At 70.2% G+C, this 55218-nt stretch carries 55 protein-coding genes and 1 pseudogene (1 of these 56 running past the window's edge); 22 read left to right on the top strand and 34 right to left on the bottom strand.

Annotated elements, in window-relative coordinates; all coding sequences use genetic code 11:
* Window positions 1-1339, top strand: the 3' portion of a protein-coding gene (locus ACIREI_RS15885; RefSeq protein ID WP_403332825.1) for an FAD-dependent oxidoreductase. The gene continues 293 nt to the left of window position 1, outside the view; the window shows 1339 of its 1632 coding nt (coding positions 294-1632); its start codon lies off the left edge, out of view; the stop codon is at window positions 1337-1339.
* 50 nt (window positions 1340-1389) lie between these two features.
* A complete protein-coding gene (locus ACIREI_RS15880; protein WP_403332822.1) occupies window positions 1390-2355 on the top strand; it encodes an amidohydrolase family protein in 966 nt (321 codons plus the stop codon).
* A gap of 67 nt (window positions 2356-2422) precedes the next feature.
* Here ACIREI_RS15880 and ACIREI_RS15875 read toward each other — a convergent pair whose 3' ends face one another.
* The 9 genes from ACIREI_RS15875 to ACIREI_RS15835 all read right to left on the bottom strand — a co-directional run bounded on the left by ACIREI_RS15875 (window position 2423) and on the right by ACIREI_RS15835 (window position 8768).
* A complete protein-coding gene (locus ACIREI_RS15875) occupies window positions 2423-2746 on the bottom strand; it encodes a TcmI family type II polyketide cyclase (RefSeq protein WP_403332819.1) in 324 nt (107 codons plus the stop codon).
* Window positions 2731-3189, bottom strand: coding sequence for an SRPBCC family protein (locus ACIREI_RS15870; protein WP_403332816.1), 459 nt, complete (start codon window positions 3187-3189; stop codon window positions 2731-2733). The genes ACIREI_RS15875 and ACIREI_RS15870 overlap by 16 nt, the downstream gene beginning before the upstream one ends.
* A gap of 1 nt (window position 3190) precedes the next feature.
* A complete protein-coding gene (locus ACIREI_RS15865) occupies window positions 3191-3457 on the bottom strand; it encodes an acyl carrier protein (RefSeq protein WP_403332813.1) in 267 nt (88 codons plus the stop codon).
* 19 nt (window positions 3458-3476) lie between these two features.
* Window positions 3477-4730, bottom strand: a complete 1254-nt coding sequence (locus tag ACIREI_RS15860; RefSeq protein ID WP_403332810.1) for a ketosynthase chain-length factor — start codon at window positions 4728-4730, stop codon at window positions 3477-3479.
* Window positions 4727-5995 (bottom strand): beta-ketoacyl-[acyl-carrier-protein] synthase family protein, encoded by a 1269-nt coding sequence (locus ACIREI_RS15855; RefSeq protein ID WP_403332807.1) that lies wholly within the window; start codon window positions 5993-5995, stop codon window positions 4727-4729. The genes ACIREI_RS15860 and ACIREI_RS15855 overlap by 4 nt, the downstream gene beginning before the upstream one ends.
* Window positions 5992-6456 (bottom strand): cupin domain-containing protein, encoded by a 465-nt coding sequence (locus ACIREI_RS15850; protein WP_369172428.1) that lies wholly within the window; start codon window positions 6454-6456, stop codon window positions 5992-5994. The genes ACIREI_RS15855 and ACIREI_RS15850 overlap by 4 nt, the downstream gene beginning before the upstream one ends.
* Before the next feature lie 49 nt (window positions 6457-6505).
* Window positions 6506-7615, bottom strand: a complete 1110-nt coding sequence (locus ACIREI_RS15845; RefSeq protein WP_403332804.1) for a SchA/CurD-like domain-containing protein — start codon at window positions 7613-7615, stop codon at window positions 6506-6508.
* Window positions 7616-8133: 518 nt separating this feature from the next.
* On the bottom strand, window positions 8134-8427 hold the full coding sequence (locus tag ACIREI_RS15840) for an MTH1187 family thiamine-binding protein (RefSeq protein ID WP_403332801.1): 294 nt from the start codon (window positions 8425-8427) through the stop codon (window positions 8134-8136).
* Complete coding sequence (locus tag ACIREI_RS15835; RefSeq protein WP_403332798.1) at window positions 8424-8768, bottom strand: DUF3817 domain-containing protein; 345 nt, start codon at window positions 8766-8768, stop codon at window positions 8424-8426. The genes ACIREI_RS15840 and ACIREI_RS15835 overlap by 4 nt, the downstream gene beginning before the upstream one ends.
* A 190-nt stretch (window positions 8769-8958) precedes the next feature.
* Between ACIREI_RS15835 and ACIREI_RS15830 the strand changes: the two genes are divergently transcribed.
* The 4 genes from ACIREI_RS15830 to ACIREI_RS15815 all read left to right on the top strand — a co-directional run bounded on the left by ACIREI_RS15830 (window position 8959) and on the right by ACIREI_RS15815 (window position 11615).
* Window positions 8959-9591, top strand: a complete 633-nt coding sequence (locus ACIREI_RS15830; protein WP_403332970.1) for an AIM24 family protein — start codon at window positions 8959-8961, stop codon at window positions 9589-9591.
* A 1-nt stretch (window position 9592) separates the two neighbouring features.
* Entirely contained in the window at window positions 9593-10243 is a 651-nt protein-coding gene (locus ACIREI_RS15825) for an AIM24 family protein (protein ID WP_403332795.1), read from the top strand.
* The gene (locus tag ACIREI_RS15820; RefSeq protein ID WP_403332793.1) at window positions 10240-11037 is read left to right on the top strand and encodes an AIM24 family protein; all 798 of its coding nucleotides are present in this window, start codon (window positions 10240-10242) and stop codon (window positions 11035-11037) included. Before ACIREI_RS15825 ends, ACIREI_RS15820 begins: the two co-directional genes overlap by 4 nt.
* A gap of 101 nt (window positions 11038-11138) precedes the next feature.
* Complete coding sequence (locus ACIREI_RS15815) at window positions 11139-11615, top strand: MarR family winged helix-turn-helix transcriptional regulator (RefSeq protein WP_403332790.1); 477 nt, start codon at window positions 11139-11141, stop codon at window positions 11613-11615.
* A 22-nt stretch (window positions 11616-11637) separates the two neighbouring features.
* Here ACIREI_RS15815 and ACIREI_RS15810 read toward each other — a convergent pair whose 3' ends face one another.
* A complete protein-coding gene (locus tag ACIREI_RS15810; RefSeq protein ID WP_403332787.1) occupies window positions 11638-13068 on the bottom strand; it encodes a sensor histidine kinase in 1431 nt (476 codons plus the stop codon).
* Window positions 13065-13742 carry a response regulator transcription factor gene (locus ACIREI_RS15805; RefSeq protein ID WP_403332784.1) on the bottom strand — a complete coding sequence of 226 codons (678 nt, stop codon included), beginning with the start codon at window positions 13740-13742 and terminating at the stop codon, window positions 13065-13067. Before ACIREI_RS15805 ends, ACIREI_RS15810 begins: the two co-directional genes overlap by 4 nt.
* A gap of 150 nt (window positions 13743-13892) precedes the next feature.
* Here ACIREI_RS15805 and ACIREI_RS15800 point away from each other — a divergent pair, with 150 nt between their 5' ends.
* The gene (locus tag ACIREI_RS15800; protein ID WP_403332781.1) at window positions 13893-14570 is read left to right on the top strand and encodes a PepSY domain-containing protein; all 678 of its coding nucleotides are present in this window, start codon (window positions 13893-13895) and stop codon (window positions 14568-14570) included.
* 45 nt (window positions 14571-14615) lie between these two features.
* Here ACIREI_RS15800 and ACIREI_RS15795 read toward each other — a convergent pair whose 3' ends face one another.
* The 3 genes from ACIREI_RS15795 to ACIREI_RS15785 form a co-directional block, all read right to left on the bottom strand.
* On the bottom strand, window positions 14616-15887 hold the full coding sequence (locus ACIREI_RS15795) for an MFS transporter (protein WP_403332778.1): 1272 nt from the start codon (window positions 15885-15887) through the stop codon (window positions 14616-14618).
* 492 nt (window positions 15888-16379) lie between these two features.
* Window positions 16380-17336, bottom strand: a complete 957-nt coding sequence (meaB, locus tag ACIREI_RS15790) for a methylmalonyl Co-A mutase-associated GTPase MeaB (protein ID WP_403332775.1) — start codon at window positions 17334-17336, stop codon at window positions 16380-16382.
* Between the two features lie 39 nt (window positions 17337-17375).
* Window positions 17376-18578, bottom strand: a complete 1203-nt coding sequence (locus ACIREI_RS15785) for an acetyl-CoA C-acetyltransferase (protein ID WP_403332772.1) — start codon at window positions 18576-18578, stop codon at window positions 17376-17378.
* A 148-nt stretch (window positions 18579-18726) separates the two neighbouring features.
* On the opposite strand from ACIREI_RS15785, the gene mce reads away from it, so the two are divergent.
* The 7 genes from mce (at window position 18727) to ACIREI_RS15750 (ending at window position 28453) form a co-directional block, all read left to right on the top strand.
* Window positions 18727-19167: a methylmalonyl-CoA epimerase gene (mce, locus tag ACIREI_RS15780; protein ID WP_403332967.1), complete on the top strand. Its 441-nt coding sequence runs from the start codon at window positions 18727-18729 to the stop codon at window positions 19165-19167.
* 232 nt (window positions 19168-19399) lie between these two features.
* Window positions 19400-23248 carry a polarized growth protein Scy gene (gene scy / locus ACIREI_RS15775; protein ID WP_403332769.1) on the top strand — a complete coding sequence of 1283 codons (3849 nt, stop codon included), beginning with the start codon at window positions 19400-19402 and terminating at the stop codon, window positions 23246-23248.
* A 183-nt stretch (window positions 23249-23431) separates the two neighbouring features.
* Window positions 23432-24367 (top strand): cellulose-binding protein, encoded by a 936-nt coding sequence (locus ACIREI_RS15770; RefSeq protein WP_403332766.1) that lies wholly within the window; start codon window positions 23432-23434, stop codon window positions 24365-24367.
* 86 nt (window positions 24368-24453) lie between these two features.
* Window positions 24454-25419, top strand: coding sequence for an ABC transporter ATP-binding protein (locus tag ACIREI_RS15765; RefSeq protein ID WP_403332763.1), 966 nt, complete (start codon window positions 24454-24456; stop codon window positions 25417-25419).
* A gap of 2 nt (window positions 25420-25421) precedes the next feature.
* On the top strand, window positions 25422-26192 hold the full coding sequence (locus ACIREI_RS15760; RefSeq protein WP_403332760.1) for an ABC transporter permease: 771 nt from the start codon (window positions 25422-25424) through the stop codon (window positions 26190-26192).
* A gap of 144 nt (window positions 26193-26336) precedes the next feature.
* On the top strand, window positions 26337-27587 hold the full coding sequence (locus ACIREI_RS15755) for an ABC transporter ATP-binding protein (RefSeq protein ID WP_403332757.1): 1251 nt from the start codon (window positions 26337-26339) through the stop codon (window positions 27585-27587).
* The gene (locus ACIREI_RS15750; RefSeq protein ID WP_403332754.1) at window positions 27584-28453 is read left to right on the top strand and encodes an ABC transporter permease; all 870 of its coding nucleotides are present in this window, start codon (window positions 27584-27586) and stop codon (window positions 28451-28453) included. Before ACIREI_RS15755 ends, ACIREI_RS15750 begins: the two co-directional genes overlap by 4 nt.
* A gap of 10 nt (window positions 28454-28463) precedes the next feature.
* Here the strand turns inward: ACIREI_RS15750 and ACIREI_RS15745 are convergent, their stop codons facing one another.
* A complete protein-coding gene (locus tag ACIREI_RS15745; RefSeq protein ID WP_403332751.1) occupies window positions 28464-28805 on the bottom strand; it encodes an ATP/GTP-binding protein in 342 nt (113 codons plus the stop codon).
* Between the two features lie 223 nt (window positions 28806-29028).
* Here ACIREI_RS15745 and ACIREI_RS15740 point away from each other — a divergent pair, with 223 nt between their 5' ends.
* On the top strand, window positions 29029-30057 hold the full coding sequence (locus ACIREI_RS15740) for an LLM class flavin-dependent oxidoreductase (protein WP_403332749.1): 1029 nt from the start codon (window positions 29029-29031) through the stop codon (window positions 30055-30057).
* A gap of 122 nt (window positions 30058-30179) precedes the next feature.
* Here ACIREI_RS15740 and ACIREI_RS15735 read toward each other — a convergent pair whose 3' ends face one another.
* Entirely contained in the window at window positions 30180-30572 is a 393-nt protein-coding gene (locus ACIREI_RS15735) for an SCO5389 family protein (RefSeq protein WP_403332746.1), read from the bottom strand.
* A 274-nt stretch (window positions 30573-30846) separates the two neighbouring features.
* On the opposite strand from ACIREI_RS15735, the gene nucS reads away from it, so the two are divergent.
* On the top strand, window positions 30847-31518 hold the full coding sequence (gene nucS, locus ACIREI_RS15730; protein WP_403332744.1) for an endonuclease NucS: 672 nt from the start codon (window positions 30847-30849) through the stop codon (window positions 31516-31518).
* Window positions 31519-31597: 79 nt separating this feature from the next.
* Here nucS and ACIREI_RS15725 read toward each other — a convergent pair whose 3' ends face one another.
* The 4 genes from ACIREI_RS15725 to ACIREI_RS15710 all read right to left on the bottom strand — a co-directional run bounded on the left by ACIREI_RS15725 (window position 31598) and on the right by ACIREI_RS15710 (window position 36650).
* The gene (locus ACIREI_RS15725; RefSeq protein ID WP_403332741.1) at window positions 31598-34177 is read right to left on the bottom strand and encodes an ATP-binding protein; all 2580 of its coding nucleotides are present in this window, start codon (window positions 34175-34177) and stop codon (window positions 31598-31600) included.
* A 297-nt stretch (window positions 34178-34474) separates the two neighbouring features.
* Window positions 34475-34798, bottom strand: coding sequence for an STAS domain-containing protein (locus ACIREI_RS15720; protein ID WP_030046661.1), 324 nt, complete (start codon window positions 34796-34798; stop codon window positions 34475-34477).
* Between the two features lie 224 nt (window positions 34799-35022).
* On the bottom strand, window positions 35023-35871 hold the full coding sequence (locus ACIREI_RS15715) for a 3-hydroxyacyl-CoA dehydrogenase family protein (protein ID WP_126395098.1): 849 nt from the start codon (window positions 35869-35871) through the stop codon (window positions 35023-35025).
* A gap of 137 nt (window positions 35872-36008) precedes the next feature.
* A complete protein-coding gene (locus ACIREI_RS15710) occupies window positions 36009-36650 on the bottom strand; it encodes a TetR/AcrR family transcriptional regulator (RefSeq protein WP_403332736.1) in 642 nt (213 codons plus the stop codon).
* Between the two features lie 80 nt (window positions 36651-36730).
* Here ACIREI_RS15710 and ACIREI_RS15705 point away from each other — a divergent pair, with 80 nt between their 5' ends.
* Genes ACIREI_RS15705 through ACIREI_RS15695 form a run of 3 tightly spaced genes read left to right on the top strand, consistent with a single transcriptional unit; the run spans window position 36731 to window position 38859 of the window.
* Window positions 36731-37513, top strand: a complete 783-nt coding sequence (locus tag ACIREI_RS15705; RefSeq protein WP_403332733.1) for an ABC transporter ATP-binding protein — start codon at window positions 36731-36733, stop codon at window positions 37511-37513.
* A 10-nt stretch (window positions 37514-37523) separates the two neighbouring features.
* Window positions 37524-38273, top strand: a complete 750-nt coding sequence (locus tag ACIREI_RS15700) for an ABC transporter permease (RefSeq protein WP_403332730.1) — start codon at window positions 37524-37526, stop codon at window positions 38271-38273.
* A gap of 13 nt (window positions 38274-38286) precedes the next feature.
* Window positions 38287-38859 (top strand): cob(I)yrinic acid a,c-diamide adenosyltransferase, encoded by a 573-nt coding sequence (locus ACIREI_RS15695; RefSeq protein WP_403332728.1) that lies wholly within the window; start codon window positions 38287-38289, stop codon window positions 38857-38859.
* On the opposite strand, the gene ACIREI_RS15690 is transcribed toward ACIREI_RS15695, so the two are convergent.
* Window positions 38856-39509 carry a hypothetical protein gene (locus ACIREI_RS15690; RefSeq protein WP_403332725.1) on the bottom strand — a complete coding sequence of 218 codons (654 nt, stop codon included), beginning with the start codon at window positions 39507-39509 and terminating at the stop codon, window positions 38856-38858. The genes ACIREI_RS15695 and ACIREI_RS15690 overlap by 4 nt on opposite strands.
* Before the next feature lie 152 nt (window positions 39510-39661).
* On the opposite strand from ACIREI_RS15690, the gene ACIREI_RS15685 reads away from it, so the two are divergent.
* The 3 genes from ACIREI_RS15685 (at window position 39662) to ACIREI_RS15675 (ending at window position 43455) form a co-directional block, all read left to right on the top strand.
* Window positions 39662-40858 carry a sensor histidine kinase gene (locus tag ACIREI_RS15685; RefSeq protein ID WP_403332722.1) on the top strand — a complete coding sequence of 399 codons (1197 nt, stop codon included), beginning with the start codon at window positions 39662-39664 and terminating at the stop codon, window positions 40856-40858.
* A complete protein-coding gene (locus ACIREI_RS15680) occupies window positions 40855-41496 on the top strand; it encodes a response regulator (protein WP_403332719.1) in 642 nt (213 codons plus the stop codon). The genes ACIREI_RS15685 and ACIREI_RS15680 overlap by 4 nt, the downstream gene beginning before the upstream one ends.
* A gap of 135 nt (window positions 41497-41631) precedes the next feature.
* Window positions 41632-43455 carry a glycosyl hydrolase family 18 protein gene (locus ACIREI_RS15675; RefSeq protein WP_403332716.1) on the top strand — a complete coding sequence of 608 codons (1824 nt, stop codon included), beginning with the start codon at window positions 41632-41634 and terminating at the stop codon, window positions 43453-43455.
* 23 nt (window positions 43456-43478) lie between these two features.
* Here the strand turns inward: ACIREI_RS15675 and ACIREI_RS15670 are convergent, their stop codons facing one another.
* From ACIREI_RS15670 to ACIREI_RS15610, 13 genes and pseudogenes are all read right to left on the bottom strand, one after another.
* Entirely contained in the window at window positions 43479-43925 is a 447-nt protein-coding gene (locus ACIREI_RS15670) for a DUF2550 domain-containing protein (protein ID WP_062709764.1), read from the bottom strand.
* A gap of 162 nt (window positions 43926-44087) precedes the next feature.
* Window positions 44088-44462, bottom strand: a complete 375-nt coding sequence (locus ACIREI_RS15665) for a F0F1 ATP synthase subunit epsilon (RefSeq protein WP_403332712.1) — start codon at window positions 44460-44462, stop codon at window positions 44088-44090.
* Window positions 44463-44593: 131 nt separating this feature from the next.
* The gene (atpD, locus tag ACIREI_RS15660) at window positions 44594-46030 is read right to left on the bottom strand and encodes a F0F1 ATP synthase subunit beta (RefSeq protein ID WP_403332709.1); all 1437 of its coding nucleotides are present in this window, start codon (window positions 46028-46030) and stop codon (window positions 44594-44596) included.
* A complete protein-coding gene (locus ACIREI_RS15655; RefSeq protein ID WP_403332706.1) occupies window positions 46030-46947 on the bottom strand; it encodes a F0F1 ATP synthase subunit gamma in 918 nt (305 codons plus the stop codon). Before ACIREI_RS15655 ends, atpD begins: the two co-directional genes overlap by 1 nt.
* Before the next feature lie 21 nt (window positions 46948-46968).
* Entirely contained in the window at window positions 46969-48576 is a 1608-nt protein-coding gene (gene atpA, locus ACIREI_RS15650) for a F0F1 ATP synthase subunit alpha (RefSeq protein WP_403332703.1), read from the bottom strand.
* Window positions 48577-48702: 126 nt separating this feature from the next.
* A complete protein-coding gene (locus ACIREI_RS15645) occupies window positions 48703-49518 on the bottom strand; it encodes a F0F1 ATP synthase subunit delta (protein ID WP_403332700.1) in 816 nt (271 codons plus the stop codon).
* A complete protein-coding gene (locus ACIREI_RS15640) occupies window positions 49515-50063 on the bottom strand; it encodes a F0F1 ATP synthase subunit B (protein ID WP_384781864.1) in 549 nt (182 codons plus the stop codon). Before ACIREI_RS15640 ends, ACIREI_RS15645 begins: the two co-directional genes overlap by 4 nt.
* 41 nt (window positions 50064-50104) lie before the next feature.
* Window positions 50105-50338, bottom strand: coding sequence for an ATP synthase F0 subunit C (gene atpE, locus ACIREI_RS15635; RefSeq protein ID WP_031485821.1), 234 nt, complete (start codon window positions 50336-50338; stop codon window positions 50105-50107).
* Window positions 50339-50416: 78 nt separating this feature from the next.
* Entirely contained in the window at window positions 50417-51187 is a 771-nt protein-coding gene (atpB, locus tag ACIREI_RS15630; protein ID WP_403332964.1) for a F0F1 ATP synthase subunit A, read from the bottom strand.
* A gap of 273 nt (window positions 51188-51460) precedes the next feature.
* Entirely contained in the window at window positions 51461-51895 is a 435-nt protein-coding gene (locus ACIREI_RS15625; protein ID WP_403332695.1) for a hypothetical protein, read from the bottom strand.
* 316 nt (window positions 51896-52211) lie between these two features.
* A complete protein-coding gene (locus ACIREI_RS15620) occupies window positions 52212-53570 on the bottom strand; it encodes an MraY family glycosyltransferase (RefSeq protein ID WP_403332692.1) in 1359 nt (452 codons plus the stop codon).
* A gap of 140 nt (window positions 53571-53710) precedes the next feature.
* The gene (glyA, locus tag ACIREI_RS15615; RefSeq protein WP_403332689.1) at window positions 53711-54949 is read right to left on the bottom strand and encodes a serine hydroxymethyltransferase; all 1239 of its coding nucleotides are present in this window, start codon (window positions 54947-54949) and stop codon (window positions 53711-53713) included.
* A 132-nt stretch (window positions 54950-55081) separates the two neighbouring features.
* Window positions 55082-55218: pseudogene (locus ACIREI_RS15610) on the bottom strand (protein-tyrosine-phosphatase); the annotation flags it as partial.

Raw genomic sequence — 55218 nt, 5'->3', positions numbered from 1 at the left:
GGACATCGCCGGGGGCATGGACATCTCGCGGGTCAGCTCCTCGGACTGGTGCCTGTGCAGCCAGAACGATCTCGAGCCGGTCCTGCTGAGCTACGCCACCGAGCAGGGCGCCGACATCCGCTTCAGCTCGGAGATGCTCTCCTTCACCCAGCACGGCGAGGGGGTGCGGGCCCGGATCAGGCACCGGGAGACCGGTGAGACCTACACGGTGAACGCCGACTTCCTGGTGGCCGCCGACGGCCCGAGAAGCCCCGTCCGCAACCATCTGGGGATCGGTCAGTCAGGGCCGGGCGAGCTGTTCCACAACGTCAGCGTCACGTTCCGCAGCAGGGCGCTGAAGAACCACGTGGGAGAGAAACGATTCGTCGTCTGCTACGTCACCAACCCCCGGGGCGAGGGTGCCTTGCTGCCGGTGGACAACGAGGAGCGCTGGGTGATCCACGTGCCCTGGTATCCCGACCGGGGCGAAGAGCTGGAGGACTTCACCGACGAGCGGCTGGCGGCGCACATCCGCGCCGCCGTCGGCGTCACGGACATCGACGTCGAGATCACGGGCAAGGCGCCCTGGCACGCGTCGAAGCGGGTCGCGGACAGCTACGGCGAGGGCCGGGTCTTCCTGGCCGGCGACGCGGTCCACGAGATGCCGCCCACCGGGGCGTTCGGCTCCAACACCGGGATCCAGGACGCCCACAACCTCGCCTGGAAGCTGGCCTCGGTGCTCCGCGGCTGGGCGGGCCTGCCGTTGCTCGACACCTACGAGCGTGAACGACGGCCCATCGCCCTCGCGACGGGCACGCGCGCGTGCGTCCAGGCGGCCGACGAGCAGCACCCGGGATTCAGTCCCGCCGCGGGACGCAACAACGACCCGGCGGACCTGATGACCGTAGCCCTGTGCTATCGGTACACCTCCCCTGCCGTGCTGGACGCCCCCGCGGAGCGGCCGATCGTCCCCGACGCCTTCCAGCTGGGCGGCGAGCCGGGGAGCCGTGCGCCGCACATGTGGGTGACGACAGGGGGCGGCAGGATCTCCACGCTCGACCTGTACGAGCGTTCCTTCGTGCTGCTCGCCGGGTCCGGCGGGCAGAAATGGCGGGCCGCGGCGGAGAAGGCCTCCTCGAACCTGGGCCTCCCGGTCGAGGTGTACCTCGTGGGCACCGGACCCGACCACGACCTGGCCCCCGACCCGGACGCCGACTGGGCGGAGCTGCACGGCACGGCCGAGGACGGTGCCGTACTCGTACGCCCCGACGGTTTCGTCGCCTGGCGGGCGGACGCCGCCATGCCGGACGCCGATCGCATGCTGACCAACGTGCTGCAGTCCGTGCTCTGCCGCGACTGAAGCCACTCCCAGAGCGACCCCACTGAACGACCCACCCCTAGGACGTTGTTATGACCCTTGCCGGACGCGTCGACGTCCACCACCACTTCACCGCTCCCGCCTGGCTGGACTGGGCCGAGGAACGAGGTGTGGTCAACCGCGAGAAGCTGCCCTGGTGGACACGCTGGGACCTGGACACGGCACTGGAGGTCATGGACAAGAACGGCATCGGCACGTCCGTCATGACCGTCGCGATGCTCGGCCGGCTCCGTGAGCGTGCGGAGCGCCAGGAGAGCGCACGCGTCGCCCTGCGGGCGGCGGCCGACGTCGTCGAGAGCCACCCCGCGCGCTTCGCCTTCTTCACCCCCGTGTTCCTCGACGACCTGGAGCTCTCCTCGTGGAGCCTGGCGTACGGCCTCGACGAGCTCGGAGCCATCGGGGTGAGCACGCGCACGAGCATGGACGGCGTGGTCCTCGGCGACGAGTCGCACGACCGCCTCCTGCGGGAGCTGAACGACCGGTCCGCGGTCATCAGCACGCACCCCATGGACGTACCGGCCGGAAAGGACGGAGCGGCGGGACTGCCGGGAATGCCGCCCTTCGTGTGCGACTTCCTGATGGACACCACGCGCGCGGCCATCAACCTCATCAGGAACGGCACCCTGGACCGCTATCCGAACCTCAGCTTCATCCTGCCGCACGGGGGCGGCTTCCTGCCCTACATGGCCACCCGGCTCGAACTCTTCGGCGGGCGCATCACCCCCGCCATCGAGCCCGGCCGGGTCCGTGACTACCTGCACCGGTTCTACTTCGACACGGCGGGGCCCATGTCCCCCTCGGCCACGCCCACCCTGCTGACGGCGGTGGACCCCGGCCGCATCCTCTTCGGCACGGACTGGCCGCCCACCCCCGCGCATGTCATCGCCGACAGCGTGACGCCCGCCCTGGACAGCGACCCGTTCCTGTCGGAGGAACAGCTCGAGGGCATCAACCGGGAGAACGCGCTTCGGCTGATGCCGGGGCTCGCCCGCCAGTGACCAACTGTCACCGAAAGAGCCGCCGCCCGCGCCTGGTTCAGCGCGGGCGGCGGCTTTCGTACGTCGTTCAGTCCCGGTGCCAGTGGTAGAAGCGCCGCGCCATCGCGTCCTTGGGGCTGCGCCAGGTCTGCGGGTCGTACGGGCTGACGAACGCCTCGAGCCTCCTGCTGATGTCGACGAACTCGGGGTGCCCGGCCACCTTCGCGATGGCGGGACCGGGGTCCTGCTCGGCCTCGATGAAGTGCATGTACACATCGCCGAACTGGAAGAGGGAGCGCTGGGTCACACCGACGAGGTGCGGGAGTTCCCCGCGGTCGGAGGCCGCGAAGACGTCGGCTATGTCCGGTGCCGACTGCGGCGCCATCCGGGCGACGATCAGGGCGTGGTGCATGAGACCTCCTCGATGCGGTCGCGGATGAGGGCCATCTGGATGGGCGAGTTGCGGTTGATGTTGTCGGTCATCCAGGCGTCGTCGACCGGGGCGTCGGGCTTCATGGCGAAGTCCTGCGTCCAGTGCATCCGGGTGCCGTCGGGGGTCTCCTCGTACTCCCAGACGATGTTCATGTACTCGAAGGGCCCGGTCTCGACCCTGCGGGCGCGGACGATGAGCTTCTCGCGGTCGGCGACCCGCTCCGAGACCCAGCTCCACACCTTGCCGTTCTCGTCGGGGTGCATGGTCAGGCGGAAGGTCACCGTGTCGCCCTCGCGGGACAGCACCTCGCAGGAGGCGTACTCGCTGAACAACTGGGGCCATCTGTCCAGGTCGTTCGTCATGTCCCAGACGAGGTCGACGGGTGCGGCGATGGTGATCTCGTTCTCCGTGTGTCCGGCCACCTCAGGCTCCCGTCGCGAGTGCGCCGTTGACGAGGTCGAGGAAGGCGCGCGGGCTCTTGCAGCGCTCCGCGTCGGTGGGGAGCGCCCGGCCGTGCCGGTTCTCCAGCTCGCCCACGATGCCGAGGAGGCCGAGCGAGTCAAGCCCGAAGTCGGCGAAGGTGGCGTCCGCCCGGCTCGCGAGCTCGTGCGGGTCGACGGTCACGCCGGCGGCCGTCTTCATCAGCGCGGCCAGTTCCTCGACGGTCACTTGGGTCACTTCAGTGGTCATGCTTGTTCTCCTTGTCGTACTAGACAGCGGATCCGGGTCCGCGACGCACGACCAGCGCCGCGTTGGAGCCCATGAGTCCCCGGCTGAGGACCAGGGCCGTGCGGAGCTCGGCCGGACGTGCCGTGGCGGTCACCAGGTCGATGTCGTGGCAGACGTCGAACACGTTCGGGGTCGGCGGTATCTGCCCGTGCTCCATGGCCTGCACCGCGGCCACGATGTCCAGCAGGGGTGCCCCGCAGTAGGACCGCCCGATACCGGTCTTGGGGGCGGTGACGGGCACCTTGGTGCCGTGCGGGCCGAGGGCGTCGGCGAGGGCGAGGGCCTCGGCGCGGTCCGCCTCCGGGACACCCAGCGCGTCGGCGAAGACCACGTCGATCTCCTCCGGTGCGCAGCCCGCCTCGTCGAGGGCGCCGCGGATGGCGTGCGCGAGCCCCTCCCGTGACTGCTCCCAGTGCGAGGCGCCGGTGAAGGTGGCGGAGTGTCCCGCCACGACGGCCCGGACGACCGCGGCACGACGCTGTGCCCGCTCCAGGTCCTCCACGATCAGTACGGCACCGCCCTCGGCGGGTACGAAGCCGCAGGCCGCCGGGGTGAAGGGACGGTAGGCACGGGCCGGGTCCTCGACGGTGCTGAGTTCGGGGTAACCGAGCTGGCAGACCCCCGAGTAGGGGGCGAGCGGCGCCTCGGCCGCCCCGACCACGACCACGTCCGTGCCCCGGTCCACGGCCCGGGCGGCGTGCGCGACGGCGTCCAGGCCGCCCGCCTCGTCGCTGGCCACCACCCCGCAAGGGCCCTTGAAGCCGCTGCGGATGGATATCTGGCCGGTGCTGGCCGCGTAGAACCAGGCGATGGACTGGTAGGGCCCGACGTACCGGGATCCCTGTCCCCACAGCTTCTGCAGTTCCCGCTGGCCGAACTCGCCGCCGCCGGAGCCGGCCGCGGTGACCACGCCGACCGAGTACGGCGAGTCGGCGGCGGTGCTGCTCAGCCCCGCGTCCTGCAGGGCGGCGTCGGCGGCGGCCAGCGCGAAGTGGGTGAACTTGTCGGTCTGGACGAGGAAGGTCTCCTCGATGAGGGCCGACGCGTCGAATCCGCGGACCTCGCCGGCGACGCGGAGCGGAAGGTTCTCGCAGCCGTCCCGGGTGATGCGGTCCAGGACGCTCGCGCCCTCCTTGACGGACTTCCAGTAGGTGTCGGCGTTCAGGCCGTTGGGGGCGACCACTCCGATCCCCGTGACGGCGGTGTGCCGGGGGCGTATGCCACTACCACTCATTTCGTCCTCCCACCCGGCCCCGTGAGGAGCACCGCGGACTGGAAACCGCCGAAGCCGCTGCCCACGGAGAGCACGTGGTCGAGCCTGCGCGGGCGTGCGGTGCGCGGTACGTAGTCCAGGTCGCACTCGGGGTCCGGGGTCTCGTAGTTCGCCGTGGGCGGCACCACCTGCCGGGCCAGGGCGAGCACACAGGCGACGACCTCGATCGCGCCGATCGCCCCGAGCGAGTGGCCCACCATGGACTTGATCGAGCTCATGGGTGTGTCGTAGGCGTGGGAGCCGAGGGACTTCTTGACCGCGGCGGTCTCGTGACGGTCGTTCTGGCGGGTGCCGGAGCCGTGGGCGTTGACGTAGTCGATGTCGGTGGGGTCCACGCGCGCGTGGTCGAGCGCGGCGTCGATGGCCCGGGCCATCTCCAGTCCCTCGCTGGTCAGCCCGGTCATGTGGTAGGCGTTGCCGAAGGTGGCGTAGCCGCCTATCTCGCAGTACACGTGCGCGCCGCGCGCGCGGGCGTGTTCCAGTTCCTCCAGTACGAGGACGGCGGCGCCCTCGCCCATGACGAATCCGTCGCGGTGGGCGTCGAAGGGGCGGGAGGCGTGCTCCGGGTCGTCGTTGTTGGGCGAGGTGGCCTTGATGGCGTCGAAGCAGGCCATGGTGATCGGGGAGATCGGGGAGTCCGACGCCCCGGTGACGCAGATGTCGGCGCGGCCCTCCTCGATGGTGTGGAAGGCGTACCCCACGGCGTCGAGCCCGGAGGTGCAGCCGGTGGAGACGGTCTGCACCGGTCCCTGGGCGCCGAACCGCTCGGCGACGTCCGACGCCAGCGTGCTGGGCGAGAAGGCGCGGTGCAGGTACGGGTTGGCGGCGTTGTGGTCGACGTCCCAGCGCTGCCCGTGTTCGCTGACCAGGACGTAGTCGTGCTCGAGGCGGGTCGTGCCGCCCACCGCGCTGCCCAGGGACACGGCCACGCGCCAGGGGTCCTCCGCGGCGAAGTCGACTCCGCTGTCGGTCACGGCCTCCGTCGCGGCGACGAGGGCGAACTGGATGTACCGGTCGGCGCGTTCGACCAGTTCGGGGTCGAGGCCGTGGGCGAGCGGGTCGAAGTCGCACTCGGCGGCTATGCGGGACCGCAGTCCCTCGGGGTCGAACAGGGTGATGCCACGTGTCGCGGTACGGCCGCTCGCGAGGAGGTCCCAGAACGCGGGTACCCCTATGCCTCCCGGAGCGACCACGCCTATGCCGGTGACCGCCACCCGCCGGGTCATGAGAGGACCCCGCGACGTTCGGGCCGCCCGCTCTCCTCCTGGACGAGCGGGTACGGCTTGAGGTCGTCGCTGATCTCCGGGGCCTCCGTGTCGACGTGGCCGAGGCTCGGCTTCGGGGCGAGCGGGCTCAGGTGGAAGACCATCCGGGCTTCCTCGTCACCGACGTTGCGGAAGCGGTGCCGCATGTCGATGGGGATCATGAGGCCCTGGTCGGCACGGAGGGAAAACGTTTCTCCGTCCAGGTCGACCTCCAGCCTGCCCTCGACGACGTACACGAACTCCTCGGAGTACGGGTGGTAGTGCTCGCTGATGCGTTCGCCGGGCCGCATGATGGCGAGGCCCATGAAACCGCTCGTGGCTCCCACCGTGACAGGGGTGAGCAGGGTGCGCAGGTCGCCACCACGCTTGCGGTTGGGCTCGATCTCGTTCACGTCCACGACGCGCGGGCGCATCTTCTCCATGGTCTGTCTCCAGGTCGGTCGGTGGGGTGTGGGTCCCTGCGCTGCGCCGTCAGGACTGCGCAGCCCTGCGGTCGGTGATCAGTGCCATGTCGGCGTGCGTCAGGAGGCGGGTAGCCTCGCGCCCGTCCGTGGGCGGTCCCGCCACGCCGAGTGCGTCACCGTCGAGCAGACGGGTCAGCACGGCGGCCTTGCGCGGGCCGTGGATGCCGAGCACCCTGACCGGATCGGTCTCGGGGTCACCGCGTACGTCGACGAGGCGGACGACGATGTCCTCCCGCTGGAAGACGGTGCTGCGGTGGACGGGGCCGGCCGGGTCGGCGGCCGCGGTCTCGTCCTGCCGGGAGAGCAGCCGGGCCAGCGCCATCCCGCAGCCCGGGCGGGCCGGGTAGTACAGGGCGCGTCGTGTGAGGCCGTCCGGTTCCGGTCCGCCGCGTGCCACGTGGTGGACGGCCGGCATGGCGGCGCGGGCGAAGAAGGCCCGCGCGGACTCGGGGTCGGACAGGTCGCGGTGCTGCTCCAGGTGGGGGTTGAGGGCCTCCTCGACGGCCCGGATCTCGGGCTGGCGCGAGACGTGGCGCAGGGCGGCCATCAGGTCGCCCTCCACCTCGACGGTGCGGACGACCCGGTTGCCGTGGAGGAACAGGGTGGTGCGGCGCAGCCGCGTGGAGTCGTCGACGCGGGCCTGGGGTGGCGCGTAGCCGGCGAGGATCTCCGTGACCTTGGACTCGGAGCCGGGCTTGACCGTGAAGGTCAGGGCGTGGCGGGTCACACCGTCGCCGACCCGTACGGTCGTCTGGAGTCCGCCGGCGTCCGGGCGGGCGCGGCCGGTCTCGCGGACGATGCCGTAACGCATCGAGCGGAGGTCGCGGACGCAGTTCTGCAGGGGCCTGACCGTCTCGAGATGCTCTTCACTGTTCACCCAGGCGAGGTACGGCGGGGCGGTCGCCCATTCGCTCGTGATGACCCACTGGGACGGGTTCTCCAGGGACTGGCACAACTGGTCACCGAGGTGACCGGGAACCGACGCGACTCGGTCACGCATGTACTCGTACGCGTCGAGGAACTCTTGCTGGGCGCCTTCGTGGAGATCGACGAGCAGGATGACGCGCATCCTGGAACCGTCGAATGCCGACTGGGATGTGTAGGGCGAAGTGGTCATCCGGCGGACCCTTCCTTCGCGGGAGCAAGCGGCGGCCGTCCGTGTTCACCTGCGCGAACGCGGGTTTCGGCCCTGAGCCTTCATCGTGGGTCAGGGCCACGGGGACCGCGAGCCGCGCGGGCCAATTGAGGGAACTGGCCGCGAGGGTGTGCTCGCTGGGGGTCGACGCCGTGTCAGGGGGGTGTGGGGGCGCGGTATGTGACGTCGCGGGGGCGCGGGGTGGGGGTACGCGTTTATGCCTGCGGCGGCCTGTCGCGGTGGGTGGGGGTACGCGTAGCGCCTTGGGTTGTGTGGTGGGTCGGGGCCGGGCCGGGGGGTGTCCGTCCTCGGTCCGGTGCTGGACCTTGCGCGAGAGGTGCCGTTTGTTGACACCGGACTCTGCGGGCGGACACCCCCCGACCCGTCCCCTCGCCGCCGTACGCGGGTGCGGCGCCGCGGGGGCCACCGGTCGGGCGTATGTCCAAGTCCCCGTTCGGCCGGGGACTTGGGTACGGCGGTGTGGAGCGTCGTCGTTCGGCTCAGTCGGCCAGGTGTCGTTCCACCGTCTCCACCTTGGAGGTGAGGCCGTCTGTTACGCCGGGGCGGATGTCGGCCTTGAGGACCAGCGAGACGCGCGGCGCCCGGGCCTCTACGGCGGCCACGGCGCGCTTGACGACGTCCATGACCTCGTCCCACTCGCCCTCTACGGAGGTGAACATCGCGTCGGTGCGGTTGGGCAGGCCCGACTCGCGTACCACGCGGACGGCGTCGGCGACGTACTCCCCCACGTCCTCGCCGACGCCGAGCGGGGTCACGGAGAACGCGACGATCATGCGTTGACGATGCCTTCCTTGCGGGCGCGGGAGGCGATGACCGCGTTCTCGGCCTCGCGCTTGAGCTTGCGCTCGGCGAAGAAGCCGCCGGTCGGCAGGACGGAGAGGACGAAGTAGAGGGCCGCGGTCTTCAGGGACCACTTGGTGCGGTTCCAGGCGTCCGCCCAGAAGATCACGTACAGGATGAAGAGGACGCCGTGGACCATGCCCATCACGGGCACCGCGTTGAAGTCGGTGGTCCGCTTCAGCACCGAGCAGACGAGCAGGAGCAGGAACGACACCGCCTCGGGGCCCGAGACGAGGCGGAGGCGGCGGAGGGCGGTGGCGGTCTTGATGTCCACGGGTCACCTTCGGTGGGTTCGGCGGGAGAGACGTGGGTCGGCTCGGATCAGCTTGTGAACGCAAGCACAAACGCTCGCCCATTGTGGCAAACGCCGGGAGTGAGTGTGGCTCGGGGTGCCGTCAGGGGTGATGTCCACCTTCAGGACCTTTTGGTGGCCCGTACCGCGGGCTACCTTTCGCTGCGTGGCGATGTTCCGACTTCAGGGCAGCAAGGTGCTCGCCGTCGACATGACCGGGGACGCCGTGAAGGCGAAGAACGGCTCGATGGTCGCGTACGACGGGCAGATGGCATTCAAGAAGATGAGCGGCGGCGGGGAGGGCATCCGGGGCATGGTGACCCGGCGGCTCACCGGCGAGCAGATGACGGTGATGGAGGTGAAAGGGCACGGGACGTGCTGGTTCGCGGACCGGGCCTCGGAGATCAACCTGGTGAGTCTCCAGGGGGACAAGCTGTATGTGGAGTCGAGCAATCTGCTCGCGACCGACTCGGGGCTCAGGACGGGGACGAGCTTCACGGGGATGCGTGGCGCCTCGCAGGGCAACGGGCTGTTCACGACCACCGTCGAGGGGCACGGACAGGCGGCGATCATGTCGGACGGGCCGGCGGTCGTGCTGCGGGTCAGCTCGCAGTATCCGTTGACCGTCGATCCGGGGGCCTATGTGGCCCATCAGGGCAACCTGCGGCAGTCCTTCCAGTCCGGTGTGACCTTCCGCACCCTGATGGGCGAGGGCGGTGGCGAGGCCTTCCAGATCCGGTTCGAGGGGGACGGGCTGGTGTACGTGCAGCCGAGCGAGCGGAACACGATCGCGGGGGACGTGTGACATGGGCTTCCGTGAGATCAACTCCAGGATGGTCGAGGCCGTCGTTGCGCCTGGGCAGCGGCTGTTCAGTCAGCGGGGGGCGATGCTCGCCTACAAGGGCGAGGTGTCCTTCACGCCGAACATGGGCGGCGGCCAGGGCGGGGTCATGTCGATGATCGGGCGGCGGGTCGCGAACGAGGACACTCCGCTGATGACCGTCGAGGGGAGCGGCACCGTGCTCTTCGGGCACGGCGGCCATCACGTCCAGGTGATCAACCTCTCCGGCGACACCCTGTGCGTCGAGGCGGACCGTCTCCTCGCCTTCGAGGGGACCCTTCAGCAGGGCACGATGTTCCTCGGCTCGCAGGGCGGCGTCATGGGCATGGTCCGGGGGCAGATCAGCGGGCAGGGGCTGTTCACCACGACCCTCAAGGGGCATGGGGCCGTGGCTGTCATGGCGCACGGTGGTGTCTTCGAGATTCCGATCACCCCGCAGCGTCCCGTGCACGTGGACCCGCAGGCCTACGTCGCCCATCACGGCGACGTGCGCAACAAGCTGTCCACCGCGCTCGGCTGGCGCGACATGGTGGGCCGCGGCTCCGGTGAGGCCTTCCAGCTGGAGCTCAGTGGGAGCGGTGCGGTGTACGTCCAGGCCTCGGAGGAGAAGCTGTGAGCCACTACCCGGGCGCGGGTCCGACCGTGTACGACCCCATGACGCTGCCCTCCGACGACAACGTCAACGCCTACACCTTCTGCGTGGAGCTCAAGGGGAGCCAGTGGTTCCTGCAGAAGGGGAAGATGATCGCCTACTACGGCTCGATGGAGTTCAACGGCGTCGGGCACGGCCGACTCGACCGACTTGTCCGTACGTCCTTTCATTCACCTCTGCACGCGAGCGACTGGGTCGTGGCCGAGGGCTCGGGCAAGATGCTGCTGGCCGACCGGGCCTTTGATGTGAACTCGTACGACCTCGAAGACGGCAACCTGACCATTCGCTCGGGCAACCTGCTCGCTTTTCAGCCAAGTCTCGCGCTCAAGCAATCGATTGTGCCGGGTTTTCTGACACTGATCGGAACCGGAAAGTTCGTGGCCGCATCTAACGGTCCGGTGGTGTTCATGGAACCCCCGATCCGGGTGGACCCGCAGGCCCTCGTCGGCTGGGCCGACTGCCCGTCGCCGTGCCACCACTACGACCATGGCTACATGACCGGCGTAATGGGCGGTCTACGTGCACTGACAGGCCTCGGCGGGGCCTCCGGAGAGGAGCATCAGTTCGAGTTCGTCGGGGCGGGCACGGTCCTGCTCCAGTCGACCGAGACCCTCATGGCCGAGCAGGCCACGGGGGCGGTTCCGCCGGACGCCGGAGTACCCGGTTCCGGGGGCACCCACACAGGCCCTTCACAAATGGCTGGGTCACCGCGCCTTCCCGGACAGCTGGGAGACCTCCAGCGTCACTTCGGGCTGTGAGCGGTAGTCTGCGGAGTGTGACATCGAACGTGTGCGCACACAGGCATGTCACAGAAAACCCTCACTAGTTCGCCTTTCAACATTTTAGGTAGACTTCATTTATGGAGACCGAGACGGCCACCCGCTGGCTGAGCGATGCGGAGCAGTGCGCCTGGCGCACCCACCTGGAGGTCAACAGGCTGTTGACGTACCAGCTCGAGAGGGACCTGCAGCCGTTCGGCCTGACCATGAACGACTACGAGATCCTGGTGAATCTCTCCGAGTCGGAGGACGTACGGATGCGGATGAGCGACCTCGCGTCGGCCACCCTCCAGTCCAAGAGCCGCCTCTCCCACCAGATCACCCGGATGGAGAACGCGAACCTGGTCCGGCGTGAGAACTGCGAGTCCGACCGCCGCGGGCTCTACGCGGTGCTCACCGAGCACGGCATGGAGACGATGCAGAAGGTCGCACCGCATCATGTGGCGTCCGTGCGGAGACACTTCATCGACCTGCTGCCCCCCGAGTCCCTGACGGAGCTCGACAAGGCCCTCAAGCCGATCGCCGATCACCTGCGCGGTCAGCGCGGGCGCCCGTGACCCGGGCGGACCGGCCCGGTACCTACTGAGCCTGCGGCAGGCGGAGTTCGAACAGGGCTCCGCCCGCCGGTGCCCGGCCCACGGTGAGCGTGCCACCGTGCCGTACGGCCACGTCGCGGGCGATGGCCAGACCCAGCCCGGCGCCGCCGTCGTCGCGGCTGCGGGCCTCGTCGAGCCGTACGAACCTCTCGAAGATCCGCTCCCGGTCGGCCTCGGCAACCCCGTCCCCGTCATCGGCGACGGCCACGACGGCCCACTCCCCGTCCTCGCGGACGGTCACGGTGACCGCCGAGCGGGCGTGCCGCTGGGCGTTGTCCAGCAGGTTGGTGAGCACCCGCCCGACCTGCCCCCGCGACCCGGTCACCTGGACGACCTGCGCCTGAACCGTCACACCGCTCCGGCCCTCGGCCTCCGCCCGGGCCAGCGCGCCCAGGTCGAACCGGGTGCCCCCGGGCCGCTCCCCCGCGTCCAGGCGGGCCAGCAGCAGCAGATCGGCGGCCAGGCCCTGGAGCCGTACGGTGTCCTCCACGGCGCCGTCGAGGTCGAGCAACTCGGGGTGCGCGGCGCCCACTTCGAGCTGGGTGCGCAGGGACGCGATCGGGCTGCGCAGCTCGTGCGAGACGTCCGCGACGAAGCGGCGCTGGCGTTCCACCGAGGTCTGCAGGGCGGCCAGCGTCTCGTTCGTGGTCAGCGCGAGGTGGGCGACCTCGTCGTGGGTGTCCGGCACCGGTACGCGGCGCGCGAGGTCCTCGGAGGCGGTGATCGCGGCCATCTCGCCGCGGATGCCCTCGACCGGGCGCAGGGCGCGCCGGGTGACCAGCCAGGTGACGGCCGCGACGACGCCGAGCAGCAGCGGGAAGCCGATCAGCATGACGGTCAGTGCCGTCCGGACGGCACTCTGTTCGGCGGAGAGGGGCGCCCCGGCGTACACGGTGAGCTGTCCCCTGCCCTCGACCTCGACGTGGACCTTGGCGAAGCGGTAGTCGTCGGTCTCGCCGTCGAGCGTGGCGGTGCCGTTCGTGAAGGTGGTGTGCTCGCTGATCTCGCCCGGGTCGAGGGATTCGAGGGCCGAGTCGTCGTCCGCGTCGTCGTCGGAGTCCGCACCGCTGTCGGCCCCGCCGGGCGAGGTCTGCGGCTTCGGCCGCACCGCGTCGGTGCCCGTGCCGCTGATCCGCTCCAGGTCCTCGCTGGCCGCGAGCAGCTTGTTGTTCTCGTCGACGATCTGGACGGGGTCGTCGCTGTCCACCGACAGCGGCTGGTCCGGCCTCGTGATCGCGATGTCCGTGGCGACGGCCCGTGCGGTGTGTTCCGCCTCCGTGCCGGCCTGTCCGACCAGGTTGGACCGGAGCGAGAGCAGTACGGCGGTCCCGGCGGCGACCAGCGCCACCGCGACGACGAGGGTGGCGGCCAGCGTCGCCCGGGACCGGACCGAGCCGAAGAGGCGGCCTCTCATCGCGCGGCCTCCGCTCTCTCCAGCCGGTAACCGGCGCCCCGGACCGTCCTGATGAGCCCCGCGCGCAGCTTGCGCCGCAGGGTGCTGACGTACACCTCGACGATGTTCGGATCGCCCTCGTACGCGAAGTCCCAGACGTGCTCCAGGATCTCGGCCTTGGAGACCACCTCGCCGGCCCGCACGACGAGTTGCTCCAGGACGGCGAACTCCTTGGCGGTGAGGGTCACTTCGTCGTCACCGAGGAAGACGCGGCGCGCGGCGGTGTCGACCTTGAGGTCCCCGTGGACGTGCACGGGCGAAGCCCCGGTGCCCTGTCCCCCGCGCCGCAGCAGCGCCTTGACGCGGGCGACGAGGACGACGTACGAGAACGGCTTGGTGAGGTAGTCGTCGGCGCCGGTGTCCAGCCCCTCGGCCTCGTCGTACTCGCCGTCCTTGGCCGTGAGCATCAGGATCGGCACGTCGTGGCCGCCGGCGCGCAGGGCGGCGCAGACGCGGTAGCCGTTCATGCCGGGCAGCATGATGTCGAGGATCACGAGGTCGTACGACCCCTCCGAGGCCCGGTACAGCCCCTCGCGGCCGTCGTGGACGACGTCCACGGCGTATCCCTCGGCCGTCAGGCCCTTGGCGAGCGACAGGGCCAGCCGCTTCTCGTCCTCCACGATCAACAGGCGCATGCGTACAGCCTGGCAAAGCGGAGCTGAAGATCTCTTCAGGGGGCTTCAGGTTCCTCTCAGCGTCGGATCGGCAGATTGGTTCCCGTCGAAACCAAGCGACACGAAGTCACATGAAACGACGTGAAACGCAATCACCCGGGAGGGAACCCCATGAAGCGCAACATCGTCATCGCCACCGTCGCCGCCGCGGCCCTGATCGGAGGCGGCACCGTCGCGGCCTACGCGTCCGGTGACGACAGCGCGCCCCAGCAGCAGTCGAACGTACGGGTCGCCGACGACCGGGACGACAGTGCGGAGGACGCCGCGGAGGACAGGGCGGTCCGGGCGGACGACACCGCCGACGACCGGGACGACGACGTCACCGAGGTCCGCTCGCAGGCCGGCACCGCCAAGGTCACCGCCGCCGACGCGATCGCTGCCGCACTGAAGCACACGCCGGGCACTGCCGTCGCCGCCGACCTGGACGACGACCGCTCGAACGTCTGGGAGGTGAACGTCGTGAAGGGCGACGGCACCGACTACGACGTCCGGGTCTCCGCGGACAACGGCAAGGTCCTCGGCGCCCAGCGCGACGACGATGACGACAACGACGGCCGCGAGGACCTCGCCGCGCTGAAGGGCGCGAGCGTGGACGCCCGCGAGGCCGCGCAGGCCGCCGCGACGAAGGGCACGGTCACCGACGTCGACCTGGACGACGACGGTCCGGCGGCCTGGAGCGTGGAGACCACGAAGGGCGAGTGGAAGGTCGACCTCAAAACGGGCAAGGTCACCCAGGACCACGACGACGACCAGAACGGTCAGGACGACCGCGACGGCGACGACGACTGACGCCGGACCGGCTACACCCCTCGTCCCCCTCAGGGGCGCCCGACGTCAGGCCGCCCGCGCGGCACCCCCGTCCCCCACCTTCCCCACTGTCTCTTCCTCAGGGGCGCCCCCGTCACGGGTGGCGCCCCTCGCCGCTGCCACGGCCGCGAGGAGCGTCACCGCGCCGGTCACCGCGAAGCACCACCCCGTCGACAGCCCTCCGACCAGCAGCCCGGCGGCCGCGGTGCCCGCCGTGGCCCCGGCGTTCACGGCCGTGTTCACCCAGGCCCCGGCCTGAACCCTGGCCTCGGGTGCGGCGGTCTCGTCGGCGATGAGGTAGGCGGTGGTGATGGCCGGGGCCACGAAGAGCCCGGCGACCGCCATGGCCGACGCGAGTGTGCCGAGGCCCGGGGCCAGTGCCGCGCCGAGCAGCGCCAGCCCCAGTCCTGCGACCAGCAGCGGCAGCCGCAGACCTGCCGAAGTACGCCACACGACGGCCCCGTTGGCGAGCCCGCCGACGGCGCTTCCGGCCGACATGGCCGCCAGCACCCAGGCCACGCTGTCACTGCCGTGGCCGCGCCCCTCGGCGAACGCCACGACCAGCAGTTCGACGGAGCCCAGCGCGAGCCCGACGCCCGCCGCGGCGATCACGGGCCGCCCGATCCCGCGCAGCACCCGACGCCGGCCCTTGCCCCGAACCCTCGCCCGCACGCCGCCGGGCGTCAGATCCCGCACCGGGGGCGAGGCCACGAACGCCGCCGTCCCGGCCGCGATCAGCGCCGCCCCGACGACGATCCCGAGCGCCGGCGGAGCGAACCCGACGACCACGCCGACCAGCAACGGGCCCGAGACGAAGAGGAGTTCCTCGGCTACGGCGTCCAGACTGTAGGCGCGCTGCACCAACGCCCGGTCGTCGGCGATCCTGCCCCACACCGCCCGCATGGTCGGCCCCAGCGGCGGTGTGCAGGCGCCCGCGGCGGCGGTCACGGCACCCAGCACGAGCGGCGAGGCGACACCCGGGCGCCAGACGGTCACCGTCAACAGGCCGAGCAGCGCGGTATAGGCCGCGACCATCGGCACGAGTGCCCGGCGCGGGCCGTGCCGGTCGATCAGAGCCGCCCGTGCGGGCGACAGGAAGACGCTGGTCCCGGAGAACAGCGCCATCACGACGCCCGCCACCGCGTACGACCCGGAGGCCCGGGTCACGGCGAGCATCACGGACAGCGGGACGATGCCGTACGACAGCCTGCCGAGCAGGGCGGCGGCGAAGGTGCGGCGGGCGTACGGGATCCGGAGAACGGCGGCATACGAAGGCCGCACGACAGACGTGGAAGACACGGGAGTTCCTCGACTCGAGGCGAAAAGGGGACGCCGGATCGCCGCGCCGGTCACGGCCGACGGCCGTCCACCGTGCGCGGGCGGGGCGCGCCCTATGCCAAGAGGAGGTACATGCGGATGAACTTAGCAGCGGGGCCGGGGAGTTGACCACGCCAAATCCCGGAAGCCGGCCGCCCCGGTCGGGCCACGCGCGTCAAAGGACGCCGCCACATGCAAGTCCGCACTCGCCTACGACCACCCGAACTGGCTCCGCCGCACCCGAAGCCACCCGCTCAGAACCGCCCGCCCGAAGGGCTCCGGCGCCCCCACAAACCCCACACCAGCAGCCGGCACACGAACCGGAGCCCACCGCACCCGCGAGCCAGTCGCTCAGGGCAGCCGTCAGGAAGGAACCCCGCCGCGCGGGCAGGCCGCCCGCTCAGGGCAGGCTTCTCCGAAGGCCGCCGCCACTCCCACGAGCCGCCCCTCGAAGCCGGCCGATCAGAGGGGCCCTCAACCCTGCGTGAGCCCCGCCACCAGTTCGTCCGCCGCCCGGTACGGATCGAGCTCCCCAGCGGTGATCTTCTCCGCCAGTGCCCCGAGGCGGCGGTCGCCGTGCAGGTCGGCGATGCGTTCGCGCAGGGCGGTGACCGCGATGGTCTCCACCTCGCGGGCGGCGCGAGCGCGGCGGCGTTCCGTGAGGACGCCGTGCTCCTCCATCCAGGCGCGGTGCTTCTCCAGGGCCTCCAGGACCTCGTCGACGCCCTCGGCACGCGCGGCCACCGTCTTGACGATGGGTGGGCGCCAGTCGCCGGGGCCGCGGGACTCGCCGAGGCCGAGCATGTGGTTGAGCTCGCGGGCGGTGGCGTCGGCGCCGTCGCGGTCGGCCTTGTTGACGACGTAGACGTCGCCGATCTCCAGGATGCCCGCCTTGGCCGCCTGGATGCCGTCACCCATTCCCGGGGCGAGCAGGACCACGCTCGTGTCCGCCTGCGAGGCGATCTCGACCTCCGACTGGCCGACGCCCACCGTCTCGACCAGGATCACGTCGCAGCCCGCCGCGTCCAGGACGCGGATCGCCTGCGGGGCGGCCCAGGCGAGGCCGCCCAGGTGACCGCGCGTCGCCATCGAGCGGATGTAGACACCGGGGTCGGAGGCGTGGTCCGACATCCGGACGCGGTCGCCGAGCAGGGCGCCGCCCGAGAAGGGCGAGGACGGGTCGACGGCCAGGACGCCGACCCGCTTGCCCTGCTTGCGATACGCCGTGACCAGCGCCGAGGTCGAGGTGGACTTGCCGACACCCGGCGAGCCCGTCAGCCCCACCACGTACGCGTTGCCCGTCAGCGGGGCCAGCGCCGCCATGACCTCCCGCAGCTGCGGGGACGCCCCCTCCACCAGGGAGATCAGCCGGGCCACGGCCCGCGGCCGGCCTTCCCTGGCCTGGGCCACCAGGGTGGAGACGTCCTGCATCACAGCTCCGTTCGCGAAGAGGTCCTACAAAAGGAGAACTCAGGCCTTGGGTACCCGCACGATCAGCGCGTCACCCTGACCACCGCCACCGCACAGCGCGGCCGCGCCCACGCCGCCGCCCCGCCGCTTGAGCTCCAGGGCCAGGTGCAGGACGAGGCGCGCACCCGACATACCGATCGGGTGACCCAGGGCGATGGCTCCGCCGTTGACGTTCACCTTTTCCGATGACACTCCGAGGTCCTTCATTGACTGCACCGCGACGGCGGCGAAGGCCTCGTTGATCTCGATCAGGTCGAGGTCGGAGACCTCCAGGCCCTCCTTCTTCAGGGCGTGCAGGATGGCGTTGGAAGGCTGGGACTGGAGGCTGTTGTCCGGACCCGCCACATTGCCGTGCGCGCCGATCTCGGCGATCCAGTCCAGGCCGAGCTCCTGCGCCTTGGCCTTGCTCATGACGACGACCGCGGCGGCGCCGTCCGAGATCTGCGACGCCGAGCCCGCCGTGATCGTGCCGTCCCGCGAGAAGGCCGGGCGCAGCTTGCCCAGCGACTCGGCCGTGGTCTCCGCGCGGATGCCCTCGTCCTTGCTGAAGAGGACCGGCTCGCCCTTGCGCTGCGGGATCTCGACCGGGGTGATCTCGGCCTCGAAGATGCCGTTCTTCTGGGCGGCCGCGGCGCGCTGGTGGGAGAGGGCGGCGATCTCGTCCTGCTCGGGGCGCTGGATGCCGAGGCGGGTGTTGTGCTTCTCCGTCGACTCGCCCATGGCGACGCCCTCGAAGGAGTCGGTCAGCCCGTCGTACGCCATCGCGTCGAGCATCTCGACGGCGCCGTACTTGAAGCCCTCGCGGGACTTCGGCAGCAGGTGCGGGGCGTTGGTCATGGACTCCTGGCCGCCCGCGACGATCACGTCGAACTCGCCGGCGCGGATCAGCTGGTCCGCGAGGGCGATCGCGTCGAGGCCGGACAGACACACCTTGTTGATGGTGAGCGCCGGGACGTTCATCGGGATGCCGGCCTTGACCGCGGCCTGGCGCGCCGGGATCTGGCCCGCGCCGGCCTGGAGGACCTGGCCCATGATGACGTACTGCACCTGGTCGCCGCCGATCCCCGCACGGTCGAGGGCGGCCTTGATCGCGAAGCCGCCGAGGTCGGCTCCCGAGAAGGACTTCAGCGAGCCCAGCAAGCGTCCCATGGGCGTACGGGCGCCCGCGACGATCACCGAGGTACTGCTGTTCGTTCCAGACATGAGGTGCGATCCCCTTCCGGCTGCACTGCCGAGGAGTGAACGAGGGTTTACTTCGAATGTACTGAGTGGCACTCCGTGCCGTCACCGGGCCGTGGGTGTGATCGCGCGCACGTTGCGTAACCACCTCGGGGGCGCTGCACTGAGTTCCATGCTGACGCGAATCGACCACATCGGAATCGCCTGTTTCGATCTCGACAAGACCGTCGAGTTCTACCGGGCCACGTACGGCTTCGAGGTGTTCCACTCCGAGGTCAACGAGGAGCAGGGCGTCCGCGAGGCCATGCTCAAGATCAACGACACCTCCGACGGCGGTGCCTCCTACCTGCAGCTTCTCGAGCCCACGCGCCCGGACTCGACCGTCGCGAAGTGGCTCGACAAGAACGGTGAGGGCGTCCACCACATCGCTTTCGGTACGGCTGACGTCGATGGGGAGGCCGACGACATCCGCGCCAAGGGCGTACGCGTTCTGTACGAAGAGCCCCGGCGCGGCTCCATGGGGTCACGAATCACTTTCCTGCACCCAAAGGATTGCCATGGCGTACTGACAGAACTGGTCACTTCGGCGCCTGTTGAGTCACCTGAGCACTGACCCTCGTACATATGGGCCGGTAGGGTTGGGGGCGGTCGCCGCTCAGTCCAGGGCGACCCGGCCCCTCCGTCCGACGGGGGGACCGTCCGGGGTCCGGGTTTCGGGGGACGAGGGTGGGGCGACAGCCCGTGCTTCGCCGTTGATCTGACACCATTCCCCGGGGGCCCCGTTCGGCGGATGGACGGTGCTCGTATGGAGAGACTTGCGACCAGGGGACGGATGGGACCGCGCAGTGCGGGGCTACGAACGCCAGGAGCGAGAGCCGGCGGCTGACGTCGACCACCTCTCTCGGTTCGAGGCCGAGATGGATCGGCTGAAGACCGAGCGGGAAAAGGCGATCCAGCACGCCGAGGACCTCGGCTACCAGGTCGAGGTGCTGCGCGCCAAGTTGCACGAGGCGCGGCGCACCATCATGTCCCGGCCCGACTTCGCCGGCGGCGACATCGGCTATCAGGCCGAGCAGTTGCTGCGCAACGCCCAGGTCCAGGCCGACCAGCTGCGCCAGGAGGCGGAGCGGGAGCTGAGCCAGGCCCGTGCGCAGACCCAGCGGATCCTCCAGGAGCACGCCGAGCAGGCCGCCCGGCTCCAGGCCGAGCTGCACCAGGAGGCGGTGACGCGCCGCCAGCAGCTGGACCAGGAGCTGGCCGAGCGGCGGCAGACCGTCGAGTCGCACGTCAACGAGAACGTGGCGTGGGCGGAGCAGCTGCGCGCCCGCACCGAGCAGCAGGCCCGCCGCCTCCTCGACGAGTCGCGTGCCGAGGCCGACCAGGCCATGGCGGCCGCGCGCGCCGAGGCCGAGCGGCTCACCGGCGAGGCCCGCCAGCGCCTCACCAGTGCGGCCGAGGAGGCCCGCGCGGAGGCCGAGCAGATCCTGCGCCGCGCCCGCACGGACGCCGAGCGGCTGCTGAACGCCGCCTCCACGCAGGCCCAGGAGGCCACCGACCACGCCGAGCAGCTGCGCAGCTCCACCGCGACCGAGTCGGACGCCGCCCGCCGGCAGGCCACCGAGCTCAGCCGGGCCGCCGAGCAGCGCATGGCGGAGGCCGAGGAGGCGCTGCGCAAGGCGCAGTCCGAGGCCGAGAAGCTGGTCGCCGAGGCGAAGACGGCCGCCGAGAAGGCCCTGTCGAGCGCCGAGTCGGCCAACGAGCAGCGCATGCGTACGGCCAAGGAGCAGGTCGCCCGTCTGGTCAGCGAGGCCACCAAGGAGGCCGAGTCCACCAAGGCGGACGCCGAGCAGATCGTCGCCGACGCCCGCGCCGAGGCTGAGAAGCTCCTCGCCGAGGCCGCCGAGAAGGCCCGCACGATCACCGCCGAGGAGAGCGCGACCCAGCTGTCCAAGGCGGCCAAGACGGCCGAGGACGTCCTCAACAAGGCGCAGGAGGACGCCCGGAACACCACCAAGGCCGCGGCCGAGGAGGCCGAGCGGATCCGCACCGAGGCCGAGGCCGAGGCGGACCGGCTGCGCGCCGAGGCGCACGACATCGCCGAGCAGCTCAAGGGCGCGGCGAAGGACGACACCAAGGAGTACCGCGCCAAGACGGTCGAGCTGCAGGAGGAGGCCCGCCGGCTGCGCGGCGAGGCCGAGCAGCTGCGCTCGGAGGCGGTCGCCGAGGGCGAGAAGATCCGCGCGGAGGCCCGCAAGGAGGCCGTCCAGCAGATCGAGGAGGCGGCCAAGACCGCCGAGGAGCTGCTGTCCAAGGCCAAGCAGGACGCGGACGAGCTGCGCCAGAAGGCCACGACGGACAGCGAGAAGGTCCGCACGGAGGCCATCGAGCGGGCGACGACGCTGCGCCGGCAGGCCGAGGAGACCCTCCAGCGCACCCGTCAGGAGGCCGAGCGGCACCGCGACGAGGTCGTCGAGCAGGCCGAGGGCATCAAGGCCGACGCCGAGCGCGCCGCTCGTGAGCTGCGCGAGGAGACGGAGCGCGGCGTCGAGGCCCGCCGGGCGGAGGCCGCCGAGGAGCTGACGCGGCTTCACACCGACGCCGAGCAGCGGCTCGTCGCGGCCGAGCAGGCGCTCAGCGACGCCCGCGAGGAGGCCGCACGCATCCGGCGCGAGGCCGCCGAGGAGACCGACCGGCTGCGCGCCGAGTCCGCCGAGCGGATCCGCACGCTGCAGCAGCAGGCCGAGGACGAGGCCGACCGGCTGCGCAACGAGGCCGCGTCGGACGCGTCCGCGTCGCGTGCCGAGGGCGAGGCCATCGCCGTACGCCTCAGGTCGGAGGCGGCGGCCGAGGCCGAGCGGCTGAAGTCGGAGGCGCAGGACACCGCCGACCGGGTACGGGCCGAGGCCCAGGCCGCGGCCGAGCGGCTCGCCACGGAGGCGTCCGAGACGCTGGCCGCCGCCCAGGAGGAGGCCGCCCGGCGCCGCCGCGAGGCCGAGGAACTCCTCGGTTCCGCCCGCCAGGAGGCCGACCAGGAGCGTGAGCGGGCCCGCGAGCAGAGCGAGGAGTTGCTGGCCTCCGCCCGCAAGCGGGTGGAGGAGGCGCAGGCCGAGGCGGTGCGGCTGGTCGAGGAGGCCGACCGGCGCGCCACCGAGATGGTGTCGGCGGCCGAGCAGCACGCCCAGCAGGTCCGCGACTCCGTGGCCGGGCTGCACGAGCAGGCCCAGGAGGAGATCACCGGGCTGCGCAGCGCCGCCGAGCACGCGGCGGACCGTACCCGGCGGGAGGCGCAGGAGGAGGCGGACCGGGTCCGCTCCGACGCCTACGCCGAGCGGGAGCGGGCCAGCGAGGACGCGGGCCGCATCCGGCGGGAGGCGAACGAGGAGTCGGAGGCCGCCAAGTCCCTCGCCGAGCGGACGGTCGGGGAGGCCATCGCTGAGGCGGAGCGGCTGCGGTCGGACGCCGCCGAGCACGCCCAGCGGGTGCGTACGGAGGCGTCGGACACGATCGCCGAGGCCGACCAGGCCGCGTCGCGCACCCGGGCGGACGCCCGCGAGGACGCCAACCGGATCCGGTCGGACGCGGCGACGCAGGCGGACACCCTCATCACCGAGGCGCGCAACGAAGCCGAGCGGCTCCAGTCGGAGACGATCGCGGAGGCCGACCGGGTGCGCACCGACGCGCTCGCCAAGGCCGAGAAGCTGGTCGGGGACGCCACGTCGGAGGCGGAGCGGCTGCGCGCCGAGGCCGCGGAGACGGTCGGGTCCGCGCAGGCGCACGCCGAGCGGGTCCGCAGCGACTCCGAGCGGGTCAAGGCCGAGGCGGCCGCGGAGGCCGAGCGGCTGGTGACGTCCGCGCGCGAGGAGGCCGAGCGCACCTTGGACGAGGCCCGCAAGGACGCCAACAAACGGCGCTCCGAGGCGGCCGAGCAGGTCGACAAGCTCATCAGCGAGACCACGGCCGAGGCGGACAAGCTGCTGTCGGAAGCGCAGAAGCAGGCGCACAAGACGACCGCGGACGCCGAGGGACAGGCCGACACCATGGTCGGCGCCGCCCGCAAGGAGGCCGACCGGCTGGTCTCCGAGGCGACGGTCGAGGGCAACTCCATGGTGGAGAAGGCCCGTACGGACGCGGACGAGCTGCTCGTCGGCGCCCGCCGGGACGCCACCCAGATCAGGGAGCGCGCTCAGGAGCTGCGCGACCGCATCACGAGCGAGATCGAGGCGCTGCACGAGCGGGCCCGCCGCGAGGCCGCCGAGACGATGAAGTCGACCGGCGACCGCTGCGACGCGCTCATCAAGGCCGCCGAGGAGCAGTTGGCCAAGGCGCAGGCGAAGGCCAAGGAGATCGTCTCGGAGGCCAACTCCGAGGCGGGCAAGGTCCGCATCGCCGCCGTGAAGAAGGCCGAGGGGCTCCTGAAGGAGGCCGAGCAGAAGCGGTCCACGCTGATCAAGGAGGCCGAGGAGCTCAAGGCCGAGGCGATCCGCGAGGCCAAGCGCACGGTCGAGGAGGGCAAGCGCGAGCTGGAGGTGCTCGTGCGGCGCCGCGAGGACATCAACGCCGAAATCTCGCGCGTCCAGGACGTGCTGGAGGCGTTGGAGTCCTTCGAGGCACCGTCCGGAGGCAAGGACGGCGGGGTCAAGGCCGGTGCGACGGTGGGTGCCCCCCGATCGGGTGGCAAGTCGTCAGAGAGCTAGCGCGGGGAGCGGGTTCCGGTGTCTCCTGGGGCCTTTGACCAAGTTTTTGGCAAGCCGTCCGACGGTTAGCCACTCAAAAGGGGTCTCATTCTCCAGATCAAACACGTATCCGCTCGATGACACACCGCTTCGGCCCCTAGGATTCCACTTATCACCTCACCGGTCTCATTCGACAGGAACCCCATGAGCGACACTTCCCCCTACGGCTTCGAGCTTGTGCGGCGTGGGTACGACCGCGCTCAGGTGGACGAACGAATCTCCAAGCTCGTCTCCGACCGTGACAGCGCTCTCGCCCGCATCACCGCTCTGGAAAAGCGCATCGAGGAGCTCCACCTCGAGACGCAGAACGCCCAGGCCGCCGTGACCGACGCAGAGCCGTCGTACGCGGGCCTCGGCGCGCGTGTCGAGAAGATCCTCCGCCTCGCCGAGGAAGAGGCCAAGGATCTGCGCGAGGAGGCCCGCCGCGCCGCCGAGCAGCACCGCGAGCTCGCCGAGTCGGCGGCCCAGCAGGTCCGCAACGACGCAGAATCGTTCGCTGCGGAGCGCAAGGCCAAGGCGGAGGACGAGGGCGTCCGGATCGTCGAGAAGGCCAAGAGTGACGCGTCGCAGCTGCGCGCCGAGGCCAACAAGGACGCGCAGTCCAAGCGCGAGGAGGCCGACGCCCTCTTCGAGGAGACCCGCGCCAAGGCCGCGCAGGCCGCCGCCGACTTCGAGACGAACCTCGCCAAGCGCCGCGAGCAGTCCGAGCGCGACCTGGCGTCCCGTCAGGCCAAGGCCGAGAAGCGCCTCGCGGAGATCGAGCACCGCGCGGAGCAGCTCCGCCTGGAGGCGGAGAAGCTGCGCACCGACGCCGAGCGCCGCGCCCGCCAGACGGTGGAGACGGCTCAGCGTCAGGCCGAGGACATCGTGGCCGACGCCAACGCCAAGGCCGACCGGATCCGTTCGGAATCCGAGCGCGAGCTCGCGGCTCTCACCAACCGCCGCGACTCGATCAACGCTCAGCTGACGAACGTCCGCGAGATGCTGGCGACCCTCACGGGCGCCGCGGTGGCCGCCGCCGGCACCCCGGCCGAGGACGAGCCGATCTCCCGCGGTGTTCCGGCGCAGCAGACCCGGTAACCGTTCGGCGTACGTCGTCTGAACATCTGTGAAGCCCCCTGTCACTCCGGTGGCAGGGGGCTTTGTGGCGTTTTAGCGTGGGCGGCATGATCGAGCTCGAGGGGCTGACCAAGCGGTACGGCGAGAAGGTGGCGGTCAACAACCTCACCTTCACCGTCAGACCCGGCATCGTCACCGGTTTCCTCGGCCCCAACGGCGCCGGGAAGTCCACCACGATGCGGATGGTCCTCGGCCTCGACCACCCCACCGCCGGCGACGTCCGTATCGACGGCAAGCACTACGACGAGCTCAAGGACCCGCTCACCTACATCGGCGCCCTGCTGGAGGCGAAGGCCTGGCACGGCGGGCGCAGCGCCTACAACCACCTGCTGTGCCTCGCGCAGAGCAACGGCATCCCGAAGCGGCGGGTGCGGGAGGTGCTGGAGACGGTGGGTCTCACGGCGGTCGCGCGCAAGAAGACCAAGGGCTTCTCGATGGGCATGGGGCAGCGGCTCGGCATCGCGGGCGCGCTGCTGGGCGATCCGCGGATCCTGATGTTCGACGAGCCGGTCAACGGGCTCGACCCCGAGGGCATCCACTGGATCCGCAACCTGATGAAATCCCTCGCCGCACAGGGCCGTACGGTCTTCGTCTCCTCGCACCTGATGAGCGAGATGGCGCTGACCGCCGACCACCTGGTCGTCATCGGCCAGGGCCGGCTGCTCGCCGACACGTCCATGGCGGACTTCATCGCGCGGAACTCGAAGTCGTACGTCCGGATCCGCACCCCGCAGCGGGAGCTGCTGCTCGACGTGCTGCACACGGCCGGGATCACGGCCGTGGAGTCGGGCAACGGCACGCTGGAGGTCGACGGTGGCAAGGCGGAGCAGATCGGGGAGCTGGCGGCGCGGCACGGGGTCGTACTGCATGAGCTGAGCCCGCAACAGGCCTCCCTGGAGGAGGCGTTCATGCAGTTGACCGCGGAGTCGGTCGAGTATCACGCGCACTCCGCGGCGCCGCAGGCCCAGCCTGCCGAGCAGCAGCCGTGGGGCGAAGGCTGGAGGAGGAGCTGACCATGGCAGCCACCCAGGTGATCCGCTCCGAATGGACCAAGATCCGGTCAGTGGCCTCCACCGTGTGGACACTCTCCCTCGCCGTGGTGGTCACGATCGCCCTCGGCATGCTGATCTCGGCCCTGTCGAAGAACGAGTTCGACAACATGAACCGGCGGGACCAGCTCTCCTTCGACCCGACCTTCATCAGCTTCGCCGGGATGACCCTCGGCCAGCTCGCGATGATCGTGTTCGGGGTGCTCGTCGTCTCGAACGAGTACAGCACGGGCATGATCCGCACCTCGCTGGCCGCCGTACCGCGGCGGGGCACGTTCCTGTTCAGCAAGATCGCGGTGGCGACCGGCCTCGCGCTCGTCGTCGGCATGGCCACCAGCTTCATCGCCTTCTTCCTCGGGCAGGCGATGCTCGGTGAGCACAAGGCAGCCATCGGCGATCCCGGCGTGCTGCGGGCGGTGATCGGCGGCGGGCTCTACATGACCCTCATCGCGATGTTCTCGATGGGCGTCGCCGCGATGCTGCGCTCGCCGATGCTGTCGCTGGGCATCCTGATGCCGTTCTTCTTCCTGATCTCGAACATCCTGGGCAATGTGGGGGCCACCGAGAAGATCGGCCGCTATCTGCCCGACCAGGCCGGCAGCAAGATCATGCAGGTGGTCACCCCGGTCGACGACGACACCCCGTACGGCCCGTGGGGCGGGCTCGGCATCATGCTGCTCTGGGTGATCGCGGCGCTCGCCGGCGGTTACGTCCTGCTGAAGCGGCGGGACGCATAGCGACGGCCGCGCGGCGGAAAGCCCTTACTCGCTCGCCGAAGGCCTTTACTCACTCATGGGTGGAACCGTCAGCTCCCCGATAAGCTCCTAACCCTTACGGGGGCGTGTGCCCTGCTGTCCTGATCCTTTCGATGGGTGCGGAGCATGATCGAAGCAGTCGGCCTGACCAAGCGCTATGGCGACAAGACCGCTGTGTACAACCTGTCCTTCCAGGTGCGGCCCGGTGCCGTCACCGGCTTCCTGGGCCCCAACGGCTCGGGCAAGTCGACGACGATGCGGATGATCCTCGGCCTGGACAACCCGACCGCGGGCCAAGTGACCATCGGCGGCTTCCCGTACCGCAAGCTGCCGAACGCCCCCCGCCAGGTCGGCGCCCTGCTGGACGCCAAGGCGGTGCACGGCGGCCGGGCCGCCCGCAACCACCTGCTGTGCCTGGCCCAGCTGTCCGGCATCCCGGCCCGCCGGGTGGACGAGGTGCTGGGCGTGGTCGGTCTCCAGGACGTGGCCAGGCGGCGCTCGAAGGGCTTCTCGCTCGGCATGGGCCAGCGCCTCGGTATCGCCGCCGCGCTGCTGGGCGACCCGCAGGTGCTGCTGTTCGACGAGCCGGTCAACGGCCTCGACCCCGAGGGCATCCTCTGGGTGCGCAACCTGATGAAGTCGCTGGCGGCCGAGGGCCGCACCGTCTTCGTCTCCTCGCACCTCATGAGCGAGATGGCGCTGACCGCCGACCACCTGATCGTCATCGGGCGGGGCCAGCTGCTCGCCGACATGAGCGTGCAGGACTTCATCGCGGCGAACTCCGCCGGCTTCGCCCGGGTCCGCACGCCGGACACCGAGCCGCAGCTGCGCGAGAAGCTGGCCGGCGCACTCACCGAGGCGGGCGGGCACGTCCTGCCCGAGCAGGACGGCGCGCTCCGGGTGACCGGGCTGCCGCTCCCCCGTATCAGCGACATCGCGCACGACTCCGACGTACGGCTGTGGGAGCTGTCGCCGCACCAGGCCTCGCTGGAGGAGGCGTACATGCGGATGACGCAGGGCGCGGTGGACTACCGCTCGACGGCCGACCAGAAGGCGGGGCTGATGCAGCCGCTGCCGCCGGGCGCGCAGCCGCCGATGCCGGTCCCGGGTCAGGGCCAGCCCGGCTGGTACGCCCCGCCGCCGCCCGAGCAGGGCGGGCAGCCGTTCGCGCCGCCGCAGGGCGGGCAGGGACCGTACGGCGCCCCTGGGGCGCCCGGAGCGGGCGCGCCCAACCCGTACGCCCAGCAGACCCCGCAGGCGCCCCAGACTCCGCCCCAGCCCCCTGCCGCACCCCCGCAGGCCTCGGCACAGCCGCCCGCCGCGCCCGATGCCCCCGCCACCCCTGCCGCCCTGACCAAGCCCGAGGACGCCCGATGAGCACGCCCCAGCCCCCGATGCCGCAGACCGCCGCACCGACCTGGCAGGCGGCGCCCGGCTCGACGTACCCCACCTACACCTCGCCGATCCCCGTCGTGCGCACGCACCTCGGGCACGCGCTCGCCTCGGAGTGGACGAAGATCCGCTCGGTGCGCTCCACGATGTGGACGCTCGGTGTGTTCGTGCTGCTCGTCGTCGGCGTCGGCCTGCTGGCCGCCGCGCTGGTCGCCGGCAACTCCTCGGAAGGCAGCCTGAGCCAGGAGAACCCGCTGTCGTTCGGCTTCTTCGGGCTGCTGCTCGGCAGCATGTGCATCATCACGCTCGGCGTGCTGACCACCGCCTCGGAGTACGGCACCGGCATGATCCGGACCACGATGACCGCGTGCCCGTCCCGCGGCCGCGTGCTGGCGGCGAAGGCGATCGTGTTCTTCGTGGTCGCGTTCGTGGTGACGCTGGTGTCGGCCGTCCTCGTCGCCCTCGCGGACGTGGCCCTGCTGGACGCGCGGGAGCCCACCGTCCAGGAGTGGCTGAAGGGCACGGTCGGCATCTCGCTCTACATCGCGCTGCTCGGCCTGCTCTCGCTCGTCGTCGGGTCGATGATCCGGCACTCGGCGGGCGCGATCACGATCATGACCGGCGTGCTGCTGGCGCCGCTGGTCATCGCGCTGTTCATGTTCTCGCAGTCGCTGGAGGACCTGCAGCGGGCCCTGTTCGAGTACTCGATCCCGAACCAGCTCAGCGTCTTCTACGAGCAGTCCCTCAGCGATTCCGGCCCGTCCGGCTGGGACCCGCTGTGGATCATGCTCGTCGTCACGGCCGCCGCGTTCGCCGGCGCCTACGCCCTGCTGGAGCAGCGGGACGTGTGAGCCCGCCCGGCTAGAACTTCGGCGCGTTACGGGACCGCTGCACCCGCGTGGTGCGGCGGTCCTTCGCGTTCCAGCACGCCTTGTGCCAGTGGCGGCGGTCGTCGACGCCCGCGTGGTCCGGCCAGGCGACGACGTGCGGGACACCGTCCGGGATCATCTGGTCGCAGCCCGGGCAGCGGTACGCCTTGCCCTGCGCGCTCGCGCCCGCCACATGCCGTACGTTCCAGTCCTCGCCCCGCCAGTTCTCGGCCGACTGCCAGCCGCCGTAACGGCCGGGGCGGTCGTCCTCGGCACTGCGTCCGGACGAGGCGGCTCCCTTGGGGCCGTTGGGTCGGTTGCGACGCGGGGACACGGAACACCTCTCGGGGCTATACAGGATGCACGGGCCATGTCCAGCCTACGCGGCAGGGACAGGGGTAGTCGTACGGCACCAACCCCCACAAGTCCCTCGCTCCGGCGCTCGATTCTGCAGACAATCCGCAAATCTCTTCGCCAAGCCGTGTCCTCGGCACGTGTCAGACGGTTATGCCCGGTGGGGGAGCTCCGCGTCGGAGCCAAGGAAGCAGGAAAAGGCAATGCACGTAGGAAGTTTCGTGTTGGCGGCCCGGTTCCCGGGGCAGGGCGACGGGGAGGCGCTGCACCGCGCGGTCCGCTCCGCCGAGGTCGCCGAGGAAGCGGGGCTCGACACGGTCTGGCTGGCCGAGCACCACTTCGTGCCGTACGGCACCTGTCCGTCCGCGATCACGCTGGCCGCGTTACTGCTCGGCCGCACCGAGCGCCTGCGGGTCGGCACGGCGGTCAGCGTGCTGCCCACCGCCCACCCGGTGGCCCTCGGCGAACAGGCCGCGCTGCTGCACATCACCTCCGGCGGAAGGTTTTCGCTGGGCGTGGGGCGCGGCGGGCCGTGGGTCGACCTGGAGGTGTTCGGCCAGGGTCTCAAGGCGTACGAGGAGGGGTTCCCGGAATCACTCGATCTGCTCATGCGCTGGCTGCGCGAACCCTCGGTCGCGGCCGCCGGGGAGCGTTTCGGATTCCGTGAAGTCCCCGTCGTACCAAGGCCGTCGGAGTGCCTCACCGAGGTCGAGGGGCCCGAGGTCGTCGTCGCGTGCACCTCACCGGCCAGTGTGCGCCTCGCGGCCGAGCGCGGGCTGCCGATGCTGCTGGGGATGCATGTGGGCGACGAGGAGAAGGCCGAGATGGTCGCCCTGTGGCGGGAGCACGCCCGCGCGGCCGGGCGCCCCGCGGAGGAGATCCGCGGCGCGGCCCATGTCTCGGCCGGCGTCTGCCAGATCGCCGACCGCCGCACGGACGCGGTCGAGACCCTGACCAAGGCGATGCCGGGCTGGCTCCGGCAGGGCCTGGAGGCCCATGTGACGGTGGACGGCCGCCATCGCGTGATGCGCGACCCGCTCGCCTACACCGAACTGCTCTGCGGGCTGCACCCGGTGGGCACCCCCCGTCTGTGCGCCGACCGTCTTGCGGCGACCAGCGAGCGGACCGGCATCTCCCGCTTCGCCCTGCTCGTCGAGGGCTCGGGCGATCTGGCGGCGACCGAGGAGAACGTACGGCGGCTGGGCGCCGAAGTACTGCCGCACCTCGGCTGAACCGCCTCGCCGAGAATGCGCGGCTCCCCCGCGTCCGAACGCCCGGTTCGCCAGAAGGGCTTGCCGCCCCGGTACTGATTGCACCTCCCGCGTACGGAGCGGCAAGCAAGCGGTTCAGCGCGTCAGCAGTCCCTGAATTCCGGGGACTGGTTCAGCACCTGGCTGCGGACCGAGGTGAAGCGGGCATGCGTCTCGTCGACCGAGCCGTCAAGCGGGAACACCGCCACCCGGTGGCAGTTCTGGAAGGCCAGTCGCACCCCGAAGTGCCGCTGCAGCGCGCCGCGTATCGCGTCACTCGCAAGCGCACGCAGCAGCTGGCCACGTGCCTGCTCGTCCGGCGGCGGCGTCTGGTTGTCGGCGAACTGACCGCCGTCGACCTTCAGCTGGGCCACCAGGGAGCTGATCATCTCCCATGCGTAAGGCAGGGAGGTCCGGACGCAGTCGACGAAGGCGGCTTCGTCGACCTCGCCTCGCTCGGCCTGTTCGAGTAGGGCCGGTGAGACGTCGAGCGACATGGGTTCTCCTCTCGCACCCCCAGAACACCAGGGGTTGCCGGACAGATAAGGGAGTTCGCGATGCCGGACACTCTGCGTACACGCCTCGCGACCTCCCGTTTAATACGGTAGGCAACAGACGGTGACGGCACCAGGAGAATGAGTACATGGGCGGTCCTCGTTGGGCACAGTGGGCACACAATCGGCCAGAAATGAACAGGGGCAGTCCGGGGTCATACGGACTCCCCCAGGGCGAATCGCGTCGACCTGGGCCCGTCGAGTAGCGTTGCCGACCATGCGTCTCGTCATTGCCCGATGCTCCGTCGACTACGCGGGCCGGCTCACCGCCCACCTGCCCTCGGCGCCCCGTCTGATCCTGGTCAAGGCGGACGGCAGCGTCTCGATCCACGCGGACGACCGGGCCTACAAGCCTCTGAACTGGATGTCGCCGCCCTGCAGCCTGAAGGAGGGGGACGGCGAGCAGCAGGACGTCTGGACGGTCACCAACAAAGCGGGCGAGAAGCTCATCATCACGATGGAGGAAATCCTCCACGACTCCTCGCACGAACTCGGCGTGGACCCCGGCCTGATCAAGGACGGCGTGGAAGCGCACCTCCAGGAACTGCTCGCCGACCGCATCGAAACCCTCGGCGAGGGCTACACGCTCATCCGCCGCGAGTACATGACGGCCATCGGACCGGTCGACATCCTGTGCCGGGACGCCGAGGGCCAGACGGTCGCCGTCGAGATCAAGCGGCGCGGTGAGATCGACGGCGTGGAGCAGCTCACGCGCTATCTGGAGCTGCTGAACCGGGATCCCCATCTCGCGCCGGTCCGGGGCATCTTCGCGGCGCAGGAGATCAAGCCGCAGGCCCGCGTCCTCGCCACGGACCGCGGCATCGGCTGCCAGGTCCTGGACTACGACGCGATGCGCGGGATCGAGGACGACAAGTTGCGGTTGTTCTGACGCGCCCGTTCCGGGCGGTTGTACGACGACGAGGGCCGGGTCCGCAGGGCGGACCCGGCCCTTCCGTCTTGACCGGTGGTCAGATCACGGCGTCCGAGCTGGTGCTTGGCGTACCCGCGTCGGTGGACGTCGGGGCGCTGGCGGAGGTCGTGGTTTCCGCCGGGCTGGTCGGGGCCGGGCCGCTCGCCGAGGTGGTCGTGGACGGGGAGTCCGTCGGCGGATCAGTGGTCGGCGGCTCGGACGTCGGGGGCTCACTGGTCGGCGGTTCGGACGTCGGGGGCTCGGACGTCGGTGGTTCGGACGTGGGAGGCCTGGAAGTCGGCGGCTTCGTCGTCGACGACGGCGGCTTAGTCGGCGAGCTCGACCCGCCGCCCGAACCCTGCGTACCGGTCGGGTCGTCCGACGGCCCCGCCGTCTCCGTCGGAGTCGGATCGTCCGACGTGCCGTACGTGCCGTCGGGACCCGGGTCCGTGGGCCGGCTCGTCGCCGTACCCGTGTCACCGGAGTTCTTCCCGTCGTCACCCTCCGCCTTGTCGGCGCCGATACCGTCGTCGCCGATGCCCTGGCTGGCGGACGGGTTGACGCCGACCTGAGTGGAGGGGGTGCCGGGGTCGTTGTCGGAGGTCGCGCCGAGCGTCACCACCGTGCCGAGCACGGCCACGAGCAGCGCGCCCGAGCCGGCCGCGACCAGGTTGCGCCGGGCGAAGCTGCGGACGCCGCCGCGGCCCTTGTGCGAGGACGCCTGGGACGACGGTGAGGAGGGCGACGACGCCCGGTGGGTGACCAGCGTCGTACCGTCCCCGACGGGCGGGAAGGCGGCGGGTACCCCTCCCGGCGGCGACTGCGACTCCTCGTACCGTGCGCCCGACACCTCCTCCCCCGTCGTGGCACCGAACGCGGCCACCCCCGGCGTCGTACCGGAGCGGTCCGAGACCAGCGCGAGGGCGCGGCGGCCCGCGACCGTGCCGCGCTTGTCGGCGAGGGCGCCGCGCAGGCCGATGGAGGTCTCCAGCTCGGCACGGGCCCGGTCCAGTCGGCCGCCGCAGAGCGCGAGGATGCCCAACTCGTGGTGGAAGTAAGCCTGTTCGGAGACGTCACCGGCGAGGCGAGCGGCCTCGGCGCCGGCCCGCAGCGCCCGCTCCCACGCGCTCCAGTGCAGCCCCGCGGCGAACGCGGGCGCGGCCGTACGGGCCAGCTGCACGGTCGGGCTCTCGTCGTCCTCGGTGGGCGGCGTCGTAGCCGGCACCAGCACGCCCAGGGCGGCGAGCACGGCGTCCGCCTCGGCGCACACGCGCTCCGGCGTGACCGAGGGGTGCCCGGCCCACCAGGCGTAGTGCCGGGCGGCGGTGAGGGCGCCGCCCTGGACGTCCTCGGCGTATCCGACGGCCTCCAGCTGGGCCTGGACGCCGGCGGCGAGCCGGTAGCGGGAGCCGACCGGCGAGACCAGCCCGCACTCGGCCAGCTCGCCCAGTGCGGCGTCGGCGTGGGTGTCACCGACCAGTGCCGGCAGATGGGCCTGGTGCGGCACCTCGCCGCCGAGCGCGACGGCGAACCTCAGGGTGGCGCGGGCCGAGGCGCTGAGCCGTGAGGCGAGCAGCGGCGCCGGGCCGGCCGCCTCGCCGAGCGACGGCAGCGGCACCTCCTCGCGGCCGCTCTCGCCGCCGAAGGGCGCGTCGAAGGGTGCGTCGACCGGAGCGTCCACCACCGGCGGCGCGTCCTCGAAGACCCCGAACTCGTCGACGGCGTCCGCTCCGGCCCGCAGCCGGTCCCGCTGCCGCAGCAGCGCCCCGGCCTGGACGAACCGCAGCGGCAGGCCCTCCGACTCGAACCACAGGTCGCCCGCCCAGTTCAGCTCGTCCTCGGTGAGGACCCGGCCGACCTGGCGCTCCAGGAGTTCCACGCTCGCGGGCCGGTCGAGACCGCCGAGGACGACGTCCTCGATGCCGGACTCGACGGACGGCGCGGGACCGTCGGGCGTGGCGCCGAGCGCGAAGGCGCACTCGGGCGTCGCGTCCAGCAACTCGTCGAGGGCGGCGCCGCCGAACTCCAGGTCGTCCAGGACGACGACCGCGCCGATCTCACGGACGAAGGCGAGCAGTTCGTCCTGTTCCGGGCGGTGCAAGGGGGCGCTGTAGACGGCGTAGAAGAGGTCGTAGAGCAGGTCGCTGGGCGTGCGGTGGAAGCCGGTGAGGCGGACCACGCCGTCGGGGGCGAGGTCCGCGCAGTCCTCGGCGACGAGGTTGAGGAGGCTGGTGCGGCCGGCGCCCGGGGAGCCCACGAGGCGTACGGAGCGGCCGCGGGCGAGCAGCCGGACCAGTTGCTCGCGCTCGTCCTGGCGGGCCAGCAGCGGCTGGGCGGGACGGCTCGGGCCGGGCGGGACGGACGGTCTGGCGGCGCGGTCCGCCTCGGCGCGGTCGGCCGGGCTGAGCTTCTCGGGCCGCCCGGGGCGCTCCGCGGGCGGGCAGACCTCTATCTCGCTGCCGTCGACGGGGTTGACGGTGAGCAGGAAGTCGCCCGAGACCAGTTGCACCGTGCGGGCGAGCGCGGGCGCGTGCTGTCCGAAGTCGGGTGTGAGGGGGTCCCTGGGCGGGCGCTGGCGCGACGCCTGGCCGTCGCCGTCGTGTCCGTACTCCTCGGGTCCCGGGTTGTTCGGGTTCATAGCTTCAAGCCCCCCAAAAGCGTCGTGTGCTGCGGGTCCTGGCCCCTCCCGGCCTTTGCACACCGCGCTGTCGCTTCTGGTCCGGGCCCGCTCGAAGGGGTTTGTCTGGTCGGCGGGCAGCCGAACCCTAAACCTTCGCACAGTATCTACGACAGGTCGGGGTACCGCGCCGTCCGAGACATCACAGTCTCGTGAGGATTGTGCCCGACGTACGCTTCGCGAACGGAACGCCCGACTGTCCCGCCCCACCCGTGCCGGGCGCCTCACTTCTATGCAGCGTCCCGCCCGATCGCGGTGTCACACCCGGGGCAGGGACTCCACCCCGATGCCGCCCTCGATCGCCAGGATCCGGTGCAGCCGGGTGGCCACCAGCAGGCGCTGCATCTGCGGCGGCACGCCGCGCAGCACCAGGCGCCGCCCGCAGCGGCCGGCCCGCCGGTGGGCCCCCATGATCACCCCGAGTCCGGTGGCGTCCCAGGAGTCCAGCTCGGACAGGTCGAGCACCAGATCGCCGACTCCGTCGTCGACGGCCGAGTGCAGGACCGTACGGGCGTCCGCCGCGCTGCGGACGTCGAGGACGCCCCCGACGACCAGTTCGGCGTGGTCGCCCCTGATGTGCATATGCGCTCCCCTAAGCGTGCGTTCGTGCTCCGCGATGCGTTGTCTGTGGCCGTGGCTGTGACTTGCTGTAGCTGTGCCTGTGTTCGCTATGAGTCTTCGCTGTGACGGGTGATGCAACCTCTGACTGCGTTGAGCCGTCAGAGGTTGCCGTCTGTAAGCGAACCGATACCGAATTCACCCCATCGCGTGATGGGCGCGGGGGCTGTGCGGTGGTCTACGAAACCTCAGTAGCTGTAAAAGCCTTGCCCGCTCTTGCGGCCGATGTCACCCGCGTCCACCATCCGGCGCATCAGCTCCGGCGGGGCGAACTTCTCGTCCTGGGACTCGGTGTAGATGTTGCTGGTGGCGTGCAGCAGGATGTCGACGCCGGTGAGGTCGGCCGTGGCGAGCGGGCCCATGGCGTGACCGAAGCCCAGCTTGCAGGCGAGGTCGATGTCCTCGGCGGTGGCGACGCCCGACTCGTACAGCTTGGTGGCCTCGACGACGAGCGCCGAGATGAGACGGGTCGTCACGAAGCCGGCGACATCCCGGTTGACGACGATGCAGGTCTTGCCGACGGACTCGGCGAACTCCCGCGCGGTGGCGAGGGTTTCGTCGCTCGTCTTGTAGCCGCGGACGAGCTCGACGAGCTGCATCATCGGCACCGGCGAGAAGAAGTGGACACCGACGACCCGTTCCGGGCGCTCGGTGGCCGCCGCGATCTTGGTGATCGGGATGGCGGAGGTGTTGGAGGCGAGCACGGTGTCCTCGCGCACGATCTTGTCCAGCGCGCGGAAGATCTCGTGCTTGACCTCGAGCTTCTCGAAGACGGCCTCGATGACGACGTCCGCGTCGGCGGCGGCGTCCAGGTCGGTGGTCGCGGTGATCCGGGCGAGGGCGGCGTCGGCGTCGTGCGCCTCCAGCTTGCCCTTGCTGACGAACTTGTCGTACGACGCCTTGATGCCGTCGGTGCCACGCTTCAGCGCCTCGTCGGTGACGTCACGCAGGACCACGTCCCATCCCGCCTGAGCGGAGACCTGGGCGATCCCGGAACCCATCAAGCCGGCGCCGATGACGGCAAGCTTCCGTGCCACTGTTGCGACTCCCCTTTGAAACGCCTTACACCCTGTTTAGGTTGCCTCTTCGGCGGACCTTAGCGGTCGTGAGGGACTGTGTGACCGGTTAGTAACGCGAGTCACGTCTCATCTGACGGACATCACACCGGCACGGGTCACCGATCGCCCCGGACGGCGTAGTTGAGCACCTTCTCGCTCAACAGCTCCTCGATGTCGTCGAGAAGTACGAGCGCCTCACGTGATACTTCGTCCGGATTGCGCCCCTTGAGCATCTCGCGGCCGACGGCCACGAAGACCGTCTGGTGACACCAGGAGATCTGACCGGCGATCAGGCCCGGCAGCGGGTCACCGTCGGGCGCGCCGGCCTCCTCGCGCAGGGTCGCTTCGAGGTGGTCGTGGATCTCCTGCTGGATGCTCCACAGCCGCGAGCGCAGCGGCGGCGCCTCGTGGATGACGCGCATGAAGCGGTCGTAGCCCTCCATCAGGCCGAGCCGCGGGGAGACCGCCTCGGCCTCGGCGCGCAGCTCACGCAGCACGGCCCGGGCGGCCGACTCCCCCTGGTCCCGGCCGCGCACCCAGCGGGAGAGCTGCTCGACGACTCCGGCGGAGCGGTCGAAGAAGAGGTCTTCCTTCGCCGGGAAGTAGTTGTAGACGGTGTTGACGGAGACGTCGGCGGCTTCCGCCACTTCCGCGATGGTCACCGTGAGGAAGCCGTGCTCCAGGAACAGCCCGGTGGCGATGTCCGAGATCCGCTGCCTCGTCTCGCGCTTCTTCCGCTCCCTGAGCCCTTCAGCCATGGTCCCCATCCTAGCTTCGCTGGGCTCGCTGAAACTTTGGTGTCATTGCAAAATTTAAGAGACTCTGTTTTTCTGGGGCCATGCCCATCATCAGTACGGCCGGACTTGCCCGTACCTTCCAGACCAAGCTCGGCCCCGTCGAGGCCGTGTGCGGCATCGACCTGACCGTCCGCGAGGGAGAGATCCTCGGCTTTCTTGGCCCGAACGGGGCCGGCAAGACGACGACCCTGAGGATGCTGACGACCCTGCTGGCACCCACAGGGGGCGCTGCCACCGTGGCGGGCTGCGATCTCGCGACCGACCCCGCGGGGGTGCGCCGGGCGTGCGGTTACGTGGCCCAGTCGGGCGGCGTCGACCCACAGATCACCGTGCGGGAGGAACTCGTCACCCAGGGCCGCCTGTACCGCCTGACCAAGACGCAGGCGGCCGAGCGCGCCGAGGAGCTGGCCCGGGATCTGGGCCTGACCGACCTCCTCGACCGCAAGGCCGGCGCCCTCTCCGGCGGCCAGCGGCGCCGCCTGGACATCGCGATGGCGCTCACGCACCGCCCGAAGGTGCTGTTCCTCGACGAGCCGACGACCGGCCTCGACCCCGGCAGCCGGGCCGACCTGTGGGACCTGGTCCGGCGCCTGCGTGACGAGCACGGCACCACGGTCTTCCTGACGACCCACTACCTCGACGAGGCCGACGCCCTCTCCGACCGCCTGGTCGTCGTCGACCGGGGCGTGGTCGTCGCGGAGGGCACACCGAGCGCGCTGAAGCTTCAATACGGCGGCTCGATCGACGCCTCGCTCCAGGACACGTTCCTCGCCATCACCGGCCGCAGCGCCACCCCGGCCGACGCCGCCCCCGTAGCCGTATAGGAATCACCGGATGCTCTTCCAGGACACGGCCCTCATCTACGGCCGCTATCTCCGCCAGTCCCTGCGCTCCCGCTTCGCCCTGCTCTTCGGCGTGCTGATGCCGCTGCTGTACCTGCTCTTCTTCGGCCCGCTCCTCACCGACCTGCCGCTGGGCGGACGCGGCAGCTCGTGGCAGGTGCTGGTGCCCGGGCTGCTGCTCCAACTCGGCTTGTTCGGGGCGTCGTTCGCGGGCTTCTCGGTCATCATCGAGCAGGGCCACGGCGTGGTGGAACGCATGCGCGTGACGCCTGTCAGCCGCCTGGCGCTGCTGCTGGGGCGTGTTCTGCGCGACGCCACCGTGTTCGTCTTCCAGGCGGTGCTGCTGGTGCTGGCGGCGCTGGCGATGGGTCTCAGGGCGCCCCTGCCCGGCGTGCTGATCGGCTTCGCGTTCGTCGCGCTGCTGACGGTGTCGCTGGCCTCGCTGTCGTACGCGCTCGCCATGAAGGTGCGCACCCCGCAGGAGTTCGGGCCGGCGATCAACGCCATGACGATGCCGATGATGCTGCTGTCGGGCCTGATGCTGCCGATGACGCTGGGACCGACGTGGCTGGACGTCCTGTCGCACTTCGTGCCGTTCCGCTATCTGGTGGACGCGGTGCGGGACGCTTACGTCGGCTCGTACACGACCGCGCACATGCTGTACGGCGTCCTGGTCGCGGTCGGCTTCACCGCACTGGCCGTGACGGTGGGCACACGCGTGTTCCGAACCGCCGGAGCGTAACTACGCTGGCCACATGGTCAATCTGACGCGCATCTACACCAGGACCGGCGACCAGGGCACCACAGCCCTCGGCGACATGAGCCGGGTCGCCAAGACCGATCTGCGGATCTCCGCGTACGCCGACGCCAACGAGGCGAACGCGGTGATCGGCACGGCGATCGCGCTGGGCGGGCTCGACGAGGAGATCGTCAAGGTCCTCACCCGCGTGCAGAACGACCTGTTCGACGTGGGTGCGGACCTGTCGACGCCGGTGGTGGAGAACCCGGAGTTCCCGCCGCTGCGGGTCGAGCAGTTCTACATCGACAAGCTGGAGGCGGACTGCGATCGCTTCAACGAGCAGCTGGAGAAGCTGCGGTCCTTCATCCTTCCGGGCGGCACACCGGGCGCGGCCCTGCTGCATCAGGCCTGCACGGTCGTACGGCGGGCCGAGCGCTCCACGTGGGCCGCGCTGGAGGTGCACGGCGAGGTGATGAACCCGCTGACGGCGACCTACCTCAACCGGTTGTCGGACCTGCTGTTCATTCTGGCTCGCACGGCGAACAAAGAGGTCGGGGATGTGCTGTGGGTGCCGGGGGGCGAGCGCTAGCGGATACCGCCCTCCGGCCCATGGTCCGTGGCTCGTCCCCCGGCAGACGCGGCATTCTTGCCCGGACGGCCGACAAGGGCGTCGGGGATGTGCTCCGGGTCCCTGGCGGGGAGCGCTGACACCGGCTCCTTCTTCGGCCAGATCAGGTAGGCCAGAGCGACCAGGCCGTGGATGCCCGCGGCGCGCAGTGCCGCCCACTGGAAGGACCGCAGGGACGATGTGTCGCCGTCCCCGACGTACCAGATCGCGCCCTGGAGCAGGGTGAGGGCCACCGCCGCCGCGAGCAGCGTGCGCAGCCACAGGCGGCCCTCGTGCCGGGCCCGTGCCATGCCGTACTGCGGGGGCTTGGCCGGGCGCGGGGCGCCGGCCAGGCGGTGGGCGGCATGGCCGTCCAGCCAGCGGATCGTGTAGTGGCCGTACGCCACGGTGAATCCGATGTACAGCGCGGCCAGGCCGTGCTCCCAGCTCGGCTCGGCGCCGTTCTTCAGATCGATCGCCGTCGCGACGAACAGGACCAGCTCCAGCACCGGCTCACACAGCAACAGCACCACGCTGGTGCGGCGCCACTTCAGCAGGTAGCGGACGGCCAGGCCCAGGGCCAGCAGCACCCAGAAACCGACCTCGCAGGCGATGATGAGGGCGACGATCACGACTTGCTCCCTTCGGTCACCCTCCCAGGCTCCCGTCGGGACCGGCCGGTTTCGTCGTCGGCGATGACGAAGTGGCGGTACATCGAAAGATGCAGCCCAGGACCCTTCGCGAGGATCAGGCGGTGAGCGCCCGGCCCGTGTTGGATGGAGCCATGGCCGCAGCACTCACCCGTCCGCACCGCGACGACGTGCACATCGCCCTGGGCGGGCTGCTCGGTGGCCTGCTGCTCTGGAGTGTCGGCCTCTTCCCCCGGACCCCGGGCGACGGGCTCGTCCTGTGGTCCCCGGCCTGGGCGGCGCTGCTCCCGCTCGCCGTGACGGCCGGCTGCGAGCTGCTGCGCCGTACGCGGCCGCGCACCGGCCTGCTGATCGGCGTCCTCATGCTGACCGTCGACACCGTCACGCGGGGCAACGTGGTCACCATCGTGATGTTCACCGACCTCGTCTACGCGGCCGTCCTGTACGGCACCCCGGCTTCCGCCCGCCGTATCCCCTGGATCACCGGGCTGCTCACGGTGCTCGGCGCGCTGGTGCCCCTCGCGCTCTGGCGGACGCCGGAGGCCATCCTGATCGGCGTCGCGGTCGGTGTGGTGGCGCTCGCGCCCGCCGCCACCGGCTGGATCGTCCGCAACCACCGCGACGCCGCCGAGGCCGCCCGCCTGCGCGCCGAACAGACCGCGCTGCTCGCCGAGATGGACCGCACCCAGGCCGTGACCTCGGAACGCGCCCGCATGGCACGGGAGTTGCACGACATGGTCGCCAACCACCTCTCCGCGATCGCCATTCACTCCACGGCCGCGCTCTCCCTCGACGACCCCAAGACCTCCCGGGACGCCCTCTCGGTCATCCGCGAGAACAGCGTGGAAGGGCTGGCCGAGATGCGCCGGCTCATCGGCATCCTGCGCGACGCCGGCGGCGACACCGAGCCGGTCGCCGCCCCGACCCTCGACGGCCTCGACGCCCTGGTCGACGGCGCCCGCACCAACGGCCTGGACGTCACCCTCGACGCCGCCTGCGGCACCGTTCCCGCCCCGGTCGAGCTCGCCGCCTACCGCATCGTCCAGGAGTCCCTGACCAACGCCCTCAAGCACGCCTCCCCCGGCCCGGTCGGGGTGGCGGTGGCCCAGCGGGACGGCTGCCTCACCGTCGCCGTGACCAGCCCGTTCGGCGGCGACCGCGAGGGCCCGCGCGCCCCCGGCTCGGGCGCCGGCCTGGTCGGGATGCGGGAGCGGGTCGCGCTGCTGGGCGGCGATTTCGAGGCCGGCCCCGTCCAGGACCCGGACTCGGTCGACGGCAAGATCTGGGCCGTACGCGCCACGCTTCCCGTGACCGAAGGAGACAGAGAATGATCCGCGTCCTGGTCGCCGAGGACCAGTCCGCCGTCCGCGCCGGGCTCGTCCTCATCCTGCGCAGCGCGCCCGACATCGAGGTGGTCGGCGAGGCCGCGGACGGCGAGCAGGCGGTGGCCCTGGCGCGCGAACTGCGGCCGGACCTGGTGCTGATGGACGTTCAGATGCCCCGTCTGGACGGGGTGTCGGCGACCCGGCAGGTGGTGGCCGAGCGGCTGGCGGACGTCCTCGTGCTGACCACCTTCGACCTCGACGAGTATGTGTTCGGGGCGTTGCGGGCCGGGGCCGCGGGGTTCCTGCTGAAGAACACGGAGGCGAGGGATCTGATCGAGGCCGTGCGCACGGTGGCACGCGGGGAGGGCCTCATCGCCCCGGCCGTCACCCGGCGCCTGATCGCCGAGTTCGCCGCGAAGCCCGTACGGGAGCCCACGGCCGATCCGTCGGTGCTGGACAGTCTCACGCGCCGCGAACGCGAGGTGCTGGCCTGTCTCGGGGAGGGGCTGTCCAACGCCGATATCGCGACCCGGCTCGACATGGCCGAGGCGACGGTGAAGACGCACGTCAGCCGGTTGCTGGGGAAGCTGGAGCTGCGCAGCCGGGTGCAAGCGGCCGTACTGGCGCAGGAGTTGGGGATCTAGCGGAGCGGAGCGAATCCGCGAGGGGCAAGTGGTCCAGACCTATTGACCCGTGGTCCAGACCTTTCTATTCTCACCGCACCATGAGTGGGCGTGAGGCTCAGCATGCCCCCCAACTCCCCAACAAGGAGGCGCAGCATGCGCTTCAGACACAGAGCCGCGGCAGGGTTCGCGACCCTGTTGCTCCCCTTCGCCGGCCTGGTCGGCCTCGCGGGCCCCGCCGAGGCCGCGACGTCCGCCACCGCCACCTACGCCAAGACGCAGGACTGGGGCTCCGGCTTCGAGGGCAAGTGGACGGTGAAGAACACCGGCACGACCTCCCTCAGCTCCTGGACCGTCGAGTGGGACTTCCCCTCCGGCACGTCCGTCACCTCCGCCTGGGACGCCGACGTCACCTCTTCCGGCACCCACTGGACCGCCAAGAACAAGTCCTGGAACGGCACCCTCGCCCCCGGCGCCTCCGTCACCTTCGGCTTCAACGGCACCGGCTCCGGCTCCCCCGCGAACTGCAAGCTGAACGGCGGCAGCTGCGACGGCGGCAGCACTCCGGGAGACGCGGCTCCCTCCGCCCCCGGCACCCCGGCCGCCTCCGACATCACCAACACCTCGGTGAAGCTGTCCTGGAGCGCCGCCACGGACGACAAGGGCATCAAGAACTACGACGTCCTGCGCGACGGCGCCAAGGTCGCGACGGTGACGACCACGTCCTACACGGACACCGGCCTGACCGCCGGCACCGCCTACTCCTACACCGTCCAGGCCCGCGACACCGCCGACCAGACCGGCCCGGTCAGCGGCGCCCGCGCGGTGCGCACCACCGGCAGTACCGAGGAACCGCCCCCGACCGGTGGCAAGGTCAAGCTCGGCTACTTCACCGAGTGGGGCGTCTACGGCCGCAACTACCACGTCAAGAACCTGGTGACCTCGGGCTCCGCAGCGAAGATCACACACATCAACTACGCGTTCGGCAACGTCAAGGACGGCAAGTGCGTCGTCGACGACACCTACGCCGCCTACGACAAGGCCTACACCGCCGACCAGTCCGTCAGCGGCACCGCGGACACCTGGGACCAGCCGCTGCGCGGCAACTTCAACCAGCTGCGCCAGCTGAAGGCGAAGTACCCGCACATCAAGGTGCTGTACTCGTTCGGCGGCTGGACCTACTCCGGCGGCTTCGGCCAGGCGGCGGCCAACGCGGCCGCGTTCGCCAAGTCCTGCAAGGCCGTCGTGGAGGACCCGCGCTGGGCCGACGTCTTCGACGGCATCGACATCGACTGGGAGTACCCGAACGCCTGCGGCCTGACCTGCGACACCTCCGGCGCCGCGGCCTTCAAGAACCTCTCCCAGGCACTGCGTGCCGAGTTCGGCTCGAACTACCTGGTCACCGCCGCCATCACGGCCGACGCCTCGTCCGGCGGCAAGATCGACGCGGCCGACTACGGCGGCGCCGCGCAGTACCTCGACTGGTACAACGTGATGACGTACGACTACTTCGGCGCCTGGGACAAGACGGGCCCGACCGCCCCGCACTCGCCGCTCACGTCGTACTCCGGCATCCCGAAGGAGGGCTTCAACTCGGCCGCCGCCATCGCCAAGCTCAAGGCCAAGGGCGTCCCGGCGAGCAAGCTGCTGCTCGGCATCGGCTTCTACGGCCGCGGCTGGACCGGCGTCACCCAGTCCGCCCCCGGCGGCACCGCCACCGGCCCGGCGACCGGCACCTACGAGGCCGGCATCGAGGACTACAAGGTCCTCAAGAGCTCCTGCCCGGCCACCGGCACCATCGCGGGCACGGCGTACGCGCACTGCGGCAGCAACTGGTGGTCGTACGACACTCCCGCCACCATCGGTACGAAGATGGCGTGGGCCAAGACCCAGGGGCTCGGCGGCGCGTTCTTCTGGGAGTTCAGCGGCGACACCGGCAACGGTGAGCTGGTGAGCGCCATCAACAACGGGCTGTCGTAAGGAAAACCAAGGGGTCGCAGACCCTAGGCGACATTGACGCGCTGACCGGGCGGGGCTGCCTCCAGCCACGCGAGGAAACCGGTCAGCGCGTCTTCGCTCATGGCGAGTTCGAGGCGCGTGCCCCGGTGCAGACAGGTGAGGATCACCGCGTCGGAGAGCAGCGCCAGCTCCTCCTCGCCGTCGGGGACCCGGCGGCCGGCCACCTCGATCGCGGAGCGCTCCAGGATGCGGCGCGGGCGGTAGGCGTAGGAGAAGACGCGGTACCACTCGATGCGGTCGCCGTTGTAGCGGGCGACGCCGTAGGACCAGCCCTTGCCGCTGGTGTCGGGTTTCTCCGGCACGTCCCAGCGCAGGGAACAGTCGAAAGTGCCGCCGGAGCGCTGGATGAGCCTGCGGCGCAGGCCGAAGACGAACAGCCCCAGCACCACGAGGGCGACAACGATTCCGCACACAGTCAGAGCGAGGACCATCGACACCGACCTCCTCGTCTCCTAGGTAACGGAACGGAAAAAACTTCCATATCTGCCTCAGCCGCGACCGGCACCGGATTGCTCCGGTCCCAGCCGCGGCTGAGTGACGTCGTCGCGTGCACTGTCCCAGAGCCTAAGGGCACTGGGCGGTACCCCCAGGGGTCAGCGCGCCGTCGCCGCCCGCAGGCGGACCTCCGCGCGGCGCTCGGCGATGTCGTCGCCCTCCGCCTTCGCGCGCTCGAGTTCCCGCTCCGCGCGCTGGACGTCGATCTCGTCCGACAGCTCGGCGATCTCGGCCAGCAGCGACAGCTTGTCGTCCGCGAACGAGATGAAACCGCCATGCACCGCGGCGATGACAGTTCCACCGTCACTCGTACGGATGGTCACCGGGCCCGACTCCAGCACACCGAGCAGCGGCTGGTGACCGGGCATGACGCCGATGTCGCCGGACGTGGTGCGCGCGACGACCAGGGTGGCCTGGCCCGACCAGACCTCACGGTCGGCGGCGACCAGCGCGACGTGCAGCTCAGCAGCCAAGGTGGCTCCTCGGGTCACCACCCGGCGGTTCTGCCGGGTGTTGGTTACAAGTCTAGTAGGCGTGAGAGAGGGGGCGGGACGAACCCCCGCCCCCTCCATCAAGAGCTCAATGGCTCAAGAGCACCGGTACGTCAGGAGACGCCCAGTTCCTTCGCGTTCTTCTTGAGGTCCTCGAGACCACCGCACATGAAGAACGCCTGCTCCGGGAAGTGGTCGAACTCACCGTCGCAGATCGCGTTGAACGCGGTGATCGACTCGTCCAGCGGCACGTCGGAGCCGTCCACACCGGTGAACTGCTTGGCGACGTGCGTGTTCTGGGACAGGAAGCGCTCGACGCGGCGGGCACGCTGGACGACCAGCTTGTCCTCCTCGCTGAGCTCGTCGATACCGAGGATCGCGATGATGTCCTGGAGGTCCTTGTACTTCTGCAGGATCCCCTTGACACGCATGGCGGTGTTGTAGTGGTCCGCCGCGATGTAGCGCGGGTCCAGGATGCGGGACGTGGAGTCCAGCGGGTCGATCGCCGGGTAGATGCCCTTCTCGGAGATCGGACGGGACAGAACCGTCGTCGCGTCGAGGTGGGCGAAGGTGGTGGCCGGGGCCGGGTCGGTCAGGTCGTCCGCGGGGACGTAGATCGCCTGCATCGAGGTGATCGAGTGACCACGGGTCGAGGTGATGCGCTCCTGGAGGAGACCCATCTCGTCGGCCAGGTTCGGCTGGTAGCCCACCGCGGAGGGCATACGGCCGAGCAGGGTCGACACCTCGGAACCGGCCTGGGTGAAGCGGAAGATGTTGTCGATGAAGAACAGCACGTCCTGCTTCTGCACATCGCGGAAGTACTCCGCCATGGTCAGACCGGCCAGGGCCACGCGCAGACGGGTGCCCGGGGGCTCGTCCATCTGACCGAAGACCAGCGCGGTCTTGTCGATGACGCCGGACTCGCTCATCTCGTCGATGAGGTCGTTGCCCTCACGGGTGCGCTCACCGACACCGGCGAACACCGACACACCGTCGTGGTTGTTGGCGACGCGGTAGATCATCTCCTGGATGAGCACCGTCTTGCCGACGCCGGCGCCGCCGAACAGACCGATCTTGCCGCCCTTGACGTACGGGGTGAGCAGGTCGATGCACTTGACGCCGGTCTCGAACATCTCGGTCTTCGACTCGAGCTCGTCGAAGTTCGGCGCCTTGCGGTGGATGGACCAGCGCTCGCCCTCGTACTGCTCGTCGACGTTCAGCACCTCACCGAGGGTGTTGAACACCTTGCCCTTGGTGAAGTCGCCGACCGGGACGGTGATGCCCTCGCCGGTGTCGGTCACCGCGGCCTGGCGGACCAGACCGTCGGTGGGCTGCATGGAGATGGTGCGGACCAGGCCGTCACCCAGGTGCTGGGCGACCTCCAGGGTCAGGATCTTCTTCTCGCCCGCGTTCGCCGGGTCGGCGACCTCGACGTGGAGGGCGTTGTAGATCTCCGGCATCGCGTCGACGGGGAACTCCACGTCGACGACCGGGCCGATGACCCGGGCGACGCGGCCCGTAGCCGTCGCGGTCTCAACAGTGGTGGTCATTAGCGGTCACTCCCCGCGGTCGCGTCGGCCAGGGCTGCGGAGCCACCGACGATCTCGCTGATTTCCTGGGTGATTTCGGCCTGGCGGGCCGCGTTGGCAAGCCGGGAGAGCGTCTCGATGAGCTCTCCGGCGTTGTCGGTGGCCGACTTCATCGCGCGCCGCGTGGCGGCGTGCTTGGAGGCGGCCGACTGGAGCAGCGCGTTGTAGATACGGCTCTCCACGTAGCGCGGCAGAAGGGCGTCGAGGACGTCCTCCGCCGAGGGCTCGAAGTCGTACAGCGGAAGGAGCTCGCCCTTGGTGGGGGACTCCTCCGCGACCTCTTCGAGGCTGAGCGGCAGCAGACGCGCGTCCAGCGCCTGCTGGGTCATCATCGACACGAACTCGGTGTAGACGATGTGGAGCTCGTCCACGCCGCCCTCGGCCGTCGCCGTCTCGATCGCCTCGATCAGCGGAGCCGCGACCTTCTTGGCGTCCGCGTACGTGGGCTCGTCGGTGAAGCCGCTCCACGACTCCGCGATCTTGCGCTCACGGAAGTTGTAGTGGGCGACACCACGCCGGCCGACGATGTAGACGTCGACCTGCTTGCCCTCGCGCTCCAGGCGCTCGGTCAGCTGCTCCGCCGCCTTGATGGCGTTGGAGTTGAAGGCGCCGGCAAGGCCACGGTCGCTCGTCAGGAGCAGCACCGCGGACCGCGTGACCGTCTCGGCCTGCGTGGTCAGCGGGTGCTTGGTGTTCGAGCCGGTGCCGACCGCCGTGACCGCGCGCGTGAGCTCGGTCGCGTACGGCGTAGAGGCCGCCACCTTGCGCTGCGCCTTGACGACGCGCGAGGCGGCGATCATCTCCATCGCCTTCGTGATCTTCTTGGTCGCGGTGACGGATCGGATGCGACGCTTGTAGACCCGGAGCTGGGCTCCCATGAGTCAGGTCCCTTCCTTACGTCACTTGGAGGCGCTGGTCGCCTTCGGGGCGGCCGGAGCCTCTTCGCCGAGGAGCTTGCCGTCCGCGGTCTCGAACTGCTTCTTGAACTCCGCGATGGCGTCGGCGACGGCGGTGAGGGTGTCGTCCGACATCTTGCCGCCCTCCTTGATGGAGGTCATGAGGCCCTGCTCCTTGCGGTGCAGGTACTCCAGGAGCTCCTTCTCGAAGCGACGGATGTCGGCGACCGGCACGTCGTCCATCTTGCCGGTGGTGCCGGCCCAGACGGAGACGACCTGGTCCTCGGTGGACATCGGCTCGTACTGCGCCTGCTTCAGCAGCTCGACCATGCGCTGACCGCGCTCCAGCTGCGCCTTCGACGCGGCGTCCAGGTCGGAACCGAAGGCGGCGAACGCCTCCAGCTCACGGAACTGGGCGAGGTCCACGCGGAGACGGCCGGAGACCTGCTTCATCGCCTTGTGCTGCGCGGAACCACCGACTCGGGAGACGGAGATACCGACGTTCAGCGCGGGGCGCTGACCGGCGTTGAACAGGTCCGACTCCAGGAAGCACTGGCCGTCGGTGATGGAGATGACGTTGGTCGGGATGAAGGCCGAGACGTCGTTGGCCTTGGTCTCGACGATCGGCAGACCGGTCATCGAGCCGGCGCCCATGTCGTCGGAGAGCTTCGCGCAGCGCTCCAGCAGACGGGAGTGCAGGTAGAAGACGTCACCCGGGTAGGCCTCACGGCCCGGCGGGCGGCGCAGCAGCAGGGACACGGCGCGGTAGGCGTCGGCCTGCTTCGAGAGGTCGTCGAAGATGATGAGGACGTGCTTGCCCTCGTACATCCACTGCTGACCGATGGCCGAACCGGTGTACGGCGCCAGGTACTTGAAGCCGGCCGGGTCGGACGCGGGGGCGGCGACGATGGTCGTGTACTCCAGCGCGCCGTTCTCCTCCAGCGCGCGGCGGACCGACGCGATGGTGGAGCCCTTCTGGCCGATGGCGACGTAGATGCAGCGGACCTGCTTGTTCGGGTCGCCGGTGCGCCAGTTGTCGCGCTGGTTGATGATCGTGTCGACGGCCAGGGCGGTCTTGCCGGTCTGACGGTCACCGATGATCAGCTGACGCTGGCCACGGCCGATCGGGGTCATCGCGTCGACGGCCTTGTAGCCGGTCTCCATCGGCTCGTGCACCGACTTGCGCTGCATGACCGTGGGGGCCTGCAGCTCGAGGGCACGACGACCGGACGTCTCGATCTCGCCGAGGCCGTCGATCGGGTTGCCGAGCGGGTCGACGACGCGGCCGAGGTAGCCCTCGCCGACGGCCACGGAGAGGACCTCACCGGTACGGGAGACCGGCTGACCCTCCTCGATGCCGCTGAACTCACCGAGGACGATGGCACCGATCTCGCGCTCCTCGAGGTTGAGGGCGAGGCCGAGGGTGCCGTCCTCGAACTTCAGCAGTTCGTTGGCCATGGCCGAGGGCAGACCCTCGACCTTCGCGATGCCGTCGCCGGCAAGGGTGACCGTACCGACCTCCTCGCGCGAGGCCGCGTCCGGCTTGTACGACTGGACGAACGTCTCCAGCGCGTCCCGGATCTCCTCCGGCCGGATCGTGAGCTCCGCCATCTGGGTTCCCTGCTCTCCTTGTTGGGCCCGAAGTTTCACTTTGGGGGTCTGGGGGCGACCCCCAGGATTCTTCTGCACGGCCCAACCAGGGCCGTCGTAAGTACGTACTGCCTATTGAGTTGCTGGTCAGCCCGCCAGGCGGCGGCCGGCGTCCTCGATGCGGTCCGCGAGGGAGCCGTTGATGACCTCGTCGCCGACCTGCACCCGGATTCCGCCGAGGACCTCGGGGTCCACGTCGAGGTTGAGGTGCATCTGGCGGCCGTAGAGCTTCGCGAGGGCGGCGCCCAGGCGCTGCTTCTGCGGGCCGCTCAGCGGTACCGCCGAGGTGACGACGGCCACCATGCGCTCCCGGCGCTCGGCGGCGAGCTTGGACAGGGACTCCAGTCCCGACTCCAGGCTACGTCCACGCGGCGCGGTCACAAGACGCGTCACCAGACGCTCGGTGGTCGCCTTGGCCCGGCCGCCGAGCAGGCTGCGCAGCAGCTCGCCCTTGGCCGAGGTGGTGGCGGACCGGTCGGTCAGCGCGGCGCGCAGGCCGGTGTTCGAGGCGACGATCCGGCCGAACCGGAACAGCTCGTCCTCGACGTCGTCGAGCGTGGCCGCCTTCTGCGCGGCGGTGAGGTCGGCGGTGTCCGCCAGCTCCTCCAGCGCGTCCACCAGGTCGCGCGACTGCGACCAGCGGGAGCGCACCATGCCGGCCAGCAGATCGGCGGCCTCGCCGCTGACCTGGCCGGCGAGCAGGCGCTGGGCCAGCTCCGCCTTGGCCTCGCCGGCCTGCGCCGGGTCGGTCAGGACCCGACGCAGCGACACCTCGCGGTCGAGCAGCGCGGTGACGGCGGCCAGCTCGTCGGCGAGCTTGGCCGCGTCGACGGACGTGTTGTCCGTCAGCGCGTCGAGACGCTCACGTGCGGCTGCCAGGGCCTCGCGGCTCGCTCCGTTCATCGTCCGGCCTCGGCCTTCTCCTCGAGCTCGTCGAGGAAGCGGTCGATGACGCGGCTCTGCCGGGCGTGGTCCTCGAGGGACTCACCGACGAGCTTGCCCGCCAGGTCGGTGGCGAGCTTGCCGACGTCCTGGCGCAGCGCGGAGGACGCGGCCTTGCGGTCGGCCTCGATCTGCGCGTGACCGGCGGCGACGATCTCCTCGCGCTGCCGCTGGCCTTCCGCCCGCATCTCGGCGATGAGCGCGGCGCCCTGCTCCTGCGCCTCCTGGCGCAGACGCGCGGCCTCGTGCCGGGCCTCGGCGAGCTGAGCCTTGTACTGCTCGAGGACGCTCTGGGCCTCGACCTGAGCAGCCTCGGCCTTCTCGATTCCGCCTTCGATCGCCTCGCGGCGCTCCTCCAGAACCTTGTTGATGTTCGGAAGCAGCTTCTTCCAGAAGAAGAAGAACACGATGGCGAAGGCGATGGTGCCGACGAGCAGCTCGGGGCCCGGGGGAATGAGCGGGTTCTGCTCTTCCTCGGCCGCCAGCTGTACCAGGTTGGCGATCACATCAGTGCCTTTCGTTGAAAGGTTGGCTCGTCAGGGCTCGATCATCCGTAGACGAACGGCATGACGATGCCGATGAGGGCGAGCGCCTCACAGAAGGCGAAGCCGAGGATCTGGTTGGCACGGATCAGACCGGCGGCCTCGGGCTGGCGGGCCAGGGCCTGGGTGCCGTTGCCGAAGATGATGCCGACGCCGACGCCGGGGCCGATGGCGGCGAGGCCGTAGCCGATGGAACCGATGTTGCCTTCGACGGCGGCGAGGGTCTCAAGGGCAGCCATGCTGATTCTTCCTTCTCTTTCATGGACCGGCGGGGGTTGGCCACCGGACGTTCTTGGGGGCTTGCGGTGCGGCAGGGCTCAGTGGTGCTCGGCGATAGCGCCCTGGATGTACGAGCAGGCCAGCAGCACGAAGACGTACGCCTGGACGGCCTGCACGAAGAGCTCGAAGAGGATCATGACCATGGTCATGACGAACGAGACACCGGCCGCCGGGATCATCCAGCTGTTCAGCAAGTACCAGGAGGCGACGGTGAACATGACCAGCATCAGGTGGCCGGCGAACATGTTGGCGAAGAGTCGGACCGCGTGCGTGAACGGCCGGACCAGCAGGTTCGAGAAGAACTCGATGACCATCACGAGCGGCAGCACCGCACCGAGCGACTTGTCGTAGCCGGTGACGTTCTTGAAGAAGCCGACGAAGCCGTGCCGCTTGAAGGTCACCGAAACCCAGATGACCCAGACGATGGCGGCCAGCACCATCGGAAACGCGATGATCGACGACACCGGGAACTGGGCCAGCGGGATCACGGACCAGATGTTCATGATCCAGATGAAGAAGAAGAGCGAGACCATGAAGGGGACGTACTTCTCGCCCTCCTTCTTGCCGAGGGTCTCGTAGACGATGCCGCGGCGCACGAAGTCGTAGCCCGCCTCACCGACCATCTGAAGCTTGCCCGGCACCACCTTCGCCTTGCCGAAGGCGAGCGTGAAGAAGGTGATGACGAGGAGCGTGGTGATGATGGCAAGCAGCATCACCTTGTTGAACTCGAAGCCCCCGACTGTGGCGATCGGCTTGAAGAGGAACGAGTGCAGGCCCGGCGCCGGGAAGCCGCAGCCGTTGTCGGACATGATCCGACAGCTCCAGTCAAAGGCGAGCTGGGTCTGGTCAGCACTCACCACGGGCTCCTTCGGCGTGACGCATGGGTACGGCAACCTCGTTGTGTCGGCGCGACGCAAAGCCGCGGTTCGGCACGGGACTGGTGTTACGGATGTGGGGGCGGCTGTGGGGCATCAAGCCTCGCGAATGAGCAGGCGTCAGCTCAGATGCCCGCGCCCGCGATGCCGCAGTTGGCACCGGACGATAGCAGGACTTCTCACACGCACTTATCTCAGCCCTACCCCTCACGACGAGTGCCCCGATTTTTCGGGCTTGTCGCCCGAGGAGTCGGGTTCGACGTAGAGGATCTTGGCTTTCATGTGGGCCCGAGTCTGGGCCGCGATCCACGCGAGGGTGGTCGCGATAAGAGTGATCGCGAAAGCCTTGGGGTGAAACAGCGTGGTGTTCTTGAACACGCTCAGAAAGATGAACAGCAGCAGGATCTGCGCCGCGTAGAGCATCAGGCCCATCATCTGGAACAGATGCGGAAGCGATTTGGCAGTGCGCTGCAGAACGTAGAGCCCGATCCCCATGAAGAGAATCGTGAGCACCGCCGCCACGACAGCTCCGACCGCCCCCTTGCCGCCGACGAGCACACCGCTGACGACGGCGGCAATCGCGCCGACGGCAGCCGTGGGCACGGCAGCCTGAAGGAGAATCCGGGCGTCATTGGACGGCATGGCGGCAACTCCGCTTTCACGGTGGGGGCAGGGTGTCGTCATGGACGAGCGTAGTCCCGGGATGAGAGGGAACCTCACGCCAATGGACCGTCGCACTACGGTCCTTCGGCTCTATCCGGGGGTTCTCGTGAACCGTATCACAAACTATTTGATGAGGTCTTTACCTGGAAGGTGTGCTCGGTGTCACACATGAGAGTGACAGTGCGCGTATGTGCAGAAACGCGGTCGGTTTGTCTGGTATAGGGGCGCTTCGTTCCCCCATGACTTGGCAATGCTCTAGTCAGATTCTTACCTTGGCCGCGCTCTTACCCTGCCGTCAGCGCGACGTTCCGGCTTTCCGCCGGTCCAGGAAACGCGATCGGGCGCCGATGGCGGTCGCGCCGTTGACCCCGGCCACACCGGCGGCGACCGGAGTACGCGGCGCCTCCTCGGGCAGGGCGTCGACGTCGGCCGGTGCCTCGGTGGCGGCGGTCTGCGGGGTGGTGGCGGCCGGCTCGGCGACGGCCTCGCGGCGGCGGTAGCGCGGCGGTACGAAGGCCTCCGCCCAGCGCGGGGCGCGCGGGGTGAAGCGCGGGAGCAGCAGCAGAGCCAGGCCGATGGCGCTGAGGAACACCACGCCGAGCACGATCCACATGGACGCCGAGTTCACGGAGTAGGCGAGCGCGCCGAAGGCGATCAGCGCCGACCAGAAGTACATGATCAGCACCGCCCGGCTGTGCGAGTGGCCGATCTCCAGCAGTCGGTGGTGCAGGTGGCCCCGGTCGGCGGCGAACGGCGACTGGCCCCGCCAGGTGCGGCGCACGATGGCCAGCACCAGGTCGGCGGCCGGGATCGCGATGATCGTCAGCGGCAGCAGCAGCGGGATGTAGACGGGCACCGTCTGGTGCACGGCCTCCTTCTCGGAGCCGGCGAACAGCTTCAGCGCGTCCGGGTCGACCTGACCGGTGATGGAGATGGCGCCGGCGGCGAGCACCAGGCCGATCAGCATCGAGCCGGAGTCGCCCATGAAGATCCGCGCCGGGTGCATGTTGTGCGGCAGGAAGCCCAGGCACATGCCCATCAGGATCGCCGCGAACAGGGTCGCGGGGGCGGCGGCCTCGATGCCGTACGACACCCAGACGCGGTAGGCGTAGAGGAAGAACGCGGCCGAGGCGATGCACACCATGCCGGCCGCGAGGCCGTCCAGGCCGTCGACGAAGTTCACCGCGTTGATGGTGATGACGACCAGGGCGACCGTCAGCAGGGTGCCCTGCCACTGGGTCAGCGCGACCGAGCCGAAGCCGGGGATGGGCAGCCACAGGATCGTCAGACCCTGCATGACCATGACGCCGGCGGCGATCATCTGGCCGCCCAGCTTGATCAGGGCGTCGATCTCGAACTTGTCGTCCAGGACACCGATCAGCCAGATGAGCGCCGCTCCGGAGAGCAGCGCCCGCGGTTCGTTGGACTTCTCGAAGACCGCACTGAGGTTGGTGAGGTGGTCGGCGACGAGCAGGCCCGCGCACAGGCCGAAGAACATCGCGATCCCGCCGAGCCGCGGAGTGGGTTCCCGGTGCACGTCGCGTGCCCGGATCTCCGGCATCGCTCCGGCCACGATCGCGAACTTACGTACCGGCCCTGTCAGCAGATACGTCACCGCGGCCGTGATGCAGAGCGTCAGCAGGTATTCACGCACGGGCTTCCCCACAAGTCTCGCTGGCCATCTCAGCCCCACACCCTAGCGACGGACACATACGCGACGCATATGTGTGGGGACTTCCGGGTAGCGACGATGGTTGCACGCCTGGCTGTGTGCTCCGGTGCGTCTACCCCGCCTCAGCCGGGATACGGGGGAAATCTACCGGCCAGCTCCCGCACTTCTTCACGAGCCTTCTGGCTTTCGGTCTCCCCGCGCAGCACACCGGCCAGCAGCGCGGCGAGCCACACCATCTCCTCCTCCCCCATGCCCTGGGTGGTCACGGCGGCCGTGCCCAGGCGCAGCCCGCGGGCGTCGCCGTGCGGCAGTGCGCAGCAGTCCAGCACGATCCCGGCCGCCGCGAGCCGACCGCGTGCGTCACGGCCGTCCACGCCGAGCGGCGCCGGGTCTGCGGTGATGAGGTGGGTGTCGGTCCCGCCGGTGGTGACGACCAGACCCTCCGCCGCCAGCCCCGCCGCCAGGGTCCTCGCATTGGCGACCACCTGATGGGCGTACGCCGTGAACGCCGGTGTTGCCGCCTCGCCGAACGCCACGGCCTTGGCGGCGATGGTGTGCATCTGCGCGCCGCCCTGGGTGAACGGGAACACGGCGCGGTCGACCCGTTCGGCGAGGTCCGAGCCGCACAGGATCATGCCGCCGCGGGGTCCGCGCAGCACCTTGTGCGTGGTGGCGCACACGACATCGGCGTACGGCACCGGACTCGGCGCCGCTCCCCCGGCGACGAGTCCCATCGGGTGGGCGGCATCCGCGATGAGATACGCGCCCACCTCGTCGGCGATGTCGCGGAAGAGGGCGTAGTCGATGTGGCGCGGGTAGGCGATGGAACCGCAGACGACGGCCTTGGGCCGGTGATTGCGGGCCAGCGTGCGCACTTGGTCGTAGTCGATGAGCCCGGTCTCGGCGTCCACCCCGTACCCCACGAAGTCGAACCAGCGCCCGGAGAAGTTGGCCGGCGAGCCGTGCGTGAGGTGTCCGCCGTACGGCAGTCCGAGGGCGAGCACGGTGTCGCCGGGGCGCAGCAGGGCGGCGTACGCGGCGAGGACGGCCGAAGACCCCGAGTGCGACTGGACGTTGGCGTGTTCGGCCCCGAACAGCAGCTTGGCCCGCTCCACGGCGAGCCGTTCGGCGACGTCGGCCATCTCGCAGCCGCCGTGGTACCGGGCGCCCGGATAGCCCTCGGCGTACTTGTTGGCGAGCGGCGACCCGAGAGCCGCCAGCACCGCGGGCGAGGTGAAGTTCTCGGCGGCGATGAGCTGAAGCGTCGTCGACTGCCGGTCGAGCTCCCCGAGCAGGATGTCGGCGAGCTGCGGGTCCTGGCGGCGCAGGACGTCGGCCTCGATGGCATGGGCAACCGTCATGGTGGGCTCCGGGCGTCGACGGTGACGTACGTCCAATGTAGGCCCGGGGCGACGGGGACGCCCGGTTGTTACGCCCTCGCGGGGGTCGCCGGGCCCCATCCCGGACGCGCCCCTCGCACTGCTCGGCCCGCATCAAGCGCGCGCCGGAACCCCCGTCAACGCCGTCACCACCGGATCCAGCGCCTCATGTATCTCGTCCCCTACCGACCGGAAGAACGGCAACGGCGCCCCGTACGGGTCGTACACCTCGTCCGCCTCCGCCGTCGGCG

The organism is Streptomyces sp. NPDC093591, from assembly GCF_044764885.1.
Lineage (GTDB): Bacteria > Actinomycetota > Actinomycetes > Streptomycetales > Streptomycetaceae > Streptomyces.
Note: the sequence above shows the minus strand (reverse complement) of the source record. Positions and strands in the feature narration are given on the sequence as shown.

What these genes read in the sequence shown, in the direction of transcription:
- ACIREI_RS15700 (WP_403332730.1), top strand. Translation starts at nt 37,524, where the DNA reads ATGCTCTTCCAGGACACGGCCCTCATCTACGGCCGCTATCTCCGCCAG.
- ACIREI_RS15845 (WP_403332804.1), bottom strand. Translation starts at nt 7,615, where the DNA reads ATGACCACTTCGCCCTACACATCCCAGTCGGCATTCGACGGTTCCAGG.
- ACIREI_RS15805 (WP_403332784.1), bottom strand. Translation starts at nt 13,742, where the DNA reads ATGCGCCTGTTGATCGTGGAGGACGAGAAGCGGCTGGCCCTGTCGCTC.
- ACIREI_RS15675 (WP_403332716.1), top strand. Translation starts at nt 41,632, where the DNA reads ATGCGCTTCAGACACAGAGCCGCGGCAGGGTTCGCGACCCTGTTGCTC.
- ACIREI_RS15855 (WP_403332807.1), bottom strand. Translation starts at nt 5,995, where the DNA reads ATGACCCGGCGGGTGGCGGTCACCGGCATAGGCGTGGTCGCTCCGGGA.
- ACIREI_RS15825 (WP_403332795.1), top strand. Translation starts at nt 9,593, where the DNA reads ATGGGCTTCCGTGAGATCAACTCCAGGATGGTCGAGGCCGTCGTTGCG.
- ACIREI_RS15685 (WP_403332722.1), top strand. Translation starts at nt 39,662, where the DNA reads ATGGCCGCAGCACTCACCCGTCCGCACCGCGACGACGTGCACATCGCC.
- ACIREI_RS15625 (WP_403332695.1), bottom strand. Translation starts at nt 51,895, where the DNA reads ATGCCGTCCAATGACGCCCGGATTCTCCTTCAGGCTGCCGTGCCCACG.
- ACIREI_RS15710 (WP_403332736.1), bottom strand. Translation starts at nt 36,650, where the DNA reads ATGGCTGAAGGGCTCAGGGAGCGGAAGAAGCGCGAGACGAGGCAGCGG.
- ACIREI_RS15760 (WP_403332760.1), top strand. Translation starts at nt 25,422, where the DNA reads ATGGCAGCCACCCAGGTGATCCGCTCCGAATGGACCAAGATCCGGTCA.
- ACIREI_RS15875 (WP_403332819.1), bottom strand. Translation starts at nt 2,746, where the DNA reads ATGCACCACGCCCTGATCGTCGCCCGGATGGCGCCGCAGTCGGCACCG.
- ACIREI_RS15865 (WP_403332813.1), bottom strand. Translation starts at nt 3,457, where the DNA reads ATGACCACTGAAGTGACCCAAGTGACCGTCGAGGAACTGGCCGCGCTG.
- atpD (WP_403332709.1), bottom strand. Translation starts at nt 46,030, where the DNA reads ATGACCACCACTGTTGAGACCGCGACGGCTACGGGCCGCGTCGCCCGG.
- glyA (WP_403332689.1), bottom strand. Translation starts at nt 54,949, where the DNA reads ATGACGGTTGCCCATGCCATCGAGGCCGACGTCCTGCGCCGCCAGGAC.
- atpB (WP_403332964.1), bottom strand. Translation starts at nt 51,187, where the DNA reads ATGTCCGACAACGGCTGCGGCTTCCCGGCGCCGGGCCTGCACTCGTTC.
- ACIREI_RS15725 (WP_403332741.1), bottom strand. Translation starts at nt 34,177, where the DNA reads ATGAACCCGAACAACCCGGGACCCGAGGAGTACGGACACGACGGCGAC.
- ACIREI_RS15765 (WP_403332763.1), top strand. Translation starts at nt 24,454, where the DNA reads ATGATCGAGCTCGAGGGGCTGACCAAGCGGTACGGCGAGAAGGTGGCG.
- ACIREI_RS15735 (WP_403332746.1), bottom strand. Translation starts at nt 30,572, where the DNA reads ATGTCGCTCGACGTCTCACCGGCCCTACTCGAACAGGCCGAGCGAGGC.
- ACIREI_RS15830 (WP_403332970.1), top strand. Translation starts at nt 8,959, where the DNA reads ATGTTCCGACTTCAGGGCAGCAAGGTGCTCGCCGTCGACATGACCGGG.
- mce (WP_403332967.1), top strand. Translation starts at nt 18,727, where the DNA reads ATGCTGACGCGAATCGACCACATCGGAATCGCCTGTTTCGATCTCGAC.
- meaB (WP_403332775.1), bottom strand. Translation starts at nt 17,336, where the DNA reads ATGCAGGACGTCTCCACCCTGGTGGCCCAGGCCAGGGAAGGCCGGCCG.
- ACIREI_RS15850 (WP_369172428.1), bottom strand. Translation starts at nt 6,456, where the DNA reads ATGGAGAAGATGCGCCCGCGCGTCGTGGACGTGAACGAGATCGAGCCC.
- ACIREI_RS15860 (WP_403332810.1), bottom strand. Translation starts at nt 4,730, where the DNA reads ATGAGTGGTAGTGGCATACGCCCCCGGCACACCGCCGTCACGGGGATC.
- atpA (WP_403332703.1), bottom strand. Translation starts at nt 48,576, where the DNA reads ATGGCGGAGCTCACGATCCGGCCGGAGGAGATCCGGGACGCGCTGGAG.
- ACIREI_RS15785 (WP_403332772.1), bottom strand. Translation starts at nt 18,578, where the DNA reads ATGTCTGGAACGAACAGCAGTACCTCGGTGATCGTCGCGGGCGCCCGT.
- nucS (WP_403332744.1), top strand. Translation starts at nt 30,847, where the DNA reads ATGCGTCTCGTCATTGCCCGATGCTCCGTCGACTACGCGGGCCGGCTC.
- ACIREI_RS15740 (WP_403332749.1), top strand. Translation starts at nt 29,029, where the DNA reads ATGCACGTAGGAAGTTTCGTGTTGGCGGCCCGGTTCCCGGGGCAGGGC.
- atpE (WP_031485821.1), bottom strand. Translation starts at nt 50,338, where the DNA reads ATGGCTGCCCTTGAGACCCTCGCCGCCGTCGAAGGCAACATCGGTTCC.
- ACIREI_RS15810 (WP_403332787.1), bottom strand. Translation starts at nt 13,068, where the DNA reads ATGAGAGGCCGCCTCTTCGGCTCGGTCCGGTCCCGGGCGACGCTGGCC.
- ACIREI_RS15670 (WP_062709764.1), bottom strand. Translation starts at nt 43,925, where the DNA reads ATGGTCCTCGCTCTGACTGTGTGCGGAATCGTTGTCGCCCTCGTGGTG.
- ACIREI_RS15815 (WP_403332790.1), top strand. Translation starts at nt 11,139, where the DNA reads ATGGAGACCGAGACGGCCACCCGCTGGCTGAGCGATGCGGAGCAGTGC.
- ACIREI_RS15880 (WP_403332822.1), top strand. Translation starts at nt 1,390, where the DNA reads ATGACCCTTGCCGGACGCGTCGACGTCCACCACCACTTCACCGCTCCC.
- ACIREI_RS15720 (WP_030046661.1), bottom strand. Translation starts at nt 34,798, where the DNA reads ATGCACATCAGGGGCGACCACGCCGAACTGGTCGTCGGGGGCGTCCTC.
- ACIREI_RS15645 (WP_403332700.1), bottom strand. Translation starts at nt 49,518, where the DNA reads ATGAACGGAGCGAGCCGCGAGGCCCTGGCAGCCGCACGTGAGCGTCTC.
- ACIREI_RS15770 (WP_403332766.1), top strand. Translation starts at nt 23,432, where the DNA reads ATGAGCGACACTTCCCCCTACGGCTTCGAGCTTGTGCGGCGTGGGTAC.
- ACIREI_RS15680 (WP_403332719.1), top strand. Translation starts at nt 40,855, where the DNA reads ATGATCCGCGTCCTGGTCGCCGAGGACCAGTCCGCCGTCCGCGCCGGG.
- ACIREI_RS15840 (WP_403332801.1), bottom strand. Translation starts at nt 8,427, where the DNA reads ATGATCGTCGCGTTCTCCGTGACCCCGCTCGGCGTCGGCGAGGACGTG.
- ACIREI_RS15655 (WP_403332706.1), bottom strand. Translation starts at nt 46,947, where the DNA reads ATGGGAGCCCAGCTCCGGGTCTACAAGCGTCGCATCCGATCCGTCACC.
- ACIREI_RS15800 (WP_403332781.1), top strand. Translation starts at nt 13,893, where the DNA reads ATGAAGCGCAACATCGTCATCGCCACCGTCGCCGCCGCGGCCCTGATC.
- ACIREI_RS15755 (WP_403332757.1), top strand. Translation starts at nt 26,337, where the DNA reads ATGATCGAAGCAGTCGGCCTGACCAAGCGCTATGGCGACAAGACCGCT.
- ACIREI_RS15695 (WP_403332728.1), top strand. Translation starts at nt 38,287, where the DNA reads ATGGTCAATCTGACGCGCATCTACACCAGGACCGGCGACCAGGGCACC.
- ACIREI_RS15750 (WP_403332754.1), top strand. Translation starts at nt 27,584, where the DNA reads ATGAGCACGCCCCAGCCCCCGATGCCGCAGACCGCCGCACCGACCTGG.
- ACIREI_RS15705 (WP_403332733.1), top strand. Translation starts at nt 36,731, where the DNA reads ATGCCCATCATCAGTACGGCCGGACTTGCCCGTACCTTCCAGACCAAG.